Raw genomic sequence first — 54,364 nt, forward strand, 5'->3', positions numbered from 1 at the left:
TCGGTCAACTTCATCACCACCATCATCTGCATGCGCGCTCCGGGCATGACGATGTTCCGCATGCCGATCTTCGTGTGGAACGTGCTGCTGACCGCCGTTCTGGTGCTGCTGGCCTTCCCGGTCCTTGCGGCCGCGCTGTTCGCCCTGGAGGCGGACCGCAAATTCGGTGCGCATGTCTTCGACGCCGCCAATGGCGGGGCCTTGCTGTGGCAACACCTCTTCTGGTTCTTCGGCCATCCAGAGGTGTACATCATCGCCTTGCCGTTCTTCGGCATCATCTCCGAAGTCATTCCGGTCTTCTCCCGCAAGCCGATGTTCGGCTACATGGGCCTGATCGGTGCGACGATCGCGATCGCGGGCCTGTCCGTGACAGTGTGGGCCCACCACATGTACGTCACCGGCGGCGTGCTGTTGCCGTTCTTCTCCTTCATGACGTTCCTCATCGCCGTGCCGACGGGTGTGAAGTTCTTCAACTGGATCGGCACGATGTGGAAGGGGTCGCTGAGTTTCGAGACCCCGATGCTGTGGGCGGTCGGCTTCCTGATCACCTTCACCTTCGGCGGTCTGACGGGCGTCATCCTGGCCTCGCCGCCGATGGACTTCCACGTCTCGGAGTCCTATTTCGTCGTCGCGCACTTCCACTACGTCGTGTTCGGCACCGTCGTCTTCGCGATGTTCTCCGGCTTCCACTTCTGGTGGCCGAAGTTCACCGGCAAGATGCTCGACGAGCGCCTTGGCAAGATCACCTTCTGGACGCTGTTCATCGGCTTCCACGGCACCTTCCTCGTCCAGCACTGGCTCGGGGCTGGCGGAATGCTCCGCCGGGTCCCCGACTACCTGGCGGTGGAGGGCTTCACCACGCTCAACACCGTTTCGACGATCTTCTCCTTCCTGCTCGGCCTCTCGTTCCTGCCGTTCTTCTACAACATCTGGAAGACCGCCAAGTACGGCAAGAAGGTCGAGGTCGACGACCCGTGGGGGTACGGCCGCTCGCTGGAGTGGACGACCTCCTGCCCGCCGCCCCGGCACAACTTCGAGTCCCTGCCGCGCATCCGCTCGGAGTCCCCGGCCTTCGACCTGCACCACCCCGAGACCGCGGCGGCCGAGCAGCGGGCCCTGCGATGACGGCGATGGACGAGCACGCCGTGGACGTGCGGGACTTCATCAACGGGGTCGAAGGGCTTCTCCTCGTCGAGGCCGCCCGCGCCGACGGCCGCACTGCGGCGGAGCGCTTCACGCGGCGCCTGCCCTGGCTGACCGACACGCAACGCGCCGAGGTGGAACGGCTCTACACCGAGGACCACCTGTCGCTCACCCGGCACGGCTGGCAGCACATCGCCCGCCGCGGGCACGAACTGCGCGCCGAGTACGAGGAGACGTACCGCGTCCTGCGACGGCGCCTCCTCGCCCGGAACCTGCTCGGCCTCGCGCTCGCCCTGGCGCTGGTGGTCGTGGTGGCGGGCTGCGTCCTGTAGCGGCGCGGAAGGCCGCCGGAAGGCAAGCCCGGGACGGCGTGTCAGACGTCCGTCACATGCATGCGTTCGCCCTGCTGCCCGTAGATGGCGATGGTCTCGGCCGGCATGTCGTCCCGGGCGTTGCCGATCCAGTGCGGGGCCTCGGTGTCGAATTCCGCCGCCTCACCCGCCGCCAGTTCCGTCCGGGTGCCGGTCAGGACGAGTTGGACCGACCCGGAGAGCACGTAGAACCACTCCCGGCCGGGGTGCGTGTGGAACTGCGGGGGCGGGAGTTTCGACAGTGGCGGGTAGATCACCTTGTACGCCCGCATGCCGCCCGTCTTCACGCCCAGCGGCACGAACGTCAGGCCGCCCTTACGAAGGGGACGCAAGTGCACCCGCGGGTCGCCGGTGGCCGGTGCGGCGACGAGTTCGTCGATCGGCACGGCGTAGGCGCGCGCCAGCGGCAGGAGCTGCTCCAGGGTCGGGTGGACCAGCCCGCGTTCGAGCCGGGAGATGGTGCTCTGGGTCAGTCCTGTGCGCTCCGCCAGGTCGGCGAGGGTGAGACCGAGGGCCTTGCGGAAGCCGCGCAGCCTCGGGCCGACGTTCCGCAGTACCGCTTGGTCTTCCGTCACCCACGGACACTTTCACGGGAGATCGACTCGGGGCCCGCTCTTTTGCAACCCTGCAAAAAGCCGCCCGGTTCCGCAAGGGCTCCCGTGAACATCGCACCATGAAACCGACCCGGGCCAAGGAACGCCCTCTCCCCCGACGCCGGCTCCTGGGAGCCGGCGCACTGGCGCTCTCCCTCACCGTCGGCAGCGCCGTCGGATGGAACGCGCTCGACGGATCCGCCGCGGCGGCGCCCCCTCCTGCCACCGCCGCGACGACCGCCCCGGCCGCGTCGTACGACGCGGCGACGAAGCACGACGCGGAGTTCAACGCCACGTTCGAGCGCAAGTTCGCGAAGGTGCGCGGGGTGCGCATGCACTACGTCACGGGCGGCAGGGGCCCGGCACTGGTGCTGCTGCACGGCTGGCCGCAGACCTGGTTCGAGTGGCGGAAGGTGATGCCTGCTCTCGCGAAGCGGCACACCGTGTACGCGCTCCGCACCTACAGCCGCCCGGACGCGCTGCACGCCGGATTCGAGCTCTACCGGAGCCTGGACGAGGACGAGCGCGACAACACCGCGGCCATCCCGTCGGACACCCCCACGCTCCTCCTGACGGCGACGGGTTCACTCGCCGCCACCCGGCCGCCCCTGACGCCGATGCTGCGCAGGGTCGTACGCGGAGTCGAGATTCCCGAGGCCGGGCACTGGCTCGCCGAGGAGAACCCGGAGGCCGTGACGCGCGAGATCCTCTCGTTCACCGCGAGGTGACGTAGTGACCGGCCGCCCGAACCCTCAATGGCTGGCCCTCGGCCGTATCAGATCGGCCCCGTGGGCCTTGGTGAAGTCCTCGAACGAGCGGGGCGCGCGTCCCGTCACGCGTTCCACCACCGGACTCGTCCGGTCCTCCGCACCCGCCGCGATCGCCTCGTCCAGGCCGGCAAGCTGTTCGGCGACGCCCACCGGCAGACCCTCCGCGACCAGCCGGCCCCGCATCGCCTCGCGGGAGACGGGCCGGTGCCGGACCGGCCGTCCCGTGACGCGGGAGAGCACCGCGGCGACCTCTGCGTAACTCAGCGCCTCGGGGCCGGTGATGAGGTGGGCCGTGTTGTGCGGGCGCTCGTCCGTCAGGGCCCGCACCCCGACCTCGGCGATGTCGTCGGCGTCGACGAAGGCGACACGGCCGTCGCCGGTGGCCGTCACGATCTCGCCGCTCGCGCGGACGCCGACGGCGTGGGGGTGGTCGTCGGTGAAGTTCTGCATGAACCAGGAGGGCCGGAGCACCGCCCACTGCGGGAACCGCTCGCGGACTGCCCGGTACACCTCACCGAACCCGCCGTCCGCCTCCGCGATGGCCGAAGAACCGAGCAGCACCACCCGGTCGACTCCGGCACCGCGCGCCAGTTCCAGGAAGGGAAGCAGACGCGCGGCGGAGTCCGGTCCGGCGTCGGGCGCCGCGAGGTAGAGGCGGCGCACGCCGTCGAGGGCCGGGCCGTGGGTCGCGGTGTCGGCCCAGTCGAAGCGGGCCGCCTCAAGGCCGGGCCCGGGGGCCGGGTGACGGCTCGCCGTCCGGACGCGGTGACCCGCCGAGGCCAGCCGGGCGGCGACGCGGCGCCCGGTCTTGCCGGTGCCGCCGGTCACGAGGATCGTCTCGCCGCTACGGGTCATGCCGCACCGCCCACGAACGGAGCGTCGGTGCCGCCGGCGATCTCCAGGGCGGTCAGCGGGTTCCAGTAGTCGCGATAGTGGGTGAACAGCCCGTCCTTGACGGTGACGACGACCACGTACGACATCTCGAAGTCCCGCCCCGTGCTCACCGAACGCCCCTCGGCGCGCTTCTCGACGATGACGATGTCGGGGTCCGCGGTCCGGTGGACTCGTACGTACGGGATGGCGGTCAGGTCGATGTGGTCCGGGTACGCCGCCATGTAGGCGCGGACGGCGGACTTACCGTCCAGGCGGCGCGGGGCGCCGGGCGGGGCGAACGGGAATTCGCAGACCCCGTCCTCGGCCCAGAGGCCGACCCATCCTTCGATGTCCTTGGCGAGGAGCAGTTCGAGGCCTCGCCGGAAGACGGCCTCGGGCGTGCCGTCCTTCGTTGTCGCATGCGACATGGTGGTGCCCTTTCACAGCCATGGCCCGGCCCGCGCTACGATGCGGACCAGCGGTCCGCATCAACTATACGGACCGCTGGTCCGTTTACCTAGTGGAGCCACCATGCCCCCTCCTTCCCCGCGCAAGGAACGAGCCGACGCCCAACGCAACCGCGAGGCCGTACTGGCCGCCGCCGAGCGCCTGTTCATCGAGCGCGGGGACCCCGACCGCGTGTCCATGGACGACATCGCGGCCGCCGCGGGGGTCGGCAAGGGCACCCTCTTCCGCCGCTTCGGCGACCGCGTCGGCCTGGTCAAGGCACTCGTCGAGCAGCGCACCGAACAACTGCGGGCCGATGTCGTCTCCGGTCCCCCGCCCCTGGGCCCCGGGGCCCACGCCGACGAACGCGTCCTCGCCCTCCTGGACGCCCTACTCCGTCTGAAACTGGCCGTCCGGCCACTCATGCTCGCCCTGGAGAGCGCGGGCAGCGGCAGCCCCTACGACAACGACACCTACGCCCTGTGGCACGCGGAACTCACCGCGCTGCTCACCGAGGTCCGCGGCGAGCAGGACGCGAGCTTCCTCGCGCACGCACTCCTCGCCGCCGTACGCAGCGACCTCATCGAGCACCTGCGCACGAACGGCACCCCGCCGCGGCAGATCCACGAGGGCGTGGCGGCGCTGGCCCGGGCGGCACTGCGGGGCGAAGCCACCTCGCCGGATTCCACCTCGCCGCCAACTTCATCCGGTCCGCGAGGCGATGCGGAGGAAACGCCCTGGCCCTCTAGCCGGAGAAGCTGAGCGACGCTCCCGGCGACGCGTTGCCGTACGCGTCCACGGCGCTCACGTGGGCCGCATAACGTGTGCCGCTCTTCGTGGACGGCAGCGGGATGTCCAGGGAGCCGGGGCGCGGCATGAAGTAGTACTCGGCGAGGACCTTCGTCGAGAGCAGCTTCGCGCCCGTCCTCGTCTCCTCGATGTCGACGCGGTAGTGGTGCACCATCTGGTCGTCGCGGGCCTGCCGGATGCGGAGGGCGGCGCCCTTGCCGGTGCGGTCCGTCTTGATCAGGCCGAGGGGGTGGCGGTCGGTGAACCGGGGCGCGGTCGTGTTGCGCCGGGCGTCCGTGTACGTGAAGCCGTCCTTGATCTGCTGCGGGCTGTTGCCCTTCAGGCGTACGGTCCACGTCGGTCCGGCGAGCGTGCCCGCGCTGGCGTACGGGGGCTGCCAGTTCGCCGACCACTGGCCTCCGGTGTAGATGTCGTGCTTGTCGGCGGCCATGTTGACGCGCGCGATCTCCGTGCGGTCGCGGTACACCTCGACGAACAGCGCCTGCGCGGTCGGCGCCTCGAAGCGGTCCGCCAGGCCCGTCTCCGTGACCGCCTGGTAGCCGTGGTCCATCTCGACGTACGACATCGATCCGTCGTTGACGGCGGTGAAGTCCCGCTGGTGGACGGAGCGTTCGTCGTTGATGTTCAGGTGCGAGTGGCCGGAGAAGTAGATGACCTGCGGGAAGTCCTTGAGATCCTCGGTGAGCCTCGGGTTCGACGCCTGCTGGCCGTCCATCGCGGTGCCGGGGGCGGGGCGGTGCCCCTGCACGAGGATGGGCGTGCGCGCGTTCGCCGGGTCCGCGGTGAGCTCGGCGAGCCGCTTCTTGAGCCATGTGCGCTGCGCGGTGCTCCCGTTGTACGTCTCCGTGTTCACGGTGAACACGTGCAGGCCGCTGACCGTCGACTCGTAGTAGCCGCCGCCCGAGTCGGGGAACCAGGCGCGGGGGTAGTGGGCGCGGATGTCGGCGAGGCTCGCGTCGTGGTTGCCGTTGGAGAGCAGGACCTGGGTGTCGTCCATGCGCTTGCGCTTCAGGTTGTCGCGGAAGATCTCGGAGACGATGCGGTGGTCGGCGCCGCGGCCGTCGCCATTGTCGTTGATCATGTCGCCGTTGGAGAGGATCGCGTCGGGCCGCGGGAACACCGACGCGATGGTGTCGAAGAAGCTCTCGTACTTCTTGTCGTTGTTCTTGTGGTCCCCGATGTGCACGTCGGACATGACGACCAGGCGCGCGAGGGGCTTCTCCGCCGTCTTCACGAGGTAGCCGACGGATCTCGCGACGCTCGCCCGGCCGCCGCGGAAGGCGACGGCGGTGACGTTGGTGTCCTCGCTGATGCGGAGCGGGCGGCCCGGCACGAAGAGGCGGCTCGCGCGCGTGGGCGTCGTACCGTCCAGCGTGTAGCGGATCGTGGTGCCGCGCTCGGCCCGCAGCGTGAGGGAGACGGGGCGCTCGTAACGGCCGCCGGCGCTGCTGAAGGCCGGGGCGTCGGGGGCGGTGTGCGGGGTGTGCGCGGTGCGGGTCGGCGCCTCCGCCGTCGGGGCGGATGCCTGGGCGGCGGCCGGGAGCAGCATCGCCAGGGACGCGGTGGCGGCGACGAAAGGGATGCGTTGCACGAAGGGGGCGCGGGTCGCGCCGGCTGTACGTCTCACGAAGGAAGTGCGTCTCACGGGGGTCCTTGCCTATGGCCGGGCTTGCGGGACGTGCCGCCCGGCGGGGGAACTCCCGCGACGCTAGAGCGCCTTGGTGAGGTGTCGAGGCCAGACCAGTTACCGGCCGGTGACCCGATCATGAACCGCTGCTCCTTCTTCCGCCCCCCCCACGGGGTTGCGGCGGCTTGGGCCGGCTCTCCCGTTTACAGACGCGCCTTCCGCTCGTGGGCCTTGAGCCCGCGGAGTGTCCAGAGTCCGTACAGAGCCAGCAGGGGTTTGGCGGCCATCCACTCACCAGGTCGGTAGTCAGCCGCGCGCACGAGCTTCTCAGCCAGATCAGGGCGCTGGCGCCGCAAGTACGCGCGGGCCTTGAGCGCGTGTGCCGGTTGGGAGGCGACTTTGATGCGATCGACGTCCTCAAGCAAGGGGATCACGTTCGTGACGTTCTCCCATGTCGTCGCACTTTGGTCTTCGAGGAGAACGGTGCCGTCGAACTCCAGTGCCGACTTCGCGTAGTCAGCCATCAGCTGGGCTTCCGCAGCACAGCTGCTGGTCCCACCACCGCTGAAGATCACGCGAGTGACTCGCGCGTTGTCAGCGGCGATGGAGCGGATGCCGGCACGGACACGCCAGCGGTTGATGAAGTTCACCGTCGGTTGGGGATTCCGGTAACCCAACACGACCACAGCTTCGGACGCGCCCCCGCTGCCCCCTACCAGCGCGCGAGACCAACGCCAGTTCAGCCACTCGCCCCAGGCCAGGGCCACAGCCCCAGCCATCGCCAGTCCTGTCCTTCGTCGCATGCGGCGACCCTAACGTTCGCGCACCGCCAGGTGTTCAGTTCGGACGTGCGGCGCGGGACAACGTGATGCGTGTGTTCGACGTCCTGCACCCACGCAACTCGCCCGTTCACGGCCACTGGTCCTCGATGTGCGCAGGATGAAGGAACCCCGTTGGATGTGACAGGGCCCTTCGTCGTGAGTGGCGTCTCGAAGGTGGGGTCACCGTACGCGCGGTGGTTTCCGGGGCGGAGGGATGGCCGGCAGGATCTCCCACAGGGGCCGTCGGCCGCGGGCCCACTGTTGGAGCAGGTGCCGGTCGACCACGTACAGACTCTGCTGCCGGGCGAAGTCCCGGGCAGGCTGCGAGATCTTGCCGTTGGTCACCATCACGACGACGTCGCCGCCGTGTACGGGCCGGCCTGTGCCGTTGAGCGTCTGCAGTTCCGGAGTGCCGACGGCCGCGCCATCGAGTCCTTTCCTGCGATGCTTGCACTGAAGGACCCAGTACCGGCCGTGAGGGTCGTGGCCCTTCACGTCGGCGCCCAGGTCTCCCCGGCCTCCGCAGCGCAGGGCGTCGCGTGATCCGTCCCGGGCGAGCAGATCGCGCACGGCGACCTCGAAGGCCGTGTGGTGCATCGCGTCCAGCTGGGCGAGCGAGTACGTCAGGCCCTCGACCCTCAACCGCGCGGACCGCACCTGGTCCACCTGCCGGTAGATCCAGGCCGCGAGCACGAGCAGGGCCAGGAAACCGAGGCCGACCAGCACCCACCAGTGCGCCCACACCCACTGCCCTGCTTTCACCAGCACCAATCCGACGACGACGAGCACGCCGAGCGCGGCGAGCAGGTCCTCGTCGCTCTTGCGCCGACGTCGGCGCGGGCTCACAGGGGCGCCTCCGCCCGCACGGCGCGCTGCGCCTGGTGCACATCCTGTCCGGCGTGCTCGGTGCCGTCGTATCCCCTGTTCCCACGCACAGGCCCCCCTCGTCCGCAACTTCCCGCCGCCTTCATGAGAGCACCCGGCACTGACAGCGACCCCGGCGTTGAGAGCACCGGCTGGAAATCGCTGCGCGAACCCCAACGGCATCACGCAGTGGACCAGCACCTGCCGCACCGACCCCGGATTGAACCCGGCGGAGGGGCTGATCAGCGGTGGGACCGGAGGTCGGGCCGGTGGCGGGTGGCGTGGATGGAACCGAGCAGGTTGAGGGACTGGGCGCTGGGGCTGCCCGGTTCGGCGTGGTAGATGACGAGCTGCTGGCCGGGGGCGTCACGTACGTCGAAAGCCTGGTAGGTGAGGGTGAGGGGGCCGACATCCGGGTGGAGGAGGTGTTTGGCGTCCTGGGTCTTGCCGCGCACGGTGTGGGCGTTCCACAGACGGGTGAAGTCCGCGCTGTGTTTGGTGAGGGTGCGGACGAGCTCGCGCAGCCGTGGGTGGTCCGGGTCGAATCCGGTTGCCTCGCGAAGGTTGGCGACGGTGGCCTGGGCTGCCCGGTCCCAGTCCGTGTAGAAATTGCGGCCCGCGGGATCGAGGAAGGTCATGCGGGCCAAGTTGTCCGCGGGCTCGAACGGGGCGTAGAGGGCATCGGCCAGGGCGTTGACGGCGAGGAGGTCCAGGGTCCGGCTCATGACGAACGCCGGAGTGTTGGGGTAGCCGTCCATCAGCTGTCGCAGCGCCGGGCTCACCTGCTCGACGGCATGGGCGGAGGGCCGGTCGTTCGGCGCGGCCCCGGCCAGTCGGTACAGGTGCGCGCGGGCGTCCGTGTCGAGGCGCAGTGCGCGGCTGAGTGCGTCGACCACCTGGGGTGAGGGGTTGCGCTCGCGGCCCTGTTCCAGGCGGGTGTAGTAGTCGACGTTGACTCCGGCCAGGACGGCGACCTCCTCGCGGCGCAGTCCGGCGACTCTGCGGACCCCGTGACTCGCCATGCCGACGTCCTCCGGCCGCAGACCGTCGCGGCGTATGCGCAGAAAGTCTCCCAAGTGGTTGTCGTCCATGTGAGCAGGCTAGGCGAACGTTCGGTGTGCAGCCTGGGTGTGCCATGCCCAGGCAGCACGCGTCCTGGTTGATGGCCGGTGGCCTGCCCAGACTCGGTGGGGCGGTAAGGGCCGGGTCCGTGGCCGCCCTGGTACCGGGGCTACCAGGGCGTCCTGGAAGTCCCGGCCCAACAGTCAGTCGACAGCAACGAGGATCAAGGACCACATCAAATGACAGGACAACGACTTGACGGCAAGGTCGCGCTGATCACCGGCGCGACTGGTGGCCTCGGCACAGCGACCGCCGAGCTCTTCGCCCGCGAAGGCGCCCGGCTGGTGATCACCGATGTCGCCGAGGGGCCCCTGCGGGAGCTGTCCCACCGGCTGGAGGCACGCGGTGCGGAGGTCGTCGCCGCCCGGCTCGATGTCTCCTCCGCGCTGGAGTGGGACGAAGTGATCACCGTCGTACGCGACCGGTTCGCCACGCTGGACGTGCTGGTGAACCTCGCCGGCATCCTGGACTGGCCGGGTATCGAGGACACCCGGGAAGAGGCGTGGGACCGCGTCATTGACGTGAACCAGAAAGGCACCTGGCTCGGCATGAAGGCGGCGATGCCGCTCCTGCGGGCGAGCGGCAACGCCTCGGTGATCAATACGTCATCCGTACTCGGCCTGGTGGGAAGCGGTGCGGCCGCGGCCTACCAGGCATCCAAGGGGGCCGTGCGCCTGTTGAGCAAGACCGCCGCGGTCGAGTACGCCCGGCAGGGAGTACGGATCAACTCGGTGCATCCAGGGGTGATCGCCACACCGATGATCCAGGACCTCCTGGACGACCAGGGTGATCAGCAGCCGGACATCCGGCGCACACCCATGCGCCGGGCCGGCCGCGCCGACGAGGTCGCCCCCGCCATCCTCTTCCTGGCCTGCGACGACTCCTCGTTCGTCACCGGCACGGAGTTGGTGGTCGACGGCGGGCTCACCGCGCACTGAACAACCCGGCCGTACGACGTCCACGTGTGGCACACCGCCGGGGCGCCGCAGGGCAACGGTCCCGCGGCGCCCCGGGGTGCGCGTCAACGCGTCAACGCGTCAGCACCTGAGTACCTCAGCACGTCACCAGATCCGTACGCGCTCCGCGGGGTCGAGCCAGAGACCGTCGCCCTCCACCGTGCCGAACGCCTCGTGGAACTCGTCGAGGTTGCGGACGATGTTGGCGCGGAACTCCGGGGGCGAGTGCGGGTCGATGGTCAGGTACTGCTGCTCTTGCTCCTTGCGGCGCATGGTGCGCCAGCAGTACGCCCAGTTCATGAAGAGCCGCTGCGAGCCGGTCAGTCCGTCGTTCTCGGGCATCGGCGCCCCGTCGAGCGAGATGAGGTACGCGGTGTGCCCGATGGTCAGGCCGCCCAGGTCGCCGATGTTCTCGCCGACGGTCAGCGAGCCGTTGACGAACTCACCGGGGAGGTTGCGGGGCGAGAACGCGTCGTACTGCTTGATGAGCGCCTTCGACTTCGCCTCGAAGGCGGTCTTGTCGGCGGCAGTCCACCAGTCGTTGAGGTTGCCCGCACCGTCGTACTGGGCGCCCTGGTCGTCGAAGCCGTGGCCGATCTCGTGGCCGATGACCGCGCCGATGCCACCGTAGTTCTCCGCCGGGTCGGCGTCGGGCGAGAAGAACGGCTTCTGCAGGATGCCCGCGGGGAAGCAGATCTCGTTGGTGCCCGGGTTGTAGTACGCGTTGACGGTCTGCGGCAGCATGAACCACTCGTCGCGGTCGACCGGCGAGCCGATCTTGGCGAGTTCGCGGTCGGACTCGAACGCGGCCGCCGCCTGGGCGTTGGCGAGCAGGTCGTCGGCCGAGACCTCAAGGGCCGAGTAGTCGCGGAAGGTGTCGGGGTAGCCGATCTTGGGACGGAACGTGGCGAGCTTCTCGTACGCCCGTTCCTTCGTGTCGTCGGTCATCCAGTCCAGGCGGGCGATCGACTGCCGGTACGCCTCGAGCAGGTTGGCCACGAGGTCGTCCATCATCGCCTTGGACGACGGCGGGAAGTGCCGGGCGACGTACTCCTTGCCGACGGCCTCTCCCATGGCTCCCTCGACGAGGGCGACGGCGCGCTTCCAGCGGGCGCGCAGTTCCGGGGTGCCGTTGAGGGTGCGGCCGTAGAACTCGAAGTTGTTGCGCACGAACTCGTCCGGCAGGTACGGCGCGCAGGCGCGCAGCACGCGCGTCATGGCCCAGTCCCGCCACTGCTCGACCGGCGTCTCGGCGAGGACCGTGGAGAGGTGGGTGAGGTAGGACGGCTGGCGGACGCAGGTCTCGGCGATGGTGGCGTCGGAGCCGCCGAGCCCGGTGACGTAGCCGCGCCAGTCGAACTCCGGCGCGAGCGCGGTCAGTTCGTCCAAAGTGGTGAGGTTGTACGTCTTCAGCACGTCGCGGGTCTCGGCCCGCTCCCAGTGCCCCTGCGCGAGCCTGGTCTCCAGGTCGAGGACGGTCCGCGCGGCGCCCGCCGGGTCCGCGTGCTTGCCGAGGGTGAGGAGTTCGGTGAGGTGGGCGAGGTACTTCTCGCGGATCTCGGCGAACTTCTCCTCGCGGTAGTACGACTCGTCGGGCAGGCCGAGTCCGCCCTGGAGGATGTTGAAGAGGTAGCGGTCGGAATCGCGGTCGTCCGAGTCGATGTACGAGCCGAAGAGACCGGAACCGCCGATCCGCTCGAAACGGCCGAGGAAGGAAGCCAGCTCCCGGGTGTCCCGCAGGGCCGTGACCTCGTCGATCAGGGGCTGGGCCGGGGCGAGGCCACGGGCGGCGATGGTCTCCTCGTCCATGAAGGAGGCGTACAGGGCGGCGATCTTGCGGGCGTCCTCGGAGGTCGCGCCGGGGTCGGCCGACGCCTTCTCCGCCAGCTCCTGGATGATCGTCTTGACCTGCTGCTCCGCGGTGTCGGCCAGCTGCACGAAGGGGCCCCAGCTGGAGCGGTCCTCGGGAATCTTCTCGGTGTCCAGCCAGGCGCCGTTGACGTGTCCGAAGAGGTCGTCCTGCGGCCGGATCTCGTGGTTCATGCCCGGGCGGGCGTCATCCAGAATGCTCATCCGGGCAGCCTATGCGAGCGGTCGCCCCGGCCGTGGGCGGGTGGGGCCCCGGCTCCTCACCGCTTCGCCCCGGGGCTCCGGGGCACGCCTCCGGCGGCGCCGTCGGCAGCGTCTCAACTCGCGTACAAAACATCCCAATAGGAGCGATAAGGTGTTGCGTCAACCTTCGTACGCCTGTGACACCCAGGAGAACTCCCGTGACCGTAGCCTTCTCCCCGTCCGAGGACGCCACCATCTCTGAGGATGCCAGTGTCCTGGAGGAGACCGCCGCCCCCGAGGGAGCCTTCTGGTCCGCGGAGCCCACCGAGCCGCCGGAGCCCAGTGCCCCTTCCTCTTCGGAAGCCGGCGCCGACGGGGAGGCCGATGCCCCGGCCGCCGACGCTGCGGCCCTGGTCATCGAGGACGCCCGTGACTTCGGGGCCTACGCGCGCACCGGAGGCTGGACCTTCGGCCTCAAGGTCGCCCGCAGCGTGCGGCCCGGCGGGCAGAGCGCAGGCGAGACGCCGAAGGTCTCGGCCAAGGAGTTCGCCGAGCTGGCCGGCTGTTCGGCCGAGCGCGTCATGCGCTACTACAAGGCCTGGGACAAGGCCGCGGACGACGGAATGGTGCCCCACTTCGAGGCGCTCTCCCCCGGCATGGACGTCGAGCTCCCGGACGCCGACGTATGGCTGTCGTACTACACCGCCCGCTCCAGCGCCCACACCCCGCGCGGCGAGGCGATCACGGAGGCGGCCGAGGCGGAGGGCATCCGGCCCACCAAGGCCCTGGAGGTCGCGGAGAACCCCACCGCGCTGCGTGCCGCGATCCTCGCCGACCCCGGCACCGCCGAAGCGGCCCGCAAGGCCCTGATGGACCGCCTGGACGAGGACCCGGCGCTGCGCACCGGACTGGTCCGTGACATCGTCCGCACCGACGACCTCAAGAAGGCCGTGGCGGCCGAGGCGAAGGCGGGCGACCGGGTCGACTACGTCCGCCAGATCGTGGAGAAGGGCCAGGTCAAGACGGATGCGGGGCAGATGATCGACGCACCGGCCGAGCTGCGCGAGGAGGCTGAGCGCCATCTCTCCCTCATCGACGAGCTGGAGGACGGCGAGGACTCCGGCGAGTGGGCGCGCGAGGCGTACGACACGGTGCGCGACATGGTCGCGCAGACCGTGCAGAGCGACCCGGACCTGCGGGTGCAGGAGCGGCGCGCGAAGTTCTACAGCAGCCTGCAGAAGGCCACGAAGGTGTTCGAGGAGCTGACGTTCGACGACGTGGACGACATCGACGACATCTACGAGGACGACATGGTGCGGCGGCTCGAAGACCTCCAGCAGGCCATCGGCGCATGCCTGTCCGCTCTCAGGGCGGCGACCGCTCAGCAGGAGCAGAGCTCTTCCTGACGGTTTCCGCCCTCGTCGGCCCGGACCCGTCCCGGACCCGTCCCGTACGTCCCGAGGGTGATCACGCTCGCGCCCGTAGCACTCGAGTCGTACGCGATGACCCGTACGGGGACGGATTCGCCGGCCCGCCCCCGGCTCGTAGCTTCTTGATCACGTCACGTCGATGAACGATCGAGAGGCCTCGGATCCATGCACGTCAAGGCATTCGCCCCGGAGTACCAGGGCGAGCTGCGCTCGGAGCTGACCGTCAACTCCTCCTACGAGGACGTCCGCGCCACGGCCGGCCGCGCGCTCGCCCGGGCGGACGGCCCGGTGGAGCGGGCGCGGGCCGCCCTCGCGCTCGCCGAGGCCAGCCGGCGGCTCGGCCGGGTCGACGACGCGGGCGCCGCCTGGCGGCAGAGCTACCGCAGCGCCCGTGCCACCGGGGACCGCGGGGCCATGGCCTGGGCACTGTGGAGCGGGGGCACCCTCGCGCGCCAGTGCGGGGCGCTGCCGCTCGCCCGCAGGCTGCTCACGCTCTCCGTGGAGCTGGCGTCGGGCAGCGGCGACGCCCTCGCGCACGGTTACGCGCTCGCGGGCCTCGCCGAGACGGGACGCATACAGGGCGATTACGCGGCCGTCGCCGCGCTCCACGAGGAGTTGCTCGAACAGGGGCGGGCGCGCGGCGAGGCGCGGCACATGGTCTGGGCGATGACGGGGATCGCGCAGATGCACCGCAACTCCGGTCAGCACGAGAAGGCGCTCGAGCTCTTCGAGGAGTCGGTACGGATCTCCACCGAGGCGGACGACGCGCGGGGGCGCGCCTGGTCGCTGCGGGGCGTGGCCGACGTACTGTCGCTCCGGGGCGAGCCGGACCGGGCGCTGGCGCTGCTGTCCGAGGCCGAGGCGGTGTGCCGGTCCATGGATCTGGCGAGCGCGCTCGCCTACAACCACAAGATGCGGGGCAACGTCCTGTACCGCGCGGGGCGTTATGCGGAAGCGGCAAAAACGTACGCCGTCGCCCTCGAAGAGTTCGACACGATGCGCGAACCGCGCGGTTCCGCGCTGTCCCGGCTCGGCCTGGCCAAGTGCCGGGCGCGGCTCGGGCGCGACCGGCAGGCGACGCTGGCCGAACTGGCCGTACTGGAGGCCGACTTCGGCCGCATGGGGCTGCGGCACGCCCGTGACATGGTCGTCGCCTTCCGGGCCGAGACGGCGGCCGCCGTCAACCTTTGAGCGTGATGCGGATTCCCACCGTGCCCGACAGGCCGCGGCGGATCCTGCTGCCGGACAGGGTGAGGAAGCCGACGACGCCGTACTTGTGCAGGATGCGGGTCCGGTAGCGGGCGGTGACGTCCGGGGCGCAGATCTCGGCGGTGGCGGGCACCTGTTCGCCCGTGGGGTTGCCCCGCCGGTCGCACGGGCCGACCATGACGTCCGCGCGCCTGCGGATCCGCTTCACCTTCCAGGAGTCCCGGGGCGTCCAGATGCCGAGCGCGTCCTCGTCCTCGACGACCCAGACGGGGGTCGGCACCGGCGTGCCGTCCTTCTTATAGCTGCTGACCAGCAGGTACTTTCCGGCGCTGAGCTGCGTCAGCAGGGTGTCGGCCATGCCGCGAGTCTAGAGGGCCGGGCCCAATGCTCCCGCTCTGATGCGCTTGCGGCTGCGCATCGGCGAGGTGGCCGCCCACCTGGGCGTGCGCGCCTCGGCCCTGCGGGTCTGGGAGAGCGCCGGACTTCTGACACCGTCACGGGCCCCGGGCACGCACTACCGCTCGTACCTGCCCGCGGACGTCCGCGACGCCCGCGTCGTCCATCCGCTCCGCCAGAGCCACTACCTTCTGCCGCAGATCCGCCCGATCCTCGACGAGCTGCGCCGCGGCGGTGGCGTCGGCGCGCTCCGCTCGGCCCTGGCCCAGCGCGGGGCGGCGCTGGACGGGCGGGCACGTTCCGTGCTGGAGGGCGCGGCCCACCTGCACCGCTACCTCACGGAGTGGTAGCGGTCGGTTCGCGTCGGCATGGTCACGCCGTCGGCCATGGGGAGACCTCGGTCACCGCGTCCACGGGCAGCGGGCCGTAGATGTGCGGGAATTCCTCGCCACCGGGTTTCGCGGCCTCGAAGCGTACGGGCACGGACAGGCGTTCGCTGTCGATGGTGAGGATCACCAGTTCGTCGGGGTCCTCGTCATTCCCGTAGAGGAAATCCGCCACGCCGCGCAACTGGTCCGGGAGTGAGCAGTGGATGAAGCCCTCCTCACCCAGAGTCCTGCCCCGGGTCGACATCTCGTACGTTCCGGTCTCCCGGGCGGCATCCCACAGGGCGCGCTCGGTGATGTGCAGCAGTCGCGTCATGGATCAACGGTACGTGGCGGCCGGTCCGCCGCGGCCGGAATGTGCGCGAGCGACGGCGAGGATCCATGTACGCTCCACGGGCCTTCGACGCTGCCCGGCGAGCCGCCGGTGAGAGGAGCAGACGCATGCGATCCATGAGCGACAGCGAGTGGCGGTCCTTCGTCCTTGAGGGGACACGGACCGGGAAGCTCGCGACGAACCGGGCGGACGGGCGCCCGCACGTCACGCCGGTGTGGTTCCTGCTCGACGGGGACGAGCTCGTCTTCACCACCTGGCACGAGTCCCTCAAGTACAGGGCGCTGCGCCGCGAACCGCGCTTCTCGCTCTGCGTGGACGACCAGCGGCCACCCTTCTCGTACGTGATGCTGGAGTGCACCGCGGACTTCACCGACGACCCCGGCGCCCTGCGCGACTGGGCGGCCCGGATCGGCGGCCGTTACATGGGTGCCGAGCACGCGGACGCGTACGGGAAGCGGAACTCCGTGCCGGGCGAGTACCTGGTGCGGGCCCGCGTCGATCGCGTCGTCGCCTTCGGGGGCATCGCCGACTGACCGGGCCGCACCACGGCGCGGCACGGTGAGAGCCTGTCTTTGAACCCCCGTCGTCCGCGCGAAGCGCGGGGGTTCAAAGACAGGCTCTCAGGGCCGCACGGCCTGAAGGGCTTCCGCGAGCGCGGTGTGGAAGGCGGCGTGTTCCTTCGCGCTGGGCGGGAGTTCGGGGTTCCAGGGCAGGACGGGGACGCCGGGGCCGAAGGCGTCGCCCAGCGGCGTGGCGTTGCCGCGCACGTCGGTGAGGACGAGGTCCGGCTCCAGCGCGGTCGCCTCGGCCCAGGTCGTCGTGGACCAGTTGGCGCCCTTCCCCGGAGCCGGGTCCACGAGGCCGACGCCGCGTTCGGCGAGCGCCGCGAGGTCGGGCCAGGCGTGCGGCCTTGCCAGGTGGACGGAGCCGGGCCCCGCCGGGGAGAGGGCGAGTACGCGCGGACGTGCGGGGCCGGCCGCCGCGGACGCCAACCGGCGCTCCGCCGCCGCGAGTTCGGCGTTCGCCCCCGGCTGCGGATCGGCGCCGAGACCGTGTGCGAGCGCGGTGAGGCGGTCCCTGATTCCCGCGAGGCTGCGACCGCTTCCGACGTCGAGCACGACGAACGGGACCTGCTCCTCCAGGTGCTTGGCGGCCTCCGGGGCCATGCCGTAGACCTGGCCGCCGCCGTAGGTCAGCGCCACGACGAGGTCGGGTGCGGCGGCGAGCAGGGCGTCGAGGTCGAGGGCGGGCCCCGCGCCGAAGTAGGGGAGGTCCATCAGGGGGAGGCTGCCCGCCTTGGCCGGGTCCGGCAGGTCCGGGTCGTCGTGCGCGGACCCGAAGAGACCGGTGGGGCATATCCCGTGGTCGTACAGCGCGGCGCCGGTCGGGACGTAGGCGATCAGGCGGGACGGGCGGTGTGCGGTCCGCACCAGGTGGCCCCGGTCGTCGGTGAACTCCCAGTTCTGGACCGTGTCTCGTGCCATGATGCCGACCCCTCCCGCCGTCCCGCGCCGCGCTCCCTCTCCTGCCGCGGCCGTCCCGGTGCTACCTGCCCGGGCGCACCCCGGAGTACACGGCGGCCTTCGGGCGCGTGGCTCTCAGGGCTCCAGGCGTCGCTGGGCGAGCCAGGTGACGATCTCCGGGTCGTGGTGGTCGAAGAAGTGCGTCTCCCCGGTGTCCAGCGTGGTGATCTGGGCCATCTGATGGTCGGAGAGTTCAAAGTCGAAGACGTCGATGTTCTCCGCCATGTGTTCGGCGTGGACCGACTTGGGGATCGCGACGATGCCGCGCTGGATCAGCCAGCGCAGCACGACCTGCGCCACGGACTTGCCGTACTGTTTGCCGATCTCTCGCAGTAAAGGGGTGGTGAACAGGTCGTTCCTGCCCTCGGCGAAACCGCCCCAGGACTGGAGCTGGACGCCGTGCTCGCGCATGACCTCGTGGTCGGCGGCGCGCTGGAAGAACGGGTGCGTCTCGATCTGGTCGACCGCGGGCGTGACGTCGTTGTTGATGATGAGGTCGGTGAGCCGGTCGGGGTAGAAGTTGGCGACACCGATCGCCCTGGCGCGACCCTCGCGGTACAGGGCCTCCATGGCACGCCACTGCCCGTACACGTCGCCGTAGGGCTGGTGCATCAGGTAGAGGTCGACGTAGTCCAGGCCGAGCCTGGTCAGCGACGTCTCGAAGGCGCGTTCCGTGTTCTCCTCGGCGGGCGCGTCCTGGACCCACAGCTTGGTGGTGACGAACAGGTCCTCGCGCGGGACGCCACTGCTCTTGATGGCCCAGCCCACGGCCTCCTCGTTGCCGTAGGCGGCGGCGGTGTCGAGCAGCCGGTATCCGGCGGCCAGCGCGTCGGAGACGGCCTGCTCCGTCTGGTCCGGCGGGATCTGGTAGACACCGAACCCGAGGATCGGCATCTCGGCACCGTTGTTCAGGGTGACGTGCTGCATGGGGCCTCCTCCAGGTCACGCGGCTCAGTCCACTGTGGCCCGCGCTTCCTGGCGCCGCCCGCCCAGACGGCCGACCGGGGGCCTTGGGCGGTCCGCCCGTCCCCCCGGTCGGCGCAACGAGCGGTCAGCGCTTCCCGCACAACGCGTCGTCGACGAGCCGGTCGGTGCGGTCGTCGCGGTCCTCCGCCGCCATGTTGGTCGACCGCATCACGATGACGCCCTTCCTGCCCTTGTCGACGAAGCCGTTGGCGTTCAGGTGGCCGAGAGTGGTCCCGCCGTGGCCCCAGTACCCGCCGCCGCAGCTCAGCCGCGTCCGGAAGATGCCGAGGCCCATCTCCCTGACCACCTTGTCGCCCGGTTCGGTGGCCGGCACCGTCCTGAGCATCTGCGCCATCTGGCGCGGCCCCAGGAGCTTGCCGCCGAGGAGGCCCTGCCAGAAGCGTGTGAGGTCGTTGGACGTGGTGACGAGGTCGCCCGCCGCGCCGCCCCAGGTCATGCTCAACTCGGTGCTTTCGACCAGCCGGCCCCCGGGCTTGAACTGCTGGTACGCCTTGGCGTGCGGCTCGGGCAGGCCCGTGCGCGCTCCCGCGGAGAACGTGTGCCGCAGACCGAGAGGTCCGATGATCCGGTCGCGGACCTCGTCGCTCCAGTGGTGCCCCGTCACCTTCTGGATGATCATTCCGACCAATATGTAGCCGGTGTTGGAGTAGCTCCAGCCCTTGCCGGGCTCGAAGAGGGGCCGGTGGCGCAGGGCCATGTCGACCAGGTCGCGCGGCTCGTAGCGGTCGAAGCGGTGCTTCTCGAATGCGTCCTCATCGGTGATGGGCAGGCTGTCGTCGTAGTCGGGCAGCCCGCTGGTGTGCTGGAGCAGCTGCCGTACGGTGATCCGGCTGCCGTCGTTGCCGTTGGCGTCGACCACTCCGGGCAGCCATCGCTCGACGGTGTCGTCGAGGCGTACGCGCCCTTCGGCGACCAGTTGCAGGACCACGGTGGAGACGAAGGTCTTGGTGTTGCTGCCCATCCGGAAGTAGCCCTGCCGCGGCACCGGCCGGTCGGAGCCGAGCTCGGCGGTGCCGCTCCGCACCGAGCTGCGGCGCTCTCCGTCCACCAGGGTGGCCTCGGCGCCCACCACGCCGTCCTTTCGTACGACGTCGTCCAGGCCCCGCTGGAGGTCCGCCCGTCCGTAGCCGACCCGGCCGGGGTCGGGCTGGGCCCACGCGGTGGAGACCGGAATCGCCAGCGTCGCCGTGACGGCGATCGCCGCTACCGAGCCGAGCGCGGCCCTGCGGCGGCCACGGACGGGCCGGGACCGGTCGGCCGCGGCGGTGGCGGTGCCGGTAGCAGTGGCGGTGCCGGTAGCAATGCGGGTGTCGCGTGCGGAGTCTCGCAGCTGTGTCATGGGGGTGACCTCACGTCGCCGGGAAGCGTACGGCTACCGCCAACGGCCGTGCAGGTGACCGGAGTTGGGGTGCCGTACAGCGGCTGGGCGGTGCGCCCTCGCCAAGATCATTGACCCATGCGAGGGACATGGCCGACCATGGAGGAGACCCCCTGGCAGGGGTGCGGAGAACCCCACCTTGATGGGCAAGCCGCTGCTTGCCCACGGTGCGGGTCGTGCCGGATCATGTCTTCGAGGCAGGGTTGCCATGCACCGGAGGACCCCATGAAGATCCGTCTGACCAGCGCGTCTTCGTCGACGACCAGGAGAACGCCCTGCGCTTCTACACGGACGTGCTGGGCTTCGAGAAGAAGGCCGAGATTCCGATGGGCGAGGACCGCTGGCTGACTGTGGTCTCACCGGAGGAGCCCGACGGGACCGAGCTGCTGCTCGAGCCGGACGGACACCCCGCGGTGAAGCCGTACAAGACGGCGCTGGTCGAGGACGGCATCCCGGCCGCCGCGTTCACCGTGGACGACGTGCGGGCCGAGTTCGACCGGCTGAGCGGGCTCGGTGTGCGCTTCACCCAGGAACCGGTGGAGATGGACCAGGTCACCGTCGCGGTCCTGGACGACACCTGCGGAAACCTGATCCAGATCATGGAGGGCGCGTAGGGCGGGCTCTCCGCCTCCGCCGGGCGGGTCACTTCCTCAGCCAGTGACCCGCTCCCCATACCCAGTCGGTGAGCAGCGCCTCGTCCCCCAGGACCTCGATGCCGTCCGCGGCGGCCGGCCTGCGGCGCTGGTACATGAGCAGCAGGAGGTCGGTGAGCGGGCCGCGCACGGCGGTGGTCGCCTTCTCGTGCGCGTGGCTCCAGGTGATCGGTTCCTCGGTGAGGTCGATCAGCCACTCCCCCGTCCCCCCGGGGGCGTCCGTCGCGTGGAAGTGGAGTGTGCGGCCGGGGCCCAGGAGCGCGCGCCGCGCGTCCGCCGACTCGTACGCCTGGGGCAGCGCGCCGAACTCCATCCACTCGTCGAGGCCGTCGATGGCGATGTCCGCGTCGAGGGTGTAGGTGCCGCCGACGGCCGCTGTCGCGTCAAAGCGGTGGACGACGGTTTCGTACGTCATGCGGCGGGCCCAGAAGAGGGGGGTGCCACCCGGGGCCACCGTCCACACCTCGGCCTCCGGACCGGCCTCGCGGAGCGTGTCCGCGAACCGGGCCGCCCCGTCCGTGAGCCAGGCGGAGAGCGCGGGGATGTCGTCGTCCGCCTCGGGCGTGACGAGGTTGACCTGATCGTCGGAGACGGGTCCTGTGGCCCGGGTCCGGACGACGGTCTCGGCCCAGCGGTGCGCGCCGCCGACGTGGCGCAGCAGGTGGGCGAGGGTCCAGCCGGGGCACCCGGGCACCGGCACGGTGGCCTTCGCGCCGACGACGGCAGCGGCCAACTGGGCTGTCTGGTCGATGATTCGGTCGGCATAGCGGTCGTGGACCGCGCTGGGGCTCGGACTCGTCATGCCGTCACGGTAGACCACGGGTCGCGGATGCCGGGCGGAAAAAGACCTGCGCGAGTTGAGGGCCTGTCTTTGCACCCCCGCCTGCGCCCCGCGCGGACGTCGGGGTGCAAAGACAGGCTCTGCGGCTGGGCCGCGCCCCGCCTCGGCCGTCATGCCGACGTCGCCAGGAACTGGGTCGCCGCCAGTTCCCCGTACAGCGGGTCCGCCGCCACCAGTTCGGCGTGCGTGCCCACCGCGCGTACCCTTCCCGCGTCCATCACCACGATCCGGTCGGCCAGTGTCACCGTCGACAGGCGGTGTGCCACCACGAGGACCGTGACCTCTCGGGACACCTCGGCCACCACGTCCCGCAGCGCCAGTTCGTTGACCGCGTCCAGCTGTGAGGTCGCCTCGTCGAGCAGCAGCAGGCGGGGCTTCCTGAGCAGTGCCCGCGCGATCGCCACCCGCTGCCGCTCGCCGCCGGACAGCTTGGAACCGCGGTGCCCCACCACCGTGTCCAGGCCTTCGGGCAGCCGTTCGACCACGGCGTCGAGCCGGGCACGTACCAGCACCTCCCGCACCTCGGCGTCGGTGGCGTCCGGCGCCGCGAAGAGGAGGTTCTCGCGCAGGGTGCCCGCGAGCACGGGGGCATCCTGCTCCACGTATCCGATGGCGGCGCGCAGTTCGGCGAGCGGCCACTCCCGCACGTCGACGCCGTCCACCAGGACCCGGCCGCCCGTCGCCTCGTAGAACCGCTCGATCAGGCCGAACACCGTGGTCTTGCCCGCGCCCGACGGTCCGACGAACGCCGTCATGCCCGGGCCGGGCACGTCGAAGCTCACGCCGTGGTGCACGTACGGGAGGTCGTCGCGGTAGCGGAAGGTCACGTCGTCGAAGGTCACCGAAGTTGGGCCTTGGGTGGACGGGAGGCCTTGCGCGGGCCGTCCCGCATCCGCCGGGCGCTCCCCTGTACGGGACGTGTCGGCATGGTCCGTCCGCTCCGTCTCCAGGCGTTCCGCCTGCACGATGCGGGCGATCGCCGCCGACCCCACCTGGTACTGCGAAGCCGCCTCGACCATGCGCGACACCGGGTCGATCAGGTAGAAGAGGAAGAGCAGGAACGCGACCAGCGTCGAGACGGATATCGCACCGGACGCGACCCGCGCGCCGCCGATCCCGAGCACCGCGAGGAACGACACCTGCACCGCGAACCCGACCGAACTCCACGCGATCGACTGCCACTTCGCCGAGCGCACCCCGTGCCGCCACGCGTCGACCGCCGCCGCCTCCACCGCGGCCGCCTCGCGCTGCTCTGCGCCGGAGGCCTTCAGGGTGCGGAAGGCGCCGAAGGCACGCTCCAGTGCGGTCGAGATCGTGCCGACCGCCTCCTGCGCGTGCTGCGTCGCCCAGGCGATCTTCGGCATGACCAGGGCCACCGCGCCGCCGATCAGCACGATCACGCCCAGCGTCACGCCGAGCAGCACCGGGTCCATGAGGCCCATCATCACGACCGTCGCGAGGAAGGTGAGCCCGCCGGAGGCGGCGGACACCACGGACTGGGTCGTCACCTGCCGCAGCAGTGTCGTGTCCGAGGTGACGCGGGACATCAGATCGCCCGGCTGGGTGCGTTCGACCTCCGCGAGACGCAACCGCAGCAGCCGCCCGATCAGGGTGCGCCGCGCCGCGAGGACCACGGACTCCGCGGTGCGTTCCAGAACGTACGCGCCGACGGACTCGATCGCGGTGCCGAGCACCACCAGCGCGATGAGGAGGAGCAGGACGCCGGCGATGGAGTCGTCGCTGCCGAGCCGGTCCACCAGTGACTTGGCGGCCAATGGCTGCGCGAGCCCGGTCACCGAGCCGATCAGCGTCAGGAAGGCGCCGAGCGCGACGGCTCCGCGGTGCGGCCGGAAGTGCCGGTAGAGGGCGCGCCAGGTCTCCTTCGCGGGAAGCCGCTCGGCCTTCTGTGTGCCCTTGCCGGTGGATTCGGTGCTTGCGGGCGCGGGTCGCGGGGTGGGAGCTGCGTCGGTCACGCCTTGCAGGACGCTGTACGGCGAGATCCACCTGACTGCCGTGCCGTGCGCCGCAGCCCGTCCGCGCCGGCCCGAGCAGACGAAGGGAAGCCGCGCCGCCCGGAGGTGGCGGGGGAAGCGCTCACCGCGGCCCCCGCACCCCTCGCCCCTCCAGCACCGTCTGCCGGCCCGGCGCGGTCTGCGTCGAGGACTCCGTCCGGGGCGGCGTCGCGCGGCGGCGGCCGCCCCGGGTGAAGAAGTCGGCGAGGGGCAGCGTCGCCGCACCCACCGTGACCGCGTCCGGGCCGAGTTGGCCGAGGTCGACCGTGACACGGGCCGCGGGGTGGCGCAGCGCGTAGGCGTCGGCGTGCTCCCGGACGGCGGGCAGCAGGTACGGGCCCAGCTGGAGGCCCGCCCAGCCGCCGATCAGGACGCGTTCGGGGCCGAAGAGGTTGACGAGGCCGGAGATGCCCGCGCCGAGGTACTCGGCGGTCTCGTCGAGCACGGCCGCGGCGACCGGGTCCGGCGCCGTGCCGTCCTGCGGATGGGCGGCCGACAGGAGTGCGCGCACACCGGTCTCCTGGTCGGCGCCGGGCGGAGGCCCGCCGCCCGCTTCCTGCCAGCGCGCCAGGAGCGCCTCGGCTCCCGCGTACGCCTCAAGGCACCCTCGCGCCCCGCAGCGGCAGCGGCGGCCCCGGACGCCGACGGTCAGGTGGCCCCACTCTGCGGGGGCGCCCCGTGCGCCGCCGTGGATGACGCCGCCGGTGACGACGCAGGCGCCGAGGCCCGAGCCGATCAGCACGATCGCCGCGTCGCGCACCCCGCGACCACCGCCGAACCACATCTCCGCCTGCCCGAGCGCCCGGGCGCCGTTGTCGACGAAGTAGGCGGTCCCAGAGGGCAGTTCGACCGTCTCGCACAGCATGCGCTCCAGCGGGACGGCGTCCCAGCCGATGGTCTGGCCGTGCACCACGGTGGCACCCTCGTCGTCGCGGTCGACGATGCCGGGGACGCCGACGCCCACGCCGATCAGGGGGCCGGACAGGGCGCCCGCCTGCGCCGTCACCTCTGCCACGCCCTCGCCGATGTGGCGGACGACGGTCTCCACGTCGTGTCCGGAGTCGGCCAACAGCCGCTCCGCGCAGGCGAGTTCGGCAAGACTCAGGTCGAAGGCCGCCACGCGGACCCGCGTCTCCCCGACGTCCACGCCGATGAGACGGCCGCTCGACGGCGCGACGCGCAACAGGGTGCGCGGGCGTCCGCCGTCGGACTCGACGCTGCCCGCCTCCTCCAGGAGGCCGTCCGCGGTGAGCTCGGCGACGACGTTGCTCACGGAACCGGAGCTGAGGCCGGTCGCGGGTCCGAGCGCCTGGCGGCTCATCGGCCCGCCGAAATACAACCGTTGCAGCACCGAGGCGCGGTTGCCCACGCGCAGGTCACGCGCCGTTCGACTGCTCCGCTCGGCCATGTGGGCTCCTCCCCGCTCGGCAACATACCCGTGCGCGAGCACGTTCGAGCGGTCTCAGGCTCTCAGAGCCTGTCTTTGAACCCCCGTCTGCGCCCCGACGCCCGGCACGCGCCCTCGGCGCACGGAACACCGCTGCGCCCGCGCTTCGCGCGGACGACGGGGGTTCAAAGACAGGCCCTCAGCGCCGCAGACCGGGCAGCATCCGCACCTCCGCTATCCGGAGCAGGCGCGCGAGGGCGAGGTAGCCCACGGTCATCGTCAGCGCACCGGCCGCCAGCGCGAGGGCGGTCGCCGCCGTCCCGTCCTGTGCCACCTTCGCGCCCGCGCGGGCGGCCGCCCAGCCGAGGGCCCCGGCCAGGGTGGAGGCGAGGATCAACTTGCCGTAGGTGCGGGCCAGTCGGCGTCCGTCGAGGTAGCCGCCGAGGCGTCGGCGCAGCAGCCGCGCGGTGAGCAGCAGACCCACCGCGTACGACAGGGTGTAGGCGGCGGCCATGCCGGTGACGGCCCAGCGCGCGGGCAGCAGCAGGTGGCAGGCGCTGGCCAGTCCGATGTTGAGGCCCGCGACGCAGACCGCCATCCAGAACGGGGTACGGGTGTCTTCGTAGGCGTAGAAGCCGCGGAGCAGGAGGTACTGGGCGGAGAACGGGATCAGGCCGAGACCGAAGGCCTGGAGCATGTGGCCGAGGGGCTCGGTGGCGGCCGCGTCGGACGCGCCGTGGGCGAAGAGCAGTTCGGCGGTCTGCGGACCGAAGGCGAGGAAGAAGAACCCCGCGGGCACGATCACGGTGCCGGTGACGCGCAGGGCGCGGGACAGCTCCGCGCGCAGGTCGGCGGTGCGGCCCTCCGCCGCGGCCTTGCTCATCCGGGGCAGCAGCGCGGTCACCAGGGTGACGGTGACGATGGACTGCGGCAGGAGCCAGATCGTCTGTGCGTACGTGTACGCCGTGTAGCCGACGCCTTCCTTCGGCAGGCTACGGTCGGCGGCGTTGGCGTAGTTCGTGACGACGGTCAGCGCGACCTGGTTGGCGAGGACGAGCAGCAGCGTCCAGCGGGCGGCGCGGGCGCTCTTGCCGAGGCCCGTGCCGCGCCAGTCGAAGCGCGGCCGGAAGCGCAGGCCCGCGGCCCGCACGTACGGCAGGAGGGCGAGGGCCTGGAGGGCGATGCCGAGGGTGGTGCCGATGCCGAGGAGCCTGACCTGGGCGGCGGTGATCTCGTGCACGTCGTCGGGCACGGTCATCAGGCCCAGGTAGGCGCCGAAGACCGTGACGAGCACGATGTTGTTCAGGACCGGGGTCCACATCATCGCGCCGAACTTTTCGCGGGCGTTCAGGACCTGTCCGAGGATGCCGAAGAGCCCGTAGAAGAAGATCTGCGGCAGCAGGAACCGAGCGAAGACCACGGTGAGTTCGAATGCCTCGTGGTTGCTCGCGGTGTCGCGCATGTAGAGGGCGACGATCTGCGGGGCCGCCCATACTGCGAGGGCCGTGCCGGCGCCGAGGACGCAGACGACAAGAGTGATGAGGCGCTGCTCGAAGGCCTTCCCGCCGTCGGCGTCGACGGCGCGGGCGCGCACCAGCTGGGGCACCAGGACGGCGTTCAGGGCGCCGCCGATGAGCAGGGTGTAGAGGCTGGTGGGCACGGTGTTCGCGGTGTTGTACGTGCCGGCGAGCAGGCCGGTGCCGAGGGCGGCCCCCTGGAGGGTCTGCCGGATCAGGCCCGTGGCGCGGGAGACCACGGTGCCGAAGGCCATCAGGAGGGAGGAGCGCGCGAGAGTCGCCATGTCAGCAGCGCCTCCTCGTCTTGCCGCCGGGTTCACATTCCATGCATTCGATCTTCGCATGGGCTTGCGACGGCGGGTCGCCGCGACCTCCCTCGCCCGTCAGGCCACGTTGCTTGCCGGAGTGGGCTCGGCCGCCGCGAACAGGCGCAGCAGCCGTGCCACTTCGGCGGCCATCGCGTCCCGCCCCCGGCTCGTGTAGCGCCTCGGGTCGACCACGCCGGGGTCGGCGTCGAGCACGGCTCGCACGGCCGCGGTGAAGACGGTGTTGAGGTGCGTCGCGATGTTGATCTTCCGGATTCCGGCGGTCGCGGCGGCGGCCAGCGTGGCGTCGTCGGCCCCCGACGAACCGTGCAGGACCAGGGGCACCGGTACGGCGGCACGCAGGGCGCCGACGAGGTCCAGGTCGATGCGGGCGGTGCGCTCGGTCATGTGGTGGGAGGTGCCGACGGCGACGGCGAGCGCGTCGACGCCGGTGTCCGCCACGAAACGTGCCGCTTCCCCGGGGTCCGTACGCACACCGGGGGCGTGCGCGCCGTTCTTGCCGCCGATCTCGCCGAGTTCCGCCTCGACGAACACGCCCCGCGTCCGGCAGTGCTGCGCGATCCGCCGCGTCCGGGCGACGTTCTCCTCCCAGGGCAGCTCGGCGCCGTCGTACATCACGGAGGTGAAGCCGAGGTCGACGGCCTCCTCGATCAGGTCGGGGCGCGTGGCGTGGTCCAGGTGGAGGGCGACGGGGACGGCGGCGGACGCGGCGGCGGTGCGGGAGGCCGCCGCGATGGGGGCCAGGGCGCCGTGGTGGGCGACGGCGTTCTCACTGATCTGGAGGATGACGGGCAGTCCGGCGCGCTCGGCTCCGGTCAGGACGGCCTCCGTCTGTTCGATGAGAGCGATGTTGAAGGCGCCGACCGCGGAGGTCGTGGTGCGGAGCATCTCGTACGGGGTGACCAGGGGCATGGCGGTGGGTTCCAGGGGTCGGCGGGGCGTTCGGGCGGGCAGGGGCCCGGCCCGTCGGTGCGGACGACGGGCCGGGGGCCTTTCGGCCGAGGACGGCGGAGACCGGTCTCAGGCGAGGACGACGGAGACCGGTCTCAGGCGAGGACGACGGACCGCGTCAGGTGCGCGGGCCGGTCGGGGTCCCGGCCCGCGTCCTCGGCGAGGCGCACCGCGACCCGCTGCGCGAGGACCAGCTCGGCGAGCGGATCGAGCCGGGGCCGCCGCAGATATGCGCCGGTGGCCTCGACGCGGTCGGCGAGTTCGGCGGGCAGCGGGGAGAAGCTCCATACGGCGCGGCCGGGTCCCGCCACCGCGATGGGCCCGTGCCGGTACTCCTTGACCAGGTACGACTCGGTCCACCGCGCCGCCGCCTCCCGCACCTTGAGCGCGGCCTCGTGGGCGAGCCCAGCGTGCCAGCCCTCGCCGAGGAAGGTGATCTGCTCCGCCCGCAGCAGCACGGGGTCGAGGGGCGCGCCGAGCGCGGTGGCGACGTCGCTGCGGGCCCGCTCGACGGAGTGGCCCAAATGGGCCAGGAGCAGGATGAGTTGGGTGGTGGGGTAGCGGGTCTGGACCACGGACCGCTCATCGGCCCCGTCGAGCACGATCACGTCGTGGGCCGCGCGGGCCGCCGGGGAGTCGGGCACCGCGGTGATCGTGGTGACGCGGGTGGCCGGATCGGCTTCGGCGAGCGCGGTGAGGATCTCGGTGGTGGTGCCTGAGCGGGTCAGGGCGATGATCCGGTCGTAGCGGCGGTTGAGGCGGGCCACCGACGCGGGGTAGGCGTCGGTCGCGCCGTGCCCGCTGTCCTCGCGCAGTTGGGCGTAGGCCTGGGCCATGAACAGCGAGGTTCCGCAGCCGATCACGGCGACGTGCTCGCCCTTCGTGGGCAACGCCTTCTCGTGGTCGAGCGACTGGCTCAGCACGGTCTCCCAGCACTGCGGCTGGCTGGCGATCTCCTGGCTCGTGAGTGACATGAAGCGCTGTGTTCCGTTCCTTGGTGAGGGTGGGATCTTCGGTTCAGCCGACGTAGGTGGTTCCCGGGCCGCCCGCCGGGTCGACCAGCGTGACGCGCAGGGACGGCTGGAGCAGCTCCCCGTGGGCCCGCACCATGTCGTCGCAGAGCCGCCAGATCTGGTCCACGGTGAGGGTGGCGGCGGTGGCCGGGTCGGTCATGGCCGCCTGCCGGACGTGCCGTGGCTCGTCGTCGAGGGCGGCGCGTACCACCAGGTCGTTCATGCTGAGGTAGGTGCGGTTGAGGGCGGCGAGTTGCGGGGGCAGGGCTCCGGCGCGGGTGGGCTGGATGCCTGCCGCGTCGACCAGGCACGGCACCTCGACCACGCCGTGGGCCGGAAGGTTGTCGATCAGGCCTCGGTTGGGGACGTTGCCGTAGACGGTGCGCGGGGTGCCGGTGACCATGCTGTGGATGATCTGCGGCGCGTACTCCATGGTGCCCTCGACGGTGAGCGGTGCCCCCTCGGCCAGAGCGTCGCGGGTCTTGTGGTACTCGGCGACGTTCTCCTCCACGATGCCGAGGTAGGCGCCGACGGGCAGCCGCAGGCGGTCGATCTCGCTGTCGTGGTGGAGGTACCAGGGCACGTACTCGGAGGAGTGCTCGCTGGTCTCGGTCGGGTAGTAGCCGAGCCGCCGGTACATGTCGACGCGGACGCGACGCCGCAACTGCTCGCCCTTGGCGATCAGTTCGTCGAGGCGGGGGTAGAGGTCGCTGCCGCGGTGCTCGAAGCGGAGCACCCAGGCCTGGTGGTTGACGCCGGCGGCCCGGTAGGTGATCTCCTCGTACGGGACGTCGACGAGCTTGGCCAGGTCCTGCATGGTCCAGTACACGGAGTGGCACAGGCCGACGACCCGGGTCAGGCCGGTCGCCTCGGTGAGGTACTGGACGTTCATGGCCATCGGGTTGGTGTAGTTGAGCAGCCATGCGTCGGGGCAGAGCTCGGCGATGTCCTCGCCGAGGCGCTTCAGGAACGGGAAGGTGCGCAGGGCGCGGAAGATGCCGCCGACGCCGAGGGTGTCGCCGATGGTCTGGCGCAGGCCGTAACCGGCCGGGACGTCGAAGTCGGTGCGGGTGGCGTCGCCCATGCCGATCTGCACGATGTTGATGACGAAGTCGGCGCCGGTCAGGGCGGCGCGGCGGTCGGCGTGCGCGGTGATGGAGGCGTCGGCGCCGAGCTCGCGGGCGATGTAGTGGGCCGCGGCCTCGGCGGTGGCGAGCCGTTCGGCGTCGATGTCGTGCAGGGCTATGCGGGCGTGCTTGAGCTCGGGGAAGGCGAACAGGTCGGCGAGCAGGCCCTGGGTGAAGACGACGCTGCCGGCACCGATGAAGGCGATCTTGGGACGATTCATGAGGCGTGTGCTCCGCTGAGGGTGGTGTGGGCGAGGAGTTCGTCCCACGTGGGCTGGGCCCGGGTGCCGCCGTGGGCCCGGGTGGAGAGGGCTCCGCACACAGCCGCGAACCGCAGGGCCTGGTGCGGAGGGTGGCCGTGGAGCGTGGCGGCGACGAAGCCGGCGTCGAAGCTGTCTCCGGCGCCGACCGTGTCCCGGGGGGTCAGGGTGAGGCCGGGCGCGGTGGTCAGGCGCTGCCCGTCGTGGCACAGGGCGCCGTCGGCACCGTTCTTGACGGCGACCAGTGGGACGCGGGTGGCGAGGAGCCGGGCGGCCAGCTCAGGGGTGCGGGCTTTGGGACCGGCAAGGCTCCGGGCCTCCTGGGCGTTGGGCAGCAGGAGGCCGGTCTCGGCGAGGACGGCGTCGAGTGCGGTCCGGTCCCAGGCGCCGGACGGGTCGTCCTGGGTGTCGAGGGAGGTGGTGGCGCCGTGGGCGCGGGCGGTGCCGAAGAGGCCGGGCAGGTCTTCGGCGAGGCGCGGCTGGAGGAAGTAGGAGGCGGCGTGGACGTGTCTGCTGCGGGTGAGCAGGTCCTCGGGCACGTCCTTGCCGGAGACGGCGGTGAGGGTGCCGGGTGAGGTGAGGATGGCGCGGTCGTCGCCGCGGGTGAGGACGACGGTCAGGGGTGTGGGCAGGGCGGGGTCGAGGGTGAGGGCGCGGGTGTCGACGCCCCGGGCGGTCAGCTCGTCGCGGACGTAGCGGCCCGCATCGTCGTCACCGACGCGGCCGGCGAACGCCACGCTCAGGCCGAGCCGGGCGGCACCGCAGGCCATGATCGCGGCGGAGCCCCCGAGGGTGAGTGCGCCGGAGCCGACGAGCTGCTCGCGCTGGCCGAACGCGAGCGGGTCGGTGAGCGGGCCGAGTATCACGTCGGGATTGGCGTCCCCGATGACGAGGAGGTCGTACGCGGGCGGCATCGCGGTCCTTCGGATTCGTACGGATGGTGGGTGGGGTGGGCGGGGTCAGCCCTTGAGGCCGCTGGAGGTGACCGACCTGATGAACGCCTTCTGGGCGAACAGGAAGGCGAGGAGCACCGGAAGGACCGTGATCACGTTGCCCGCCATCACCGCGGACCAGCGGGTGTGGTGCTGTCCCTGGAACGTGGTCAGGCCCAGCTGGAGCGTGTACTGGGTGTCGTGGTTGATGGCGATGAGCGGCCAGGTCAGGTCGTTCCAGGTGGTCAGGAAGGTCAGTACGGCGACGGTCGCAAGGGCGGGGCGGGCGAGCGGCATGACGATCGACCAGAGGACCCGCAGCCGTGAACAGCCGTCGATCCAGGCGGCCTCCTCCAGCTCCCTGGGCAGCGACAGGAAGAACTGCCTCAACAGGAACACCGCGAACGGCGTGACGAGTGAGGGCACGATGAGCGCGCCGAGGGTGTCGATGAGCCCGAGCTTCTTCATCACCAGGAAGGTGGGGATCATCGTCAGCTGGAACGGGACCGCCATCGTCGCCAGCATCAGCACGAGCAGCAGCCGCGATCCGGCGAACCGCATCCGGGCGAACGCGTATCCGCCGAGCGCGCCGAAGACGAGGTTCGAGGTCACCGCGACCGCGGAGACGATGACGGAGTTCAGCAGCCATCGCGGGAACATGCCGTTGCCGAGGACGTAGCGGTAGCCACCCAGGTCGATCTTCGAGGGCCACAGCGCCGGCGGGAAGCGGTTGATCTCCGCGTTGGACATCACCGAGCTGAGCAGCAGCCACACCAGTGGTATCGCGAACAGCGCGGCCAGCGGCGTGAGGAGAAGGTGCCAGGCGCTGAACGGCAGGTGCGGGCGGCGGCGCCGGGCGGGCACCGCGGCCGGGCGGGCGGTGAGAGGGGAGGGCTCGGTCGTGGTGGCTGTCATGAGGCGGCTGCTTTCGTACGAGGGGTGCGCTCGCGGCCGCGCACCGCGCGCAGCACGACGGATATGACGAGCAGCGCCACCGCGAGCACGTAGGCGGCCGCGGCTCCGTACCCGGCGGTGAACTCCTTGAAGGCCTGCTCCCAGATGAAGTAGACGATCACGGTGGTGGAGCCCAGGGGGCCGCCCTTGGTGGTGACGTAGACCAGGTCGAAGACCTGGAGGGCCTGGATGGTCTGCCACAGCAGCAGGAACACGCTCACCGGCGCGAGGGCGGGCAGCGTCACGTGCCGCAGGAGTTGGAAGGGGCCCGCGCCGTCCAGGCGGGCCGCCTCGACCAGGGACTGCTGTACGTCCTGGAGCGCGGCCAGGTAGATGACGGTGCACAGTCCCGTACCGCTCCACAGGGTGATGGCGACCAGGACGAGGAGCGCCTGCGAGGGGTCGGTGAGGAAGCCCTGGGGTGAGATGCCCAGGTGGTGCAGGACGGAGTTGGCGGCCCCGAACTCGGGGTCGAGGATGAAGGAGAACAGCACGCCCTGCGCCGTGGCGGAGATGACGAAGGGCACGAAGAACAGCGTCCGGTAGAGGCCGACGAAGCGGATGCGCTGGTTCAGGACGAGGGCGAGGGCGAGCCCCAGGGCGATGCTCAGCGGTACGTAGAGGACGGTGTAGACGACGGTGTTCTTCACCGCCTGGTGGAAGTTGGGGTCCTGCCGCAGGGCGCGGTAGTTGTCGAGGCCCACCCAGCGGCTGGGTGTGACGAGGTCGTTGGCCTGGAAGGACAGCAGCAGCGACCAGACGACGGGCAGGACGCTCAGGCCGAGGATGACGAGCACCGCGGGAGAGATGAACGCCCAGGCGGTGGCGGCCTCGCCGCGGCGCCGACGGCGCAGGGCGCGCGAGCCGGAGCGGTCCCGGGGCATGGTCAGCGGGGTGGGAAGTCGGGGCATGTCAGGTCCTCAACGCGGAATGAGCAGGGCGGCGTTGGACTCCTCGGCGCAGGAGCGCACCGCGTCGGCGGGGCTCGTGCGGCCGAGCAGCACCGAGACGACGGCCCGGCCCACGGAACGGGAGATCCGCGGGTAGGCCGGGTGCACGGGGCGTACGCGGGCGGAGGCGACCGCGTCGGTGAAGACGGAGAGGCCCGGGGTGCGCTCGGCGTGCCCGCGCCAGGCCGGGCGGTCCTCGCTGCGCCGGCTCAGCGGGAGGCTGCCCGCCTCGACGTCCCACCGGCTGTCCTGGGAGGGCTGGATCAGCCAGGTCACGAAGGTGCGGGCGGCCTTGGCGCGCGCTTCACCGTTGTCGAAGAGGGTCCAGGTGTCGGGTCCCGAGATGGTGAGGGGGCGGCGGCTGAAGCTGGGCAGCGGGACGACGTGGTAGTCCATCTCGGCCTGCGTGATGTCCGGCAGCTGCCACGGCGCGGTCGCCACCATGCCCATCCGCCCGGACAGGAAGACCTGGTACATCTGCTCGCTACCCGGTTTGGGGTCGATGTAGACGCTTCTGTCGCGGGCCAGCTCCTGGACGACCTCCAGGGCGCGTACGCCTTCCTTCGCGAAGCCGATGCTGCGCCCGTCGTCGCCGATGATGTCACCGCCGAGGTCCCATACCAGCGGCCACAGCCGCCATACGGTGTCCTCGTCGCCGGTGCCGGGCCAGCCGGTGCCGAACCGGCCCTTGCCCGCGTCGGTGAGACGGCGCGCGGTGTCGGTGAACTCCTGCCAGGTCCAGCCCGCCTTTGGCAGGTCGAGTCCGGCCTCGGCGAACAGCTTCTTGTTGCAGACCACGGCCAGGCAGTCCAGGAGCGCGGGCAGGGCACGCACCCGGCCGTTGATCGTGACGGCTTCGCGGGCCGGCGCCCAGTAGTTCCGCCATGGTGTCGCGGCGTCGCGGACGTGGTCGGTCAGGTCGACGACCTGCGGGCTGCGGGCCACGCTCGCCAGGTCGGAGCCGAAGACGTAGGCGATGTCGGGGTAGGACCCGGATGCGAGCGCCGCGGTGACCTTCTGGAGCATGGCGTCGGCGAGGACTCCGCCGCCCAGGTCGACACGGATGCCGGGATGCGTGCGCTCGAACTCGGCGACGAGGCCCTTGACGACCTTCGCGGCGATGTCCGTCTGCCCGTGCCACATCTGGATGGTGACGCGCCCGTCGGAGCCGACGCCGTCGGCGGCTCCGGTGGCGCAGCCGGACAGCGCGCCACCGGCCGCCACGAGCGCCCCGGCGCCGCCGGCGCGCAGCACGGTGCGCCGCGACGGCGCACCTGGCGCGCCGGGTACTGCAGTCATCACTACCTCCAGGAGGATCGGGCGCGCCCCGCCGAGGGGAAGAAGCGTGCTCGTGTGAGGGGGCCCGTGCGGTGAAGAGGGGGTGGCCGGGTTCCGGTCGCCGGGAACCCGGCCGTACGTCAGCAGGTCCGGCGGAGGTACGCGCTGTTGCCCTTGGGCGAGACACCGACGTCACGGCGGACGACGCTCAGCCGGTCGCCCCAGCCCGCGCAGGCCTTGCGCAGTCCGGCGGCCGAGTACTCGATGACCAGGACGTGATCGCCGTACGCGGCGGCGTACTTGTCGCACTCGTCCCACTCGCCGCACTCCTCGGCGACGGCGAAGTCGAGCCCGGTCTCCTTGTGCGCGGCGGCGAGGTCCGGGGTGTTCTTCTGCGCGATGGCCAGGCCCTTGGCGTGGGCGCGCGCGGAGAGCAGCGAGACGAAGGCCTTGGCGTGGCTCGCCTTCAGGTAGGCGGGGAAGCGGGTGTACGTGTCGTAGTTGTCCGGCTCGACGGCCTGGAACCCGTTGGTCGCGCAGCCGTCGATCCATTTGTCGACCTTGGCGGCGATCCGCTTGCGCTTGTCGGCGGTGCGGATGTCGAGGACGGCCTCGCCCCAGGTGCCGTCGTACACGACGTCGCCGTTCCTGTCGCGCAGCAGGAGGTCCGGGGCCCACTGGCTCTCGGCCCCGGGCTGGGCCTGGAAGGCGTTGACGTAGCAGAGGTTGTACAGGCCGGGCGCGGGGGCGGCCCCGTGGTCGCGGCTGACGATTCCGACGCCGGCGGGCGGGGTGTAGGCGCCGCCGATCTGGTAGTCGAAGCCGGCATGGGCCGGCGGCGGCGCGGGGGCGGCGGCAGCGGCCGACGCCGTGGAGGGCGCGAGCAGGCCGACCGCGGCGGTGGCCGCACAGGCCGCGGCCACCGCCGTACACCTGCGCACAACACGATTGAGGCTCATCGGTGAGCTCCAGCTGTGGGAGGGCACGTCCCCGCCTCGGACCGGGAGCGGTCCTGGCGACTCAGTCCGGGCTCATGGCAAAAGCCACATACCGGCTGGGCGTACCTCTGCGCCGAGTGCTCGGCATCGGCGTTGCCAGGGAGTAAATCGAGCGTGTTCAGCCATGTCAAGGGATCGGTATTGACAGAAATCTCGTCAACTCAAGCAGAAGCGCGCATAGATGCTGGAAATCGGTGAGTGGATCTGCTCGCCCGGACTATGCTCAGCCCGTGCTGAGAAGCGACCGCCATGTGCGGATACTCGACCACGTCGCCACGCGGGGCAGCGCCGATGTGACGCAGCTGTCCCGGCTCCTCGGGGTCTCCCAGGCCACCGTGCGACGCGACTTGCAGCACCTGAGCGAGCAGCGGCTGCTCGAACGCACCCACGGAGGGGCGGTGGCCGGCGGGCTGAGCATCGAGCTGCCGCTGCAACACCGCGCGGACCAGCGCTCCCCGCAGAAGCAGGCCATCGCCCAGGCCGCCGCCGACCTCGTCCCCGACGGCGCGGTGGTGGGCCTGACGGGCGGCTCCACCACCACGGAAGTGGCCCGGCTGCTCGCCGACCGGGGCCGCGTCACCATCGTCACCAACGCCGTCAACATCGCCGCCGCCCTGGTGCTGCGCCCGGCCGTCACCCTGATCGTGGTCGGTGGCACCGCGCGTAGCCAGAGCTACGAACTGATCGGCCCCATCGCCGAGAAGACCCTCGCCGACCACCACACGGACATCGCGTTCCTCGGCGTCGACGGCATCAGCGCCGCGCACGGCTGCACGACCCACGACCAACTGGAGGCGGCCACCGACCGCGCCTTCGCCTTCCACAGCAGCCGCTCCGTCGTCGTCGCCGATCACTCCAAGATCGGCAGGACCACGTTCGCGAAGATCTGCCCGGCGGCCGACGTGCACACCCTCATCACCGACGGGGACGCACCGGAGGCCGAGCTGTCGGCGATCGGGGCGGTCGGCGTGCGGGTCACGGTCGTCTGAGAGCCTGCCGGGCCTGCCGCTGAACCCGCGCAACGCGCGGAACGCTCCGCCTCAGCGCGTGATCGCGCCCAGCAGCGCCTTCGCGCACAGGTCGCGTACCTGCCCGCGCGTCAGGTCCGGTGCCTCGAGCCACTCCAGGCAGACGGCCACCATGAACGCGAGCCAGCCCCGCACGGCCAGGCGCAGCGCCGGCAGGTCCTGGGTGATGTCCGCGGCGTCCGGGTCCGCGGCGAGAGCGGCGAGGATCTGCCGCTCCTGGGCGGCGAGGCCGTTGCGGTAGACCTCGCGGACCAGCGGGTCACCCGCCGCCTCGGCCCGGTGGAAGGCGCGGAATCCCTGGGCGTGGCTCTCCACGTAGCCGAGGAACGCGTCGAGGCCGGTGGTGATCTGCTCCCGGACCGGCAGTCCCGGTTCGGCCGCCGTCAGGCGCAGCATGCGCTCGCTCTCACGGTGCACGACGGCGGCGAAGAAGTCCCGTTTGGTCGGGAAGTAGTGGTATAGGAGGCCGCGCGAGACACCGGCGATCTCGGCGACCCGCTCGATCCACACATCGTCGTAGGGCTTCTGCGCGAAGAGCCGCGCCCCGACCGAAAGCAGCTGCTCACGCCGCTCCTCGGTGCTCAGTCTGCGGCGCGTGCGCTCCTGCGGATTCGCGGCCATGCAGGCACCTTACTTGACGCGAATTCAATAGCGGTACCAGACTGGGATCTCCTGTTGAATCCACGTACAACAGGCCCAACGGGCCCGTCGGACAAGGGAGATGGGCACATGGCGCAGACGACGCGGTCCGCGGCGGCGAACGGTCCTGACGGGCAGGCCGCGCCCACCCCTCCCCCGAAGGGGTTCCGCAGCGCCGAGCTCGGCTGGCCCGAGCTGCACCGGATACCGCATCCGCCGCGTCGGCTGCCGCTGCTCGGCGACATCCTGGGCGCCGACGTCCGCACCCCGCTCCAGGATTCGATGAAGCTGGCCCGCAGGCTGGGCCCCATCTTCCGGCGCAAGGCGTTCGGCAAGGAGTTCGTCTTCGTGTGGGGCGCGGAACTCGCCGCGGACATGGCCGACGAGTCGCGGTTCGCCAAGCACGTGGGCCTCGGGGTCGCCAATCTCCGCCCGGTGGCGGGCGACGGGCTCTTCACGGCGTACAACCACGAGCCCAACTGGCAGCTGGCCCACGACATCCTCGCGCCCGGCTTCAGCCGTGAGGCGATGGCGGGCTACCACCCGCTGATGCTGGACGTGGCGCGGCAGCTGACGGCGCGCTGGGACGAGCGGGAGTCGGCGGGGCGGGCCGTGGACGTGCCGGGCGACATGACGAAGCTGACGCTGGAGACGATCGCCCGCACCGGTTTCGGGCACGACTTCGGCTCCTTCGAACGCTCCGCGCCGCACCCCTTCGTGTCGGCGATGGTCGGCACCCTCTCCTACGCGCAGCGGCGCAACGTGGTCCCGCCCCTGCTGTCCCCGCTGCTGCTGCGCGGCGCCGACCGGCGCAACGACGCCGACATGGCGTACCTCAACCGCACCGTCGACGCGGTGGTCGCCGCCCGCCGTGCCGCGCCCGGGCGGGGCGGCCAGGGCGATCTGCTCGACCGCATGCTGGAGGTCGCCCACCCCGACACCGGGGAGCGGCTCACCGCGGAGAACATCCGCCGCCAGGTCATCACGTTCCTGGTCGCCGGGCACGAGACGACGTCCGGTGCCCTGTCGTTCGCGCTGCACTACCTCTCCCGCAACCGGGAAGTGCTCTCCCGCGCGCGGGCAGAGGTCGACGAGGTCTGGGGCGCCGAGGACGAACCCGCGTACGAGCAGGTCGCCAAGTTGCGCTATCTGCGGCGGGTCCTCGACGAGTCGCTGCGACTGTGGCCGACCGCTCCGGGGTTCGCCCGCGAGGCCCGCGAGGACACCGTCCTCGGGGGCGTCCATCCGATGCGCCGCGGCGCGTGGGCGCTGGTCCTGGCGACGATGCTGCACCGCGATCCGGCGGCGTGGGGCGAGCGCCCCGAGGAGTTCGACCCCGACCGGTTCGCCCCTTCGGCCGTACGCGCCAGGCCCGCCCATGTCTTCAAGCCGTTCGGTACCGGCGCCCGGGCCTGCATCGGACGTCAGTTCGCGCTGCACGAGGCGACCTTGGTGCTCGGCCTGCTGCTGCGCCGCTACGACCTGCACGCCGATCCGGGCTACCGGCTGCGCGTCGCCGAGCGTCTCACCCTGATGCCGGACGGCCTCACGCTGCGGCTGACCCGCCGCGCCCCGGCCGCGTAGGGCGCCGTTGTCAGACCCGTGCGCGAGAGTGGAGGTGGCATCTCACGATGCCGTACGTCACCCAGCGCAGAGGAGTCGCTCGACATGACCGGCACGACGTCCGAGGAACTGCTCGCCGCCCAGGCCTGCTTGCGCCTGCTGCACACGGCGCGCGCCGCACTCTCCGACTCCGCGTCGGTCTCTCCCGTGGCCGCGGCGACGCTGCTTGCGGGTCCGATCGCGGAAGCCGACGAAGCGCTGCGCCGCGCGGGCCTCGCGGGCAACGAAGCGGCCCTGATCGACCGGATCTACGACCTCGCACCGCCCCCGCCCTCGCGCGCCACAGCCGGGGGCACCCATGCCGAGCGGGTGCCGATGACTCGCTCGTGCGCCCGAGAAGGGAGCCAGTCATGAGCGAGGACCAGGGCAACGCCTCGTACGGCCACAAGGAGTTCAAGCGGTCCAAGAGCCACTTCGCGGACCGCATCACCGCGGACGGCCGGGACGGCTGGCCCGTCGAGGAGGGGCGCTACCGGCTGGTGGTGAGCCGGGCCTGCCCCTGGGCGGGCCGGGCGCTCGTCGCGCGGCGGCTGCTCGGTCTGGAGGGCGCCCTCTCACTGGGCGTCACCGACCCCATCCAGGACGACCGGAGCTGGCGGTTCACGCTGGATCCGGACGACCGCGACCCGGTCCTCGGCATCCGCTTCCTGAGCGAGGCGTACGAGGCGCGTGAGAGCGGCTACCCCGGCGGGGTCAGCGTGCCCGCGATCGTGGACGTGCCCAGCGGCAAACTGGTCACGAACGACTTCCAGCAGATCACGCTCGACCTCGCCACGGAGTGGACGGCCCTGCACCGCGAGGGCGCGCCCGATCTGTACCCCGAGCCGCTGCGCGACGAGATCGACACCGTCATGGAGGGCATCTTCCGCGACGTCAACAACGGCGTGTACCGGGCGGGCTTCGCCCCGGACCAGTCGACGTACGAAGCGGCGTACCGCGATGTGTTCCGCCGTCTGGAGCTCACCTCCGAGCGCTTGGCGACCCGTCGCTATCTGGTCGGGGACACCCTCACCGAAGCGGACATCCGCCTGTTCAGCACACTGGTGCGGTTCGACGCCGTCTACCACGCCCACTTCAAGTGCAACCGCCACAAGCTGGCGGAGGACCCGGTGCTGTGGGCGTACGCCCGGGATCTCTTCCAGACCCCGGGTTTCGGCGACACCATCGACTTCGACCACATCAAGCGGCACTACTACCAGGTGCACACGGGCATCAACCCGACCGCCGTCGTGCCCCTGGGCCCGGACCTCTCCGGGTGGCTGACACCGCACCACCGGGAGGAGCTGGGCGGGCGGCCGTTCGGCGACGGCACGCCGCCGGGGCCTGTTCCTGCCGGGGAGGAGGTGGGCGCGAGCGGGCGGCCCTGATGTCCGCGCCCTGACTGTCCTGCCCTGAGTTCCCCGCCCTGACTTCCATCCGGCTCGTCCCGGCGAGGCCCGGCCCGCCGGGTCAGCCGGCCGCGCCTCCCGGGTCCGCGAGTGGTTCCTCGGCCCGGCCCTGAGCTCGGTCCCCGACCGCCCGCCAGGTGAACTGGTCGCCGCCCACCCAGCGCACCGCGTCCGGGTCGTCCAGGTCGTGCACGGTGATGCCCGCCATGGCGGCCGCGTCCAGGACGTCGGTGACGGTCTTCGCCTTGCCGACGACCTCTCCGTCGATCTCCACGATGCGGAACGGCGGGTGCCCGGGCTGGACGCCGAGGACCGTGATCCGGGGGTTTGCCATGTACAGATACGCTTCGGTCATGCCCGGAACTCTTCCACGGTGACCTGCGGGACCACCTCGCCAGTCGGCCGCTCGGGCTACACCTGTGCCCCGCAGGGGCAGAGCCTGTCCTTGCCGGGGTCGATAGCCGCCTCAACCTCAGCTTTAGGGTGAGGGTTGGGCTGAGGCTCAGGTGGACCTTCACGGCTCGCCCGGGCCTGCGCCATTGAGCCGCTCCCCTTCTGCCGCGCATCGAACACGAGCGGTCATACCTCTTGTCCGCTCCAACGCGTACGGGACACTGTGTCTGCCACATCCGTCACCACCGACACACGAGGTGTAGGTATGAACAGCGGATCAGGGTCGGCAACGGATTCCGGGGGCAGCCCGGGGCGGCGGCGGGTCATCGGCGCGCTGATGGGTGCGGTGGCCGCCGGCGCGGTGTCTTCCGTCTCGGGCTGCGCCTCGTCGGCTTCGAGGGGCAGCGAGCGACCTGCCCCCACCCACCGGGCCGCCGCCTCCTCCGTCGCGCACCGCCCGCGCCGCGAGCGGCAGTTGTTCCTGGGGACGTATACCTCGCAGGAGGGCGGCGGCCGGGGTATCGGCCTGGCGACGTACGACGACACGACGGGGCGGATCACCGGCACCGGCACCCTCACCGGCGTCCCCGACCCCTCATACCTGGCGCTCCACCCCTCGGGCCGCACCCTCTACGCCGTCGACGAGCGCGAGAAGGGCGGCGTGACAGCAGTCGCGCTCTCCCCCACCGGCGACCACCGGGTACTCGGCACCCGCGACACCGGCGGCGCGGGCCCTTGTCACCTCTCCGTGCACCCGGGCGGGCGCTGGCTGCTCAGCGCCAACTACGCCTCCGGCAGTGTGGCCGTCCACCCCATCGGAGCCTCCGGCGCGCTGGGGGAACGGACCGATCTGGTCACGCACTCCACTCCGTCGCCCGGCCCCAGCCAGCAGGGGGCGCACGCCCACCAGATCAGTACGTCCCCGGACGCCCGGCACGTCCTCGCCGTCGACCTCGGCAACGACACCGTCTACACCTACCGCCTCGACGACAAGGCGGGCACCCTCGGCCGCGTCTCGCACGCGAGTCTGCGCCCGGGCGCGGGCCCGCGCCATCTCACCTTCCACCCCTCGGGCCGCTTCGCCTACCTCGCCAACGAGCTGGACAACACGGTCGTGGTCTGCGCGTACGACCCCGTCACCGGCCGCCTCTCACCTGGCGAGCCGCAGCCGACGGGTGCGGACGAGGGCACCAACTACCCGGCCCAGTTCGTGGTGACGCGCGAGGGACGCTTCGCCTACCTCGCCAATCGGGGGCACAACAGCATCGCCCGGTACGCGATCGAGCGGGACGGCGCCGGGCTGCGGTTCCTGGACACGGTCTCCGTCGGCGGGGACTTCCCCCGGCACCTGGCGCTCTCCCCGTCCGAGCGACTCCTGTTCACCGCGAATCAGAAGTCGAATTCGGTGAGCGTCTTCCACGTCGACGGGCGGAGCGGTGAACTCCGCCGCACGGAGAAGCCGTTCGCGGCGCCGGTCGCGGTGTGCGTGCTACCGCTGTGACGGAGCGTCATGCACGGCGCTCCAGTGACAAACCGCTCACCGCGCCCCCGCAACTCGTCTTTCGTTACGCGCGATCACCCGCCGATGTACCAGTTGAACCCACCGGAGGCGGCGACGGCCAGCAGCACGATGAACAGGACCACGTCGATGACGCCCAGAATGACGGACGCCTTCGCGATGCCCCCGCTGCCCGCCTTCTGACGCAGGGCGACGACACCGAAGACGATCGCGAGCGGACCGAGGATGAAGCTGAGGAAGAAGAAGCCGACGATGCCGCAGACAAGACCGGCTACCGCAAGACCATTAGTCCGCGAACCGGAAGAAGCCGCTGACGAACTGCCGTAAGCCGACATGACCACACCTCTCGGAGATCGAATTCCTGAGATCGAATTCCCGTATTGCGTGACGCAACTCCGAGTGCCCCGAACTCCGATTCCTAGTCTGCCGAGCGGACACAGTGGCGACAGCCGGCAGTAGAGCGGCGGCGAGCGAAAAGGCCCCCGTTGTACTGCGTAAGCGGGACAACGGGGGCCTGCCTCCCGTTAGTTGGACGTCAGGCCACCGTCCACCGCGAGCGCCGACCCCGTGGAGAACGAGGCGCGGTCGCTGCACAGCCACAGTGCCGCCTGGGCGATCTCGACCGGCTCGGCCATGCGCTTCTGCATCTGGCGGGCGACGAAGGCCTTTTCCAGCTCCGGTCGCGTCTCGACCACCTGGCTGATCATCTCCGTGCGGGTGGTTCCGACGACGAGCGTGTTGATGCGGATGTCGTGCGCGGCGTACTCGGCCGCGGCGGCCCTGGTCATGCCGAGTACCGCGTGCTTCGCGGCGACGTAGGGCACGGGGGCGCCGGTGGCCACCATGGCCGCGGTGCTCGCCGTGTTGACGATCGCGCCCTTCCCCGCTTCGAGCATCACGGGGATCTGTGAACGCAGGCAGTTCCAGGTGCCGCGTACGTTGACGTCCATCGTGCGGTCGAAGACGGCCTGGTCGAGCGCGTGGAGAGGCGCCAGTTCCTCGCCCGCGTAACCCGCGTTGTTGAACGCCGCGTCCAGGGCGCCGAAGTGCTCGCGCGTCGCGTCGACGGCACGCTGTACGTCCTCGGCGACCGCGACGTCGCCCGCGCTGACCGCCGCCCGGCCGCCGGAGTCGTTGATCTCCTGGGCGAGTTTGCGCAGTACGTCCTCGCGGCGGGCCATCAGCAGGACCGCCGCCCCCTCGGCGGCGAACAGGCGGGCCGCCGCCTCACCGATCCCGCTCGACGCACCCGTGATCATTACGGCCTTGCCGGCCAGCAGTCCATTCGTTTCGGTCATGACGTGAGTAAAGCCGCTGCGGCCCGGGACCGCACCTCTCAATGATCATGAGATCTCCCACAATGGAGGGGTTCGCCGCGTTGTTCGCCCACGCTCGACAGGTTCGGTACGGGTCCGCTTCGCCCCCAACGCGTGGGCGTACGCGCCCCGGTAGCCTCCCGCACGTGATCAACTCTTACGCGAACAACTCATCCGCGGACTCGGCCGACAACGACACGGACATCGCGATAGCCGCCGCGCGTGCGGGCGCGGACGTGGTGCGTGCCATGTACGGCCGCCACCTCGCCCGTATCGACAAGGGCGCCGGAGACTTCGCCACCGCCGCCGACGTCACGGCCGAGAAGGAGATCCTCGGCGTGATCCGTGCCGCCCGCCCCGATGACGCGATGCTCGGCGAGGAGGGCGGGCAGCGGGGTGCCGCCGACACCGCGCGCCAATGGCTGGTGGATCCCCTGTGCGGCACCTTGAACTACGCCGTCGGCGCCATGCTGGTGGCCGTCAACGTGGCGCTGCGCGACGGGCCCGCGGCGGTGGCCGACCCGTTCAGCGGTGAGGTGTTCTTCACCGACGGCGAGACCGCCGGGGTGCGGCACGAGGGAAGCGATGCGCCGCTGGCGCCGACGGCAGCCACCCGGCTGGTGGACGTCAATCTGGATCCGCCGTTCCCCGGCGCGCCCGGGTTCCGGGGCGTGGATCTGCTCGCCCACCCCGAGTTCGTCGAACGGTTCCGGCCCAGGGTCGTCTCCACGACCCTGGCCCTGGCCTGGGTGGCGGCCGGCAAGCGGGCGGCGTACGTCACCGACGGCGGCGACCTGTCGGGGAGCGTGCACTTCGCCGCCGGCATCGCCCTGTGCCGGGCCGCGGGCTGCGTGGTCACCGGGGTCGACGGCGCTCCGGTCGGAGCGGGGGGCCGCGGTCTTGTGGCGGCGGCCGACGCGGAGACCCACGGGCGGTTGATCGCGATGATCCGCGGCGGCGGCCAGTGAGCACCGAAGGCCGCCACCGCCGCGGGCGCGGAAACCGGACGTAGGGCTTCGGTCTGGCTAACGTAGATGAGTATGAGCACGGACCTGACCGCACTTCTCGTCGGCGCCGCCCTTCTGGTCGCCGCGACCCTCGCCGTCGCCGTCGTACTGCTCGTACGCCTCGTCCGGACCCGGCGCGCCCTGCGCAGAGCCGGGCTTCCCGTCGAGCGGCAGTGGGTCTTCTGGGCCGCTGTCGCCTATCTCGTGCTGCCCACCGATCTGTTGCCCGACCCCATCTTCCTCGACGACATCGGGGTACTGGTGCTGGCACTGCGGTCGATGCGGTCAGCCCCCGACGGTCCGTCCGCGCCGCGCGGTTGAGAGGCGCGCCTTCATCAGGAGCGCGTGCATACACTCCGTCACCTGCGTGACGTCCTCGACGAGCCGGTGGAACGGCAGGCGGACGTCCGCCTGCCCGCGGGCGCGTTCGAGGCGCAGGGAGATGCCGTGCCGGTCGATGGCGAGGGGGCGTACCCGCACCACTCCCTGGAGGCTGTCGGGGCTGATGAGGCGGGTGAGTTGCTCGACGGCGTCCGGGTGGGCGTCGGCGAGATGGGTGAGCAGGCGCGGCTCCGCCTCGGTGAGCGGGTCGGGCACGGTCAGGGCGAGTTCGTCGGGCTCGATGCCCAGCCGCTCCCCCGTGGAGTCGTGCAGCACGGCGCTGGTCGGCTCGAGGATCAGATCCTGCCCGTCGTACGCCAACGACCCGGACAGCCGGAGCCGGGCCCGGATCCGGTCCCTGAGCGGCACCGGCGCGACGTCGGCGAACTCCAGCAGGGTGGCCGGTTCGCCGCGGGGCGCGCAGATCAGGGCGGCGGCGAGCGCGCTGTCGTCGGGCGGTGACAGCCGGATCCTGCCGTCGTCGGTGACGCTGTGCGCGCCCACGAGTTCGTCCCTGCCGATCTCTGTGGTCACCGCGCAGGACCACGCGCTGGCGAGCACGGAACGAGCGCGTGCCGCCGCCGTGGGCACGGTCGTGCTGCTCTGACGGACACCCATCCTCAACCTCCATTAGGTAAGCCTTGCCTAACTTAACCGAGATCTCGGAACAGGGCCAGTACGCCTCATGGCCCCGCGCGGCGAACCACGCGAGGCCATGAGGTGTCATGAGGTGCAGGTCAATCGGGTCGACCGGTCAGTGCCCCCTGGCGATCCACTCCTGAAGGTGCGGCGCCTCGTCGCCGATCGTGGTGCTGTCGCCGTGCCCGGTCCGGACCACCGTCACCGGCGGCAGCGTCAGCAGCCGTTCCCTGATGGACTCGACGATCGTGGGGAAGTCGCTGAAGGAGCGGCCCGTCGCGCCGGGACCGCCGGCGAAGAGCGTGTCGCCGGTGAAGACGGTGCCGAGCCCGGGGGCGTGCAGGCTGACCGCGCCGTGGCAGTGGCCGGGCGTGTGCAGCACCTTCAGGACCGTGCCGGCCACCGCAAGTTCCTGCCCGTCACCGAGTTCGCCGTCCGGGGCGCGGTCGGGGTGTGTCTGCTTCCACAGCTCCGCGTCGGCCGGGTGCAGCAGGATGGGCGCACCCGTGCGGGCGGCGAGCGCGGGGGCCGCGTCGATGTGGTCGTCGTGGGCGTGCGTGCAGACGATCGCGACGAGCCTGCGCTCCCCCACCACCGCCGCGATGGCGTCCGCGTCGTGCGCGGCGTCGATGACGAGGCACTCGCGGTCGTCACCCACGATCCATACGTTGTTGTCGACCTCCCAGGTGCCGCCGTCCAGGGAGAAGGTCCCGGACGTGACGAGGTGGTCGATGCGCACGCCGGACGCGTCGCTCGTGGCCTCGGCCGCCATCAGAACTCCACCACCGAGCGGAGGACGTCGCCGTGGTGCATGCGCTCGAAGGCCTTCTCCACGTCTTCGAGCGCGATGGTCTCCGTGACGAACGCGTCCAGGTCAAGGCGCCCCTGCTGGTACAGGTCGATGAGCATCGGGAAATCGCGGGACGGCAGGCAGTCGCCGTACCAGCTCGACTTGAGCGCGCCGCCGCGCCCGAAGACGTCGAGCAGCGGAAGCTCGATTTTCATTTCCGGGGTCGGGACGCCGACCAGGACGACCGTGCCTGCCAGGTCGCGGGCGTAGAAGGCCTGCTCGTACGTTTCCGGGCGGCCGACCGCCTCGATGACGACGTCGGCGCCGTTGCCCCCGGTCAGCTCGCGCACGGCCTCGACGGGATCGGCGGAGCGGGAGTTGACGGTGTGCGTGGCGCCGAGGCCCTTCGCCGTCTCCAGCTTCTTGTCGTCGATGTCCACCGCGATGATCCGCGCGGCGCCCGCGAGACGGGCGCCGACGACCGCGGCGTTGCCGACGCCGCCGCAGCCGATGACCGCGACCGAGTCGCCCCGGCCGACGTTGCCGGTGTTGATGGCGGCGCCGATGCCTGCCATGACTCCGCAGCCGAGGAGGCCGGCCGCGGCGGGCGAGGCGGCCGGGTCGACCTTGGTGCACTGCCCGGCGGCGACCAGGGTCTTCTCGACGAAGGCGCCGATGCCGAGCGCGGGCGAGAGCTCGGTGCCGTCGGTGAGCGTCATCTTCTGCTTCGCGTTGTGCGTGTCGAAGCAGTACTGGGGGCGGCCGCGCAGACACGCGCGGCACTGGCCGCACACCGCACGCCAGTTGAGGATCACGAAGTCGCCGGGCGCGACCTCCGTGACGCCGTCGCCGACCGACTCGACGACGCCCGCCGCCTCGTGGCCGAGCAGGAACGGGAAGTCGTCGTTGATCCCGCCCTCGCGGTAGTGCAGGTCGGTGTGGCAGACACCGCACGCCTGGATCTTCACCACGGCCTCTCCCGGCCCCGGATCCGGAACGATGATCGTCTCGATCCGCACCGGCTCGCCCTTCGCGCGGGCGACCACGCCCCGCACCTGCTGCGCCATGAGTTCAGCCCTTCTGTTTCCGCGACGTCTTACCCGTCACATCGTCGCAGGTCGAGCCCCCTCGCACAGCAGCCACCGGCCTGTACGAGTGCCGGGGCGCAGACGCGCGGCAAAGCCATGGCCCCGGCGCGCCGGGGAGACGGCCCCCGCACCCTAGGGTGAGGCCGTGCGCAACCTCGCCGCCCAGGCCCTGCTGCCGGTCAACACCGCGCTCGCCGTGGCTCTGCTCGTACTGCTCCTGGTGGCCGCGACGACGGCGGCCGTCGTCCGGCTCGCCCCCGACGGATCGCGCCGCAGGGGCCGCGAGATCGTGATCGCGGGGGTGCGCGCCACCGCCCAGCTGGCCGCCGTCTCCCTGGCGATCGGCTGGGTCGTGCACCACACACCGGCGCTGTTCGGCTTCCTGCTCCTCATGACCGCCGTCGCCGTGCGCACCGCGGGGCGCCGCATCACGCCCAACGGCACGTGGGTGTGGGCGGCACTGCCGATCGCGGGCCCCGTCGTGCCGGTGGTGACCGGGCTCGCGCTGGCGGGGCTGGTTCCCGTACGGGGTGTCGCGATGATCCCCGTGACGGGCATCCTCATCGGCGGGGCGCTGACCGCGACGGTCCTGGCGGGCCGCCGCTCCCTCGACGAACTGCGCACCCGGTTCGGCGAGTTCGAGGCCGGCATGGCCCTCGGCCTCGCCGACCGTGAGGCCCGCCTGGAGATCGTCCGCCCGGCCGCGTCGGACGCGCTGCTGCCCGGACTCGACCAGACCCGCACCGTCGGCCTCGTCACCCTGCCCGGCGCTTTCGTCGGCATGCTGCTCGGCGGCGCCTCCCCGGTGCTCGCCGGAGCGGTGCAGCTCTTCGTACTGATCGCCCTGATGGCGGTCCAGTCGGTCGCCGTGGCCGTCACGGTCGAGCTGGTCGCCCGGGGCAGGCTGCACCGCGGGGCGTAGGGTCGGTCACTATGTCTGTCTACGAAGAAGAAATCGGCGCGCTGCAGGGCGGCCCCGCCGACCTGCGTCAGTACGAGGGCAAGGCCGTCCTGGTCGTCAATGTCGCCTCCAAGTGCGGACTCACTCCGCAGTACGCGGGTCTCGAACGGCTCCACGAGCAGTACGCGGCGCGCGGCTTCAGCGTGCTCGGCGTGCCCTGCAACCAGTTCATGGGCCAGGAGCCCGGCACGTCCCAGGAGATCGCCGAGTTCTGCTCGGCGACGTACGGCGTGACCTTCCCGATGACGGAGAAGGTCGACGTCAACGGCGAGGGCCGCCATCCGCTGTACGCGAAGCTCGTCGGCACGGCGGACGCGGAGGGCCACACCGGCGACATCCGTTGGAACTTCGAGAAGTTCGTCATCAGTCCGTCCGGTGACGTCGTGGCCCGCTTCTCGCCGCAGACCGAGCCCGACTCCCCGGAGCTCGTCGCCGCGATCGAGGAGCATCTTCCGGCCTGACCCGGGTCGGCTCCGTCACGGAGGCGGACGCGTGGTGGGTGAGGATCATGCCGAGCGTGTCCTGGTACCCGGCGCCCGTCCACGTGTTCGTGGGGCGGGCGCCGGGGGGTTGGGTTTCCTGGGTGCGACGGCCGGGATCACTTCTTGGCGGGCAGCATCCGGTTACCGACAGCCGTCCCCGGAGTGAGGGACCGGTTCGTACGCGCGCTCGGCCAGCAGCGCCTCGCGCAGCAGCCCCCGGGCCTCGTCCCGGCGTCCCTGCTCGGCGGCGCTCACCGCCTCCCGGGTGTGGACAGGGGCGAGCAGCTCGTCATCGGCCACAATGCTCTCCCCTTTCGTCCAGCGCAGCGGGCGGGCCGACCGGTTCTCGGTTCTCGGCGATGCCGCCGGATACGGCTTCCGGCTGCTTCACTCTCGCTACGACCGGCTGCGGGGCGCCCGCCCAGCCGGTCCCTTCGGGTGAACCGGTGGTCGGTGCGGAGGCGCTGCGGTCCAGGCCGCTGGGACCACGTCGCTACCTCAGCCGGACCAAGCCGATCTGCGGAGTTCGAGCGGCGCTCATACGGTGACTGAATGGTCATCAGGCACCTTCCGCGCCCCTCCTCCGTACGTACCGCGGCCCTAGCGCTCGGGGCTCTGGTCCTCCTGTCCTCACCGGCCGCGGCCACCGACGTACCGGCCGAACCGGCACCGCCGCGCCCCGTGCCCGCCTACTCCTCCGTCCTCCTGGACCGGCCCGGCGTCCAGGTCAGGCCGGGCCCCGGGGCCCCCGGGCTGCCCGCTGACGTGAGCGCGCTCGCCTGGGTGGTGGCGGACGCCCGTACGGGCGAGGTGCTCGCCGCACGGGACGCGCACCGCAGGCTGCCGCCCGCCTCGACACTGAAGTCCCTGTTCGCTCTGGCGACGCTCCCCCGGCTGGACGCCGGCATGCGGCACGTCGTCTCCGAGCACGAGCTCGACGGCATCGGCGAGGGCAGCAGCACGGTCGGCGTGGCTGCGGGGCGCACCTATCGCGTCTCGGACCTGTGGCGTGGCGTCTTCCTCAGCTCGGGGAACGACGCGGTGCACGTCCTCGCGGGGCTCAACGGAGGCCTGGACAAGACCGTGCACGACATGCGCGTCAAGGCCCGGGAGCTCGGCGCGCGGGACACCAACGTGGTGTCGCCGGACGGCTACGACGCCCCGGGGCAGGTCTCGTCGGCGTACGACCTGGCGGTCTTCGGCAGGGCCGGGCTCACCGATCCGCAGTTCACCCGCTACTGCTCGACCCGTGTCGCGCAGTTCCCCGCGGGCGGCTGGTCGTACCCCATCCAGAACACCAACCGGCTGCTGACCGGCGCCGACGGCGTGGCGCCCTATCCGGGCCTGCTCGGCGTCAAGAACGGCTACACGAGCCACGCGGGCTCCACCTTGATCAGCGCCGCCCAGCACGACGGACGCACCCTCGTCGTGACGGTGATGAACCCCCAGGCGGGCGGCGGGCGAGCCGTGTACGAGGAGGCGAGGTCGCTGCTGGACTGGGGGTTCTCGGCGGCCGGCAAGGTGCAGCCGGTGGGTTCGCTGCTGCCGCCTTCGAAGCCCCCGACGACGCCCGCGCCCGCCCACGCGGTCGGGAAGGTCGCCCTGAGCGCGGACTCGGGGAACTCCGACTGGTCCGCGATCCTGCTGGTCGCCGCCGGAGCGGTCGCCCTGCTCGCGGGCTGTGTGGTGGCGGCCCGGCGCCGGGCGGCTACGGTGGCCCGTCGCAAGAACTCGGGAGACGTCGCCGATTGAGAGCCTGTGTCATCTGTACGGAACGCCGTAGGTCCCGGAACGCCAGGAACCCGCGATACCGGAGTACCGCTCACACATTGCCGAGCAGGCGCGAGAGTCCCGTGTCAAGGTCCAGGCTCTCCACCTCGCCGCCCGCGGGCACCACGGCGTACGACCGCACGAGGAAGCGGCGCAGCGTGATCTTGTCGAACTGCACCAGGGCGAGTCCCTGGTGCGCGTGGAACTCCAGGACCGTCTGGGCCCGCCCGCACGGCCAGATGTGCACGTCGCCGCTGCCCGCCGGGGCGCTGAGCCCGTCCTCCAAGAGCTGGCGGGCGAAGATCCAGGTGACCTCGACGCCGTCGAGGGACGCCTCGGAGGGGAAGGTCATCTGGACGGCCAGGGGGTCTTCCGCCGAGTAGCGCAGGACCACGGGAAGGGCGCGCTCACGGCCCTCGGGGGTGACGAGACGGGCGCGGGCGGGCTCTTCGAGGGCGACGGCCATGGTCGGACTCCACTTCTGGTGTTTCTTTTCTCGGCGTTCCGGTTGCGGGGGCTCCTGTGCTCTTAGGACCCCGGACAAAGGGGCGTCATTACGCCCATGCGCCGAGATATCCATGTGACCTGCATCACTCACCTTGCATTCGTATCCGCCATGCCCGCCGGTTCGGCCGACGAGCCGCCCGGCGAAGCGATGGAATCGACCGTCACGCCGTCCGGGTGCCCGCCACAGACGAGTACACGCGTGTCTTCTCGCAACATCACCCTCGTCTTGTCGTGTACACCCCCAGCTCGGCGTCGACGCCTCGTCGCCGAAGCGCCCGCCACCGCCCGATTCGTCCCCGCCGTCGGCGGCAAACCGCCCGTCACCGCGGTGCGGCGGTCCGCGCGAGGGCCGCGGACGCCGCACCGTCCACCGCCCGCGGAGCGCCTCCCGCGCACACGGGAGCGGACCGCCGCCGTCGACCGCCTCGGCCGAATGGCCTAGGCCGGACCTCCGCAGTCACACCTGAACCGCCCTCCGGCCCGCAGTGCCCACCGGCGCCGAAGACGGCCTCCGCACAGCGCGGTTGGGTCCGCACTCCGCCGGGGCCAAGGCCCACCGGGAGGTCCGGTCATGCGCCGCGCACGGGCCCGGTGCAGGATGGGCTCATGCTGCTTGCCCGGCTCGCTCACGTCTCCAAGGAAGTGGCCGCCACCTCGGCGCGGTCCAAGAAGATCGCGCTGCTCGCCGAGTTGTTCCGGGCCGCCGAGCCGGACGACGTACCGGTCGTCATCCCCTACCTGGCGAGCCGGCTGCCCCAGGGGCGGCTCGGCATCGGCTGGAGCACGCTGCGGGACGCGGGGCCGCCCGCCGACGAGCCGACGCTGACGGTGCGCGGCGTGGACGCGGCGCTGACCGCGATCGGCACGGTGTCCGGTGCCGGTTCGCAGACCGAACGCAAGCGCCTGGTCGGGGAGTTGATGGGCGCCGCGACAGCCGACGAGCAGCGGTTCATGATCGGGCTGCTCACCGGCGAGGTGCGCCAGGGCGCGCTGGACGCGCTCGCCGTCGAAGGGCTCGCGCTCGCCACGGAGACGCCCGCGGACGCCGTGCGGCGTTCCGTGATGCTCGCCGGCTCCGTGAGCCCCGTCGCCCAGGCGCTGCTGGCGCGCGGCGCGCAGGCGCTGGACGAGTTCCGGCTGACCGTGGGCCGTCCCGTCCTGCCGATGCTCGCGCACAGCGCCGGGTCCGTCGCCGACGGCATCGACAAGCTGGGGGCGTGCGCGGTCGAGGAGAAGCTCGACGGCATCCGTGTGCAGGTCCACCGCAGCGAGGACGACGTACGCGTCTACACCCGCACCCTGGACGACATCACCGACCGGCTGCCCGAGCTGACCGAAGCGGCGCTCGGTCTCGACGGGTCCCACTTCATCCTGGACGGCGAGGTCATCGCGCTGGACGGGGAGGGGCGGCCGCGGCCCTTCCAGGAGATCGCGGGGCGTGTCGGTTCGCGGGTCGACGTGTCCGCGGCGGCGGCCGGACTGCCGCTGTCCCCCGTCTTCTTCGACGTCCTGTCCGTGGCGGGCCGCGACCTGCTCGACCTGCCGTTCACCGAGCGCCACGCGGCGCTGGCGGCCCTGGTGCCCGAGCCGATGCGGGTGCGGCGCACGCTCGTGGCCGACCCGGGCGACGAGCGGCAGCGCGGTGAGGCCCAGGAGTTCTTCGAGGCGACGCTGGGGCGAGGCCACGAGGGGGTCGTGCTGAAGGCGCTCGACGCCCCCTACAAGGCTGGCCGCCGCGGCGCCTCCTGGTTGAAGGTCAAGCCCGTCCACACCCTGGACCTGGTGGTCCTCGCCGCCGAGTGGGGCCACGGCCGCCGCACCGGCAAGCTGTCCAACCTGCATCTGGGGGCACGGCGGCCGGACGGCACGTTCGCCATGCTGGGCAAGACCTTCAAGGGCATGACGGACGCGATGCTCGCCTGGCAGACCGAGCGGCTGCAGGAGCTGGCGGTCGACAGCAGCGGTTACGTCGTGACCGTGCGCCCCGAACTCGTCGTCGAGATCGCCTACGACGGCCTGCAGAAGTCGACCCGCTACCCGGCCGGCGTCACGCTCCGCTTCGCCCGGGTGGTGCGCTACCGCGAGGACAAGTCCCCGGAAGAGGCGGACACGGTCGAGACGGTCCTGCGGACGGGCGGCCCTGCCACCGCGTAACTCATGATCTTGTGTCGCGTTGGTCCGCGGGGGCCGCGCGGACGTCGCCTCGGCGGCGTTCCGTCGGCCCGGTAGGCATCAACCGACAGGGCCCGCCGCTTGTGAGCGGGTCCACGCAAGAGACGTGAGAGCCTGTCTTTGAACCCCCGTCGTCTCGTCCGCGCGAAGCGCGGGCGCAGCGGGCGCCGGGGCGCAGGCGGGGGTTCAAAGACAGGCTCTGAGGGCCGCCCGCCATGCACGACATCACCCAGAAGTTCGCCGCCGGGATCGGCGCCGTCGCCGCCGCGCTCGGCTGCCTCATCGCCACGGGTCCTTCGGCGGTCGCCGACGGCAAGTGGTGCAACAACGCGGTCTGCATCGAGACCTACGACTCCGGGACCTACCTGGGCCGGGTCGAGGTGTCGGTGATCAACACCAACCAGCCCAACCGCATCAGCGCACGCGTCTGGACCACCAACGGCTGGAGCGCCAACACCAAGGTCGAGGACGTCGCCAAGTTCAGGACCTACCGGGATCAGGCCTCCCCCCAGCGGCACTTCCCTGCGGGCACCCGGCTCTGCGCGGAGGGCTTTCGCGGGGGATCGAGCGTCGGCCTGCCCTGCGTCACGATCACCAACTGACGGCGCTCGCCCTCCTTGGCTCCACCGGGCCGCGGCCTCGCCCCATCACCCGAGACCGTCACACCTGGTGGGGCCGCGCGACATGGGTGGGATTTTGCCAATCCTTGGCCCCGATAGGGTGACAACCGGGGGAGATCACTCAATCGCGCAAGGGGAGAAGCTGTGCCCGCATCACGACTCAGCCGTACGCCGCTTCCAGGCATCGGCATCCGGTACGACCTGACGACCCGAGAACAGCAACGCCTCTCGGTGATCGCACACCGGGACGGGGCACGCACCCTGAGCGCCTACCGGTCCGACGACCCGGACGAGTGCGCCCTGTCGACGCGGCTCAGCTCGGGCGAGGCCGACGCGCTGATCGACGCGCTGATGCCGTCGCACCACAGCCCCACCCTGCTGCACACCACCGACCTGGGCCTCGTGGCCGAGCGCGTCCTGCTGTCGGCCACTTCGCACTGGAACGGACGGCTCCTCGGCGAGACCCGGATGCGCACCGAGACCGGCGTCTCGATCGTGGCCGTGCTCCGGCGGGCCGACGCCATCCCGTCGCCGACTCCCGACTTCCGGCTGGCCGGCGGCGACACCCTCATCGTGATCGGGACGCGCGAAGGCGTGGAGACTGCCGCGACGATACTCGGGCGGGAGTGATCGCGTGCATTCCGCTGTCTTCCTGATCGAGTTCGGCGCGATCATTCTCGCCCTCGGGCTGCTCGGCCGGTTCGCGGGCCGCTTCCGGTTCTCGCCGATCCCCCTGTACCTGCTGGCCGG

At 71.3% G+C, this 54,364-nt stretch carries 57 protein-coding genes and 1 pseudogene (1 of these 58 cut by a window edge); 24 read left to right on the forward strand and 34 right to left on the reverse strand.

Annotated elements, in window-relative coordinates; translation table 11 throughout:
* Both AC07DI_RS07585 and AC07DI_RS07590 read left to right on the forward strand, forming a co-directional pair.
* The coding region (locus AC07DI_RS07585) for a cytochrome c oxidase subunit I (protein WP_478902874.1) at positions 1-1,125 on the forward strand (1,125 nt) is incomplete at its 5' end.
* Between the two features lie 5 nt (positions 1,126-1,130).
* Complete coding sequence (locus tag AC07DI_RS07590) at positions 1,131-1,475, forward strand: hypothetical protein (RefSeq protein ID WP_384259861.1); 345 nt, start codon at positions 1,131-1,133, stop codon at positions 1,473-1,475.
* A 41-nt stretch (positions 1,476-1,516) separates the two neighbouring features.
* Here the strand turns inward: AC07DI_RS07590 and AC07DI_RS07595 are convergent, their stop codons facing one another.
* Positions 1,517-2,089: a helix-turn-helix domain-containing protein gene (locus AC07DI_RS07595; protein WP_384259859.1), complete on the reverse strand. Its 573-nt coding sequence runs from the start codon at positions 2,087-2,089 to the stop codon at positions 1,517-1,519.
* 98 nt (positions 2,090-2,187) lie between these two features.
* On the opposite strand from AC07DI_RS07595, the gene AC07DI_RS07600 reads away from it, so the two are divergent.
* On the forward strand, positions 2,188-2,835 hold the full coding sequence (locus tag AC07DI_RS07600) for an alpha/beta fold hydrolase (protein WP_478902876.1): 648 nt from the start codon (positions 2,188-2,190) through the stop codon (positions 2,833-2,835).
* A 24-nt stretch (positions 2,836-2,859) separates the two neighbouring features.
* Here AC07DI_RS07600 and AC07DI_RS07605 read toward each other — a convergent pair whose 3' ends face one another.
* Both AC07DI_RS07605 and AC07DI_RS07610 read right to left on the reverse strand, forming a co-directional pair.
* Positions 2,860-3,732 (reverse strand): NmrA family NAD(P)-binding protein, encoded by an 873-nt coding sequence (locus tag AC07DI_RS07605; RefSeq protein WP_478902878.1) that lies wholly within the window; start codon positions 3,730-3,732, stop codon positions 2,860-2,862.
* Positions 3,729-4,178: a nuclear transport factor 2 family protein gene (locus AC07DI_RS07610; protein WP_384259852.1), complete on the reverse strand. Its 450-nt coding sequence runs from the start codon at positions 4,176-4,178 to the stop codon at positions 3,729-3,731. Before AC07DI_RS07610 ends, AC07DI_RS07605 begins: the two co-directional genes overlap by 4 nt.
* A 103-nt stretch (positions 4,179-4,281) precedes the next feature.
* Here AC07DI_RS07610 and AC07DI_RS07615 point away from each other — a divergent pair, with 103 nt between their 5' ends.
* Complete coding sequence (locus tag AC07DI_RS07615; protein ID WP_478902880.1) at positions 4,282-4,959, forward strand: TetR/AcrR family transcriptional regulator; 678 nt, start codon at positions 4,282-4,284, stop codon at positions 4,957-4,959.
* Here the strand turns inward: AC07DI_RS07615 and AC07DI_RS07620 are convergent.
* The 4 genes from AC07DI_RS07620 to AC07DI_RS07635 all read right to left on the reverse strand — a co-directional run bounded on the left by AC07DI_RS07620 (position 4,943) and on the right by AC07DI_RS07635 (position 9,410).
* Positions 4,943-6,634: a chitobiase/beta-hexosaminidase C-terminal domain-containing protein gene (locus tag AC07DI_RS07620; RefSeq protein ID WP_478902881.1), complete on the reverse strand. Its 1,692-nt coding sequence runs from the start codon at positions 6,632-6,634 to the stop codon at positions 4,943-4,945. The genes AC07DI_RS07615 and AC07DI_RS07620 overlap by 17 nt on opposite strands.
* A gap of 203 nt (positions 6,635-6,837) precedes the next feature.
* Positions 6,838-7,437, reverse strand: a complete 600-nt coding sequence (locus AC07DI_RS07625; RefSeq protein WP_478902883.1) for a YdcF family protein — start codon at positions 7,435-7,437, stop codon at positions 6,838-6,840.
* Between the two features lie 198 nt (positions 7,438-7,635).
* Complete coding sequence (locus AC07DI_RS07630; protein ID WP_478902884.1) at positions 7,636-8,301, reverse strand: restriction endonuclease; 666 nt, start codon at positions 8,299-8,301, stop codon at positions 7,636-7,638.
* A gap of 260 nt (positions 8,302-8,561) precedes the next feature.
* A complete protein-coding gene (locus tag AC07DI_RS07635; protein ID WP_478902886.1) occupies positions 8,562-9,410 on the reverse strand; it encodes a helix-turn-helix transcriptional regulator in 849 nt (282 codons plus the stop codon).
* A 210-nt stretch (positions 9,411-9,620) separates the two neighbouring features.
* Here AC07DI_RS07635 and AC07DI_RS07640 point away from each other — a divergent pair, with 210 nt between their 5' ends.
* Positions 9,621-10,379: an SDR family NAD(P)-dependent oxidoreductase gene (locus AC07DI_RS07640; protein ID WP_478902887.1), complete on the forward strand. Its 759-nt coding sequence runs from the start codon at positions 9,621-9,623 to the stop codon at positions 10,377-10,379.
* Positions 10,380-10,502: 123 nt separating this feature from the next.
* Here AC07DI_RS07640 and AC07DI_RS07645 read toward each other — a convergent pair whose 3' ends face one another.
* The gene (locus AC07DI_RS07645) at positions 10,503-12,470 is read right to left on the reverse strand and encodes a M13 family metallopeptidase (RefSeq protein WP_478902888.1); all 1,968 of its coding nucleotides are present in this window, start codon (positions 12,468-12,470) and stop codon (positions 10,503-10,505) included.
* Positions 12,471-12,667: 197 nt separating this feature from the next.
* On the opposite strand from AC07DI_RS07645, the gene AC07DI_RS07650 reads away from it, so the two are divergent.
* Both AC07DI_RS07650 and AC07DI_RS07655 read left to right on the forward strand, forming a co-directional pair.
* Positions 12,668-13,855, forward strand: a complete 1,188-nt coding sequence (locus AC07DI_RS07650) for a hypothetical protein (RefSeq protein WP_478902889.1) — start codon at positions 12,668-12,670, stop codon at positions 13,853-13,855.
* Positions 13,856-14,044: 189 nt separating this feature from the next.
* Entirely contained in the window at positions 14,045-15,070 is a 1,026-nt protein-coding gene (locus AC07DI_RS07655; protein ID WP_478902890.1) for a tetratricopeptide repeat protein, read from the forward strand.
* On the opposite strand, the gene AC07DI_RS07660 is transcribed toward AC07DI_RS07655, so the two are convergent.
* Positions 15,060-15,446, reverse strand: coding sequence for a PPOX class F420-dependent oxidoreductase (locus AC07DI_RS07660; RefSeq protein WP_478902891.1), 387 nt, complete (start codon positions 15,444-15,446; stop codon positions 15,060-15,062). The genes AC07DI_RS07655 and AC07DI_RS07660 overlap by 11 nt on opposite strands.
* 40 nt (positions 15,447-15,486) lie before the next feature.
* Here AC07DI_RS07660 and AC07DI_RS07665 point away from each other — a divergent pair, with 40 nt between their 5' ends.
* Positions 15,487-15,834 carry a MerR family transcriptional regulator gene (locus tag AC07DI_RS07665; protein WP_478902892.1) on the forward strand — a complete coding sequence of 116 codons (348 nt, stop codon included), beginning with the start codon at positions 15,487-15,489 and terminating at the stop codon, positions 15,832-15,834.
* A 22-nt stretch (positions 15,835-15,856) separates the two neighbouring features.
* Here AC07DI_RS07665 and AC07DI_RS07670 read toward each other — a convergent pair whose 3' ends face one another.
* Positions 15,857-16,186, reverse strand: coding sequence for a DUF952 domain-containing protein (locus AC07DI_RS07670; protein ID WP_478902894.1), 330 nt, complete (start codon positions 16,184-16,186; stop codon positions 15,857-15,859).
* Between the two features lie 134 nt (positions 16,187-16,320).
* Between AC07DI_RS07670 and AC07DI_RS07675 the strand changes: the two genes are divergently transcribed.
* Positions 16,321-16,737: a PPOX class F420-dependent oxidoreductase gene (locus tag AC07DI_RS07675; RefSeq protein ID WP_478903440.1), complete on the forward strand. Its 417-nt coding sequence runs from the start codon at positions 16,321-16,323 to the stop codon at positions 16,735-16,737.
* Between the two features lie 87 nt (positions 16,738-16,824).
* On the opposite strand, the gene AC07DI_RS07680 is transcribed toward AC07DI_RS07675, so the two are convergent.
* The 3 genes from AC07DI_RS07680 to AC07DI_RS07690 all read right to left on the reverse strand — a co-directional run bounded on the left by AC07DI_RS07680 (position 16,825) and on the right by AC07DI_RS07690 (position 20,053).
* Positions 16,825-17,688, reverse strand: coding sequence for an ABC transporter substrate-binding protein (locus AC07DI_RS07680; protein ID WP_478902895.1), 864 nt, complete (start codon positions 17,686-17,688; stop codon positions 16,825-16,827).
* A gap of 114 nt (positions 17,689-17,802) precedes the next feature.
* The gene (locus AC07DI_RS07685; RefSeq protein WP_478902897.1) at positions 17,803-18,654 is read right to left on the reverse strand and encodes an aldo/keto reductase; all 852 of its coding nucleotides are present in this window, start codon (positions 18,652-18,654) and stop codon (positions 17,803-17,805) included.
* A 124-nt stretch (positions 18,655-18,778) separates the two neighbouring features.
* Complete coding sequence (locus tag AC07DI_RS07690; protein ID WP_478902899.1) at positions 18,779-20,053, reverse strand: serine hydrolase domain-containing protein; 1,275 nt, start codon at positions 20,051-20,053, stop codon at positions 18,779-18,781.
* Between the two features lie 264 nt (positions 20,054-20,317).
* Between AC07DI_RS07690 and AC07DI_RS07695 the strand changes: the two are divergent.
* Positions 20,318-20,706 (forward strand): annotated as a pseudogene (locus AC07DI_RS07695) (VOC family protein).
* 28 nt (positions 20,707-20,734) lie between these two features.
* Here the strand turns inward: AC07DI_RS07695 and AC07DI_RS07700 are convergent.
* The 12 genes from AC07DI_RS07700 to AC07DI_RS07755 all read right to left on the reverse strand — a co-directional run bounded on the left by AC07DI_RS07700 (position 20,735) and on the right by AC07DI_RS07755 (position 35,252).
* On the reverse strand, positions 20,735-21,547 hold the full coding sequence (locus tag AC07DI_RS07700) for a maleylpyruvate isomerase family mycothiol-dependent enzyme (RefSeq protein ID WP_478902900.1): 813 nt from the start codon (positions 21,545-21,547) through the stop codon (positions 20,735-20,737).
* A gap of 149 nt (positions 21,548-21,696) precedes the next feature.
* Positions 21,697-23,559, reverse strand: coding sequence for an ABC transporter ATP-binding protein (locus AC07DI_RS07705; protein WP_478902901.1), 1,863 nt, complete (start codon positions 23,557-23,559; stop codon positions 21,697-21,699).
* 121 nt (positions 23,560-23,680) lie between these two features.
* Entirely contained in the window at positions 23,681-25,006 is a 1,326-nt protein-coding gene (locus tag AC07DI_RS07710) for an ROK family transcriptional regulator (protein WP_478902903.1), read from the reverse strand.
* Positions 25,007-25,184: 178 nt separating this feature from the next.
* Positions 25,185-26,786, reverse strand: a complete 1,602-nt coding sequence (gene murJ, locus AC07DI_RS07715) for a murein biosynthesis integral membrane protein MurJ (protein WP_478902905.1) — start codon at positions 26,784-26,786, stop codon at positions 25,185-25,187.
* A 99-nt stretch (positions 26,787-26,885) separates the two neighbouring features.
* Complete coding sequence (locus tag AC07DI_RS07720; protein WP_478902907.1) at positions 26,886-27,740, reverse strand: class II fructose-bisphosphate aldolase; 855 nt, start codon at positions 27,738-27,740, stop codon at positions 26,886-26,888.
* A 134-nt stretch (positions 27,741-27,874) separates the two neighbouring features.
* Positions 27,875-28,753 (reverse strand): SIS domain-containing protein, encoded by an 879-nt coding sequence (locus AC07DI_RS07725; RefSeq protein ID WP_478902909.1) that lies wholly within the window; start codon positions 28,751-28,753, stop codon positions 27,875-27,877.
* Positions 28,754-28,796: 43 nt separating this feature from the next.
* Complete coding sequence (gene melA, locus AC07DI_RS07730; protein WP_478902910.1) at positions 28,797-30,140, reverse strand: alpha-galactosidase; 1,344 nt, start codon at positions 30,138-30,140, stop codon at positions 28,797-28,799.
* Complete coding sequence (locus AC07DI_RS07735; RefSeq protein ID WP_478902912.1) at positions 30,137-31,093, reverse strand: carbohydrate kinase family protein; 957 nt, start codon at positions 31,091-31,093, stop codon at positions 30,137-30,139. The genes melA and AC07DI_RS07735 overlap by 4 nt, the downstream gene beginning before the upstream one ends.
* Positions 31,094-31,138: 45 nt before the next feature.
* Positions 31,139-32,026, reverse strand: a complete 888-nt coding sequence (locus tag AC07DI_RS07740) for a carbohydrate ABC transporter permease (protein WP_478902914.1) — start codon at positions 32,024-32,026, stop codon at positions 31,139-31,141.
* On the reverse strand, positions 32,023-32,976 hold the full coding sequence (locus AC07DI_RS07745; protein ID WP_478902915.1) for a carbohydrate ABC transporter permease: 954 nt from the start codon (positions 32,974-32,976) through the stop codon (positions 32,023-32,025). The genes AC07DI_RS07740 and AC07DI_RS07745 overlap by 4 nt, the downstream gene beginning before the upstream one ends.
* Positions 32,977-32,985: 9 nt before the next feature.
* Positions 32,986-34,314 carry an ABC transporter substrate-binding protein gene (locus tag AC07DI_RS07750; RefSeq protein ID WP_478902916.1) on the reverse strand — a complete coding sequence of 443 codons (1,329 nt, stop codon included), beginning with the start codon at positions 34,312-34,314 and terminating at the stop codon, positions 32,986-32,988.
* A gap of 119 nt (positions 34,315-34,433) precedes the next feature.
* On the reverse strand, positions 34,434-35,252 hold the full coding sequence (locus AC07DI_RS07755) for an endo alpha-1,4 polygalactosaminidase (RefSeq protein ID WP_478902918.1): 819 nt from the start codon (positions 35,250-35,252) through the stop codon (positions 34,434-34,436).
* Positions 35,253-35,521: 269 nt separating this feature from the next.
* On the opposite strand from AC07DI_RS07755, the gene AC07DI_RS07760 reads away from it, so the two are divergent.
* Positions 35,522-36,280, forward strand: a complete 759-nt coding sequence (locus AC07DI_RS07760) for a DeoR/GlpR family DNA-binding transcription regulator (RefSeq protein WP_384259781.1) — start codon at positions 35,522-35,524, stop codon at positions 36,278-36,280.
* 51 nt (positions 36,281-36,331) lie between these two features.
* Here the strand turns inward: AC07DI_RS07760 and AC07DI_RS07765 are convergent, their stop codons facing one another.
* Entirely contained in the window at positions 36,332-36,940 is a 609-nt protein-coding gene (locus AC07DI_RS07765) for a TetR/AcrR family transcriptional regulator (protein ID WP_478902920.1), read from the reverse strand.
* A 108-nt stretch (positions 36,941-37,048) separates the two neighbouring features.
* On the opposite strand from AC07DI_RS07765, the gene AC07DI_RS07770 reads away from it, so the two are divergent.
* The 3 genes from AC07DI_RS07770 to AC07DI_RS07780 all read left to right on the forward strand — a co-directional run bounded on the left by AC07DI_RS07770 (position 37,049) and on the right by AC07DI_RS07780 (position 39,948).
* Entirely contained in the window at positions 37,049-38,542 is a 1,494-nt protein-coding gene (locus AC07DI_RS07770; protein ID WP_384259776.1) for a cytochrome P450, read from the forward strand.
* A gap of 84 nt (positions 38,543-38,626) precedes the next feature.
* A complete protein-coding gene (locus tag AC07DI_RS07775; RefSeq protein ID WP_478902922.1) occupies positions 38,627-38,935 on the forward strand; it encodes a hypothetical protein in 309 nt (102 codons plus the stop codon).
* Positions 38,932-39,948 carry a glutathione S-transferase family protein gene (locus tag AC07DI_RS07780; protein WP_478902924.1) on the forward strand — a complete coding sequence of 339 codons (1,017 nt, stop codon included), beginning with the start codon at positions 38,932-38,934 and terminating at the stop codon, positions 39,946-39,948. The genes AC07DI_RS07775 and AC07DI_RS07780 overlap by 4 nt, the downstream gene beginning before the upstream one ends.
* Before the next feature lie 82 nt (positions 39,949-40,030).
* On the opposite strand, the gene AC07DI_RS07785 is transcribed toward AC07DI_RS07780, so the two are convergent.
* The gene (locus AC07DI_RS07785) at positions 40,031-40,324 is read right to left on the reverse strand and encodes a hypothetical protein (RefSeq protein WP_478902926.1); all 294 of its coding nucleotides are present in this window, start codon (positions 40,322-40,324) and stop codon (positions 40,031-40,033) included.
* 303 nt (positions 40,325-40,627) lie between these two features.
* On the opposite strand from AC07DI_RS07785, the gene AC07DI_RS07790 reads away from it, so the two are divergent.
* On the forward strand, positions 40,628-41,863 hold the full coding sequence (locus AC07DI_RS07790) for a lactonase family protein (RefSeq protein WP_478902928.1): 1,236 nt from the start codon (positions 40,628-40,630) through the stop codon (positions 41,861-41,863).
* Between the two features lie 74 nt (positions 41,864-41,937).
* Here AC07DI_RS07790 and AC07DI_RS07795 read toward each other — a convergent pair whose 3' ends face one another.
* Positions 41,938-42,216 (reverse strand): DUF4190 domain-containing protein, encoded by a 279-nt coding sequence (locus AC07DI_RS07795; RefSeq protein WP_478902929.1) that lies wholly within the window; start codon positions 42,214-42,216, stop codon positions 41,938-41,940.
* A 189-nt stretch (positions 42,217-42,405) separates the two neighbouring features.
* A complete protein-coding gene (locus AC07DI_RS07800; RefSeq protein ID WP_384259762.1) occupies positions 42,406-43,179 on the reverse strand; it encodes an SDR family NAD(P)-dependent oxidoreductase in 774 nt (257 codons plus the stop codon).
* A 164-nt stretch (positions 43,180-43,343) separates the two neighbouring features.
* Between AC07DI_RS07800 and AC07DI_RS07805 the strand changes: the two genes are divergently transcribed.
* Positions 43,344-44,165, forward strand: coding sequence for an inositol monophosphatase family protein (locus AC07DI_RS07805; protein WP_478902930.1), 822 nt, complete (start codon positions 43,344-43,346; stop codon positions 44,163-44,165).
* 72 nt (positions 44,166-44,237) lie between these two features.
* Positions 44,238-44,525, forward strand: coding sequence for a DUF1232 domain-containing protein (locus AC07DI_RS07810; protein WP_384259758.1), 288 nt, complete (start codon positions 44,238-44,240; stop codon positions 44,523-44,525).
* Here the strand turns inward: AC07DI_RS07810 and AC07DI_RS07815 are convergent.
* The 3 genes from AC07DI_RS07815 to AC07DI_RS07825 all read right to left on the reverse strand — a co-directional run bounded on the left by AC07DI_RS07815 (position 44,490) and on the right by AC07DI_RS07825 (position 47,081).
* Positions 44,490-45,203: a DUF2470 domain-containing protein gene (locus AC07DI_RS07815; RefSeq protein ID WP_384259755.1), complete on the reverse strand. Its 714-nt coding sequence runs from the start codon at positions 45,201-45,203 to the stop codon at positions 44,490-44,492. The two genes, AC07DI_RS07810 and AC07DI_RS07815, sit on opposite strands and share 36 nt — an antisense overlap.
* A gap of 136 nt (positions 45,204-45,339) precedes the next feature.
* Positions 45,340-45,996, reverse strand: coding sequence for an MBL fold metallo-hydrolase (locus AC07DI_RS07820; RefSeq protein WP_384259753.1), 657 nt, complete (start codon positions 45,994-45,996; stop codon positions 45,340-45,342).
* On the reverse strand, positions 45,996-47,081 hold the full coding sequence (locus tag AC07DI_RS07825; RefSeq protein WP_478902933.1) for an S-(hydroxymethyl)mycothiol dehydrogenase: 1,086 nt from the start codon (positions 47,079-47,081) through the stop codon (positions 45,996-45,998). The genes AC07DI_RS07820 and AC07DI_RS07825 overlap by 1 nt, the downstream gene beginning before the upstream one ends.
* A 166-nt stretch (positions 47,082-47,247) precedes the next feature.
* Between AC07DI_RS07825 and AC07DI_RS07830 the strand changes: the two genes are divergently transcribed.
* Both AC07DI_RS07830 and AC07DI_RS07835 read left to right on the forward strand, forming a co-directional pair.
* On the forward strand, positions 47,248-48,024 hold the full coding sequence (locus tag AC07DI_RS07830; protein WP_478902935.1) for an ABC transporter permease: 777 nt from the start codon (positions 47,248-47,250) through the stop codon (positions 48,022-48,024).
* Positions 48,025-48,035: 11 nt separating this feature from the next.
* Positions 48,036-48,524, forward strand: a complete 489-nt coding sequence (locus AC07DI_RS07835; RefSeq protein WP_478902936.1) for a glutathione peroxidase — start codon at positions 48,036-48,038, stop codon at positions 48,522-48,524.
* Positions 48,525-48,686: 162 nt separating this feature from the next.
* On the opposite strand, the gene AC07DI_RS07840 is transcribed toward AC07DI_RS07835, so the two are convergent.
* Positions 48,687-48,845, reverse strand: a complete 159-nt coding sequence (locus tag AC07DI_RS07840) for a hypothetical protein (protein ID WP_478902937.1) — start codon at positions 48,843-48,845, stop codon at positions 48,687-48,689.
* Between the two features lie 252 nt (positions 48,846-49,097).
* On the opposite strand from AC07DI_RS07840, the gene AC07DI_RS07845 reads away from it, so the two are divergent.
* Positions 49,098-50,297 (forward strand): D-alanyl-D-alanine carboxypeptidase family protein, encoded by a 1,200-nt coding sequence (locus AC07DI_RS07845; protein ID WP_478902939.1) that lies wholly within the window; start codon positions 49,098-49,100, stop codon positions 50,295-50,297.
* Between the two features lie 70 nt (positions 50,298-50,367).
* Here the strand turns inward: AC07DI_RS07845 and AC07DI_RS07850 are convergent, their stop codons facing one another.
* A complete protein-coding gene (locus AC07DI_RS07850; protein WP_478902940.1) occupies positions 50,368-50,781 on the reverse strand; it encodes an SsgA family sporulation/cell division regulator in 414 nt (137 codons plus the stop codon).
* A gap of 647 nt (positions 50,782-51,428) precedes the next feature.
* Between AC07DI_RS07850 and AC07DI_RS07855 the strand changes: the two genes are divergently transcribed.
* From AC07DI_RS07855 to AC07DI_RS07870, 4 genes are all read left to right on the forward strand, one after another.
* Positions 51,429-52,976, forward strand: a complete 1,548-nt coding sequence (locus AC07DI_RS07855; RefSeq protein ID WP_478902942.1) for an ATP-dependent DNA ligase — start codon at positions 51,429-51,431, stop codon at positions 52,974-52,976.
* A gap of 233 nt (positions 52,977-53,209) precedes the next feature.
* On the forward strand, positions 53,210-53,596 hold the full coding sequence (locus tag AC07DI_RS07860; RefSeq protein WP_478902944.1) for a hypothetical protein: 387 nt from the start codon (positions 53,210-53,212) through the stop codon (positions 53,594-53,596).
* A 162-nt stretch (positions 53,597-53,758) separates the two neighbouring features.
* A complete protein-coding gene (locus AC07DI_RS07865; protein WP_384259718.1) occupies positions 53,759-54,244 on the forward strand; it encodes a cation:proton antiporter regulatory subunit in 486 nt (161 codons plus the stop codon).
* Between the two features lie 4 nt (positions 54,245-54,248).
* Positions 54,249-54,364, forward strand: partial view of a cation:proton antiporter gene (locus AC07DI_RS07870; RefSeq protein ID WP_384259716.1) — the 5' end (the start) only. The gene runs 1,168 nt beyond the window's last position; 116 of the gene's 1,284 nt are visible here — the first part of the coding sequence; its start codon is at positions 54,249-54,251; its stop codon lies off the right edge, out of view.

The organism is Streptomyces sp. NPDC044106 (assembly GCF_056433985.1).

Bases quoted from the DNA above. Each gene is read 5' to 3' on its own strand.
- AC07DI_RS07590 (WP_384259861.1), top strand. From the start codon at position 1,131: ATGGACGAGCACGCCGTGGACGTGCGGGACTTCATCAACGGGGTCGAA.
- AC07DI_RS07600 (WP_478902876.1), top strand. From the start codon at position 2,188: ATGAAACCGACCCGGGCCAAGGAACGCCCTCTCCCCCGACGCCGGCTC.
- AC07DI_RS07605 (WP_478902878.1), bottom strand. From the start codon at position 3,732: ATGACCCGTAGCGGCGAGACGATCCTCGTGACCGGCGGCACCGGCAAG.
- AC07DI_RS07610 (WP_384259852.1), bottom strand. From the start codon at position 4,178: ATGTCGCATGCGACAACGAAGGACGGCACGCCCGAGGCCGTCTTCCGG.
- AC07DI_RS07615 (WP_478902880.1), top strand. From the start codon at position 4,282: ATGCCCCCTCCTTCCCCGCGCAAGGAACGAGCCGACGCCCAACGCAAC.
- AC07DI_RS07625 (WP_478902883.1), bottom strand. From the start codon at position 7,437: ATGCGACGAAGGACAGGACTGGCGATGGCTGGGGCTGTGGCCCTGGCC.
- AC07DI_RS07635 (WP_478902886.1), bottom strand. From the start codon at position 9,410: ATGGACGACAACCACTTGGGAGACTTTCTGCGCATACGCCGCGACGGT.
- AC07DI_RS07640 (WP_478902887.1), top strand. From the start codon at position 9,621: ATGACAGGACAACGACTTGACGGCAAGGTCGCGCTGATCACCGGCGCG.
- AC07DI_RS07645 (WP_478902888.1), bottom strand. From the start codon at position 12,470: ATGAGCATTCTGGATGACGCCCGCCCGGGCATGAACCACGAGATCCGG.
- AC07DI_RS07655 (WP_478902890.1), top strand. From the start codon at position 14,045: ATGCACGTCAAGGCATTCGCCCCGGAGTACCAGGGCGAGCTGCGCTCG.
- AC07DI_RS07660 (WP_478902891.1), bottom strand. From the start codon at position 15,446: ATGGCCGACACCCTGCTGACGCAGCTCAGCGCCGGAAAGTACCTGCTG.
- AC07DI_RS07665 (WP_478902892.1), top strand. From the start codon at position 15,487: ATGCGCTTGCGGCTGCGCATCGGCGAGGTGGCCGCCCACCTGGGCGTG.
- AC07DI_RS07670 (WP_478902894.1), bottom strand. From the start codon at position 16,186: ATGACGCGACTGCTGCACATCACCGAGCGCGCCCTGTGGGATGCCGCC.
- AC07DI_RS07675 (WP_478903440.1), top strand. From the start codon at position 16,321: ATGAGCGACAGCGAGTGGCGGTCCTTCGTCCTTGAGGGGACACGGACC.
- AC07DI_RS07680 (WP_478902895.1), bottom strand. From the start codon at position 17,688: ATGGCACGAGACACGGTCCAGAACTGGGAGTTCACCGACGACCGGGGC.
- AC07DI_RS07685 (WP_478902897.1), bottom strand. From the start codon at position 18,654: ATGCAGCACGTCACCCTGAACAACGGTGCCGAGATGCCGATCCTCGGG.
- AC07DI_RS07690 (WP_478902899.1), bottom strand. From the start codon at position 20,053: ATGACACAGCTGCGAGACTCCGCACGCGACACCCGCATTGCTACCGGC.
- AC07DI_RS07700 (WP_478902900.1), bottom strand. From the start codon at position 21,547: ATGACGAGTCCGAGCCCCAGCGCGGTCCACGACCGCTATGCCGACCGA.
- AC07DI_RS07710 (WP_478902903.1), bottom strand. From the start codon at position 25,006: ATGGCCGAGCGGAGCAGTCGAACGGCGCGTGACCTGCGCGTGGGCAAC.
- murJ (WP_478902905.1), bottom strand. From the start codon at position 26,786: ATGGCGACTCTCGCGCGCTCCTCCCTCCTGATGGCCTTCGGCACCGTG.
- AC07DI_RS07720 (WP_478902907.1), bottom strand. From the start codon at position 27,740: ATGCCCCTGGTCACCCCGTACGAGATGCTCCGCACCACGACCTCCGCG.
- AC07DI_RS07725 (WP_478902909.1), bottom strand. From the start codon at position 28,753: ATGTCACTCACGAGCCAGGAGATCGCCAGCCAGCCGCAGTGCTGGGAG.
- melA (WP_478902910.1), bottom strand. From the start codon at position 30,140: ATGAATCGTCCCAAGATCGCCTTCATCGGTGCCGGCAGCGTCGTCTTC.
- AC07DI_RS07735 (WP_478902912.1), bottom strand. From the start codon at position 31,093: ATGCCGCCCGCGTACGACCTCCTCGTCATCGGGGACGCCAATCCCGAC.
- AC07DI_RS07740 (WP_478902914.1), bottom strand. From the start codon at position 32,026: ATGACAGCCACCACGACCGAGCCCTCCCCTCTCACCGCCCGCCCGGCC.
- AC07DI_RS07745 (WP_478902915.1), bottom strand. From the start codon at position 32,976: ATGCCCCGACTTCCCACCCCGCTGACCATGCCCCGGGACCGCTCCGGC.
- AC07DI_RS07750 (WP_478902916.1), bottom strand. From the start codon at position 34,314: ATGACTGCAGTACCCGGCGCGCCAGGTGCGCCGTCGCGGCGCACCGTG.
- AC07DI_RS07755 (WP_478902918.1), bottom strand. From the start codon at position 35,252: ATGAGCCTCAATCGTGTTGTGCGCAGGTGTACGGCGGTGGCCGCGGCC.
- AC07DI_RS07765 (WP_478902920.1), bottom strand. From the start codon at position 36,940: ATGGCCGCGAATCCGCAGGAGCGCACGCGCCGCAGACTGAGCACCGAG.
- AC07DI_RS07770 (WP_384259776.1), top strand. From the start codon at position 37,049: ATGGCGCAGACGACGCGGTCCGCGGCGGCGAACGGTCCTGACGGGCAG.
- AC07DI_RS07775 (WP_478902922.1), top strand. From the start codon at position 38,627: ATGACCGGCACGACGTCCGAGGAACTGCTCGCCGCCCAGGCCTGCTTG.
- AC07DI_RS07780 (WP_478902924.1), top strand. From the start codon at position 38,932: ATGAGCGAGGACCAGGGCAACGCCTCGTACGGCCACAAGGAGTTCAAG.
- AC07DI_RS07785 (WP_478902926.1), bottom strand. From the start codon at position 40,324: ATGACCGAAGCGTATCTGTACATGGCAAACCCCCGGATCACGGTCCTC.
- AC07DI_RS07790 (WP_478902928.1), top strand. From the start codon at position 40,628: ATGAACAGCGGATCAGGGTCGGCAACGGATTCCGGGGGCAGCCCGGGG.
- AC07DI_RS07795 (WP_478902929.1), bottom strand. From the start codon at position 42,216: ATGTCGGCTTACGGCAGTTCGTCAGCGGCTTCTTCCGGTTCGCGGACT.
- AC07DI_RS07800 (WP_384259762.1), bottom strand. From the start codon at position 43,179: ATGACCGAAACGAATGGACTGCTGGCCGGCAAGGCCGTAATGATCACG.
- AC07DI_RS07810 (WP_384259758.1), top strand. From the start codon at position 44,238: ATGAGCACGGACCTGACCGCACTTCTCGTCGGCGCCGCCCTTCTGGTC.
- AC07DI_RS07815 (WP_384259755.1), bottom strand. From the start codon at position 45,203: ATGGGTGTCCGTCAGAGCAGCACGACCGTGCCCACGGCGGCGGCACGC.
- AC07DI_RS07820 (WP_384259753.1), bottom strand. From the start codon at position 45,996: ATGGCGGCCGAGGCCACGAGCGACGCGTCCGGCGTGCGCATCGACCAC.
- AC07DI_RS07825 (WP_478902933.1), bottom strand. From the start codon at position 47,081: ATGGCGCAGCAGGTGCGGGGCGTGGTCGCCCGCGCGAAGGGCGAGCCG.
- AC07DI_RS07835 (WP_478902936.1), top strand. From the start codon at position 48,036: ATGTCTGTCTACGAAGAAGAAATCGGCGCGCTGCAGGGCGGCCCCGCC.
- AC07DI_RS07845 (WP_478902939.1), top strand. From the start codon at position 49,098: ATGGTCATCAGGCACCTTCCGCGCCCCTCCTCCGTACGTACCGCGGCC.
- AC07DI_RS07850 (WP_478902940.1), bottom strand. From the start codon at position 50,781: ATGGCCGTCGCCCTCGAAGAGCCCGCCCGCGCCCGTCTCGTCACCCCC.
- AC07DI_RS07855 (WP_478902942.1), top strand. From the start codon at position 51,429: ATGCTGCTTGCCCGGCTCGCTCACGTCTCCAAGGAAGTGGCCGCCACC.
- AC07DI_RS07860 (WP_478902944.1), top strand. From the start codon at position 53,210: ATGCACGACATCACCCAGAAGTTCGCCGCCGGGATCGGCGCCGTCGCC.